The sequence below is a fragment of the Motilimonas eburnea genome, from assembly GCF_021295345.1.
In the GTDB taxonomy this organism is placed as follows: Bacteria; Pseudomonadota; Gammaproteobacteria; order Enterobacterales; family CBDFNC01; genus Motilimonas; species Motilimonas eburnea.
On sequence record NZ_JAIMJB010000012.1, the window covers coordinates 55,970 to 113,640 of the forward strand.

The 57,671-nt window shown below is 46.9% G+C and carries 47 protein-coding genes (2 of these 47 running past the window's edge); 19 read left to right on the forward strand and 28 right to left on the reverse strand.

Going from position 1 to position 57,671, the window contains the following annotated elements:
* Positions 1-281 carry the 3' end of a glycerol-3-phosphate 1-O-acyltransferase PlsB gene (gene plsB / locus K6Y21_RS13050; RefSeq protein WP_233072284.1) on the forward strand. The gene continues 2,176 nt to the left of window position 1, outside the view, so 281 of the gene's 2,457 nt are visible here — the last part of the coding sequence; the start codon falls outside the window, past its left edge; it ends in the stop codon at positions 279-281.
* Here plsB and ubiA read toward each other — a convergent pair.
* Both ubiA and K6Y21_RS13060 read right to left on the reverse strand, forming a co-directional pair.
* A complete protein-coding gene (gene ubiA, locus K6Y21_RS13055) occupies positions 278-1,156 on the reverse strand; it encodes a 4-hydroxybenzoate octaprenyltransferase (protein ID WP_233072285.1) in 879 nt (292 codons plus the stop codon). The two genes, plsB and ubiA, sit on opposite strands and share 4 nt — an antisense overlap.
* Positions 1,156-1,785: a chorismate--pyruvate lyase family protein gene (locus tag K6Y21_RS13060; protein WP_233072286.1), complete on the reverse strand. Its 630-nt coding sequence runs from the start codon at positions 1,783-1,785 to the stop codon at positions 1,156-1,158. The genes ubiA and K6Y21_RS13060 overlap by 1 nt, the downstream gene beginning before the upstream one ends.
* Before the next feature lie 172 nt (positions 1,786-1,957).
* On the opposite strand from K6Y21_RS13060, the gene K6Y21_RS13065 reads away from it, so the two are divergent.
* Positions 1,958-2,356 (forward strand): flagellar basal body-associated protein FliL, encoded by a 399-nt coding sequence (locus K6Y21_RS13065; RefSeq protein WP_233072287.1) that lies wholly within the window; start codon positions 1,958-1,960, stop codon positions 2,354-2,356.
* A 235-nt stretch (positions 2,357-2,591) separates the two neighbouring features.
* Here K6Y21_RS13065 and K6Y21_RS13070 read toward each other — a convergent pair whose 3' ends face one another.
* The 6 genes from K6Y21_RS13070 to K6Y21_RS13095 all read right to left on the reverse strand — a co-directional run bounded on the left by K6Y21_RS13070 (position 2,592) and on the right by K6Y21_RS13095 (position 9,290).
* Positions 2,592-3,779 carry an AGE family epimerase/isomerase gene (locus K6Y21_RS13070; protein ID WP_233072288.1) on the reverse strand — a complete coding sequence of 396 codons (1,188 nt, stop codon included), beginning with the start codon at positions 3,777-3,779 and terminating at the stop codon, positions 2,592-2,594.
* A gap of 65 nt (positions 3,780-3,844) precedes the next feature.
* The gene (locus K6Y21_RS13075) at positions 3,845-4,816 is read right to left on the reverse strand and encodes a carbohydrate kinase family protein (protein WP_233072289.1); all 972 of its coding nucleotides are present in this window, start codon (positions 4,814-4,816) and stop codon (positions 3,845-3,847) included.
* Positions 4,817-4,960: 144 nt separating this feature from the next.
* Positions 4,961-5,803: a rhomboid family intramembrane serine protease GlpG gene (gene glpG, locus K6Y21_RS13080; protein ID WP_233072290.1), complete on the reverse strand. Its 843-nt coding sequence runs from the start codon at positions 5,801-5,803 to the stop codon at positions 4,961-4,963.
* 18 nt (positions 5,804-5,821) lie between these two features.
* Positions 5,822-6,142, reverse strand: a complete 321-nt coding sequence (gene glpE / locus K6Y21_RS13085; protein WP_233072359.1) for a thiosulfate sulfurtransferase GlpE — start codon at positions 6,140-6,142, stop codon at positions 5,822-5,824.
* Positions 6,143-6,267: 125 nt separating this feature from the next.
* Positions 6,268-8,238, reverse strand: coding sequence for a tetratricopeptide repeat protein (locus K6Y21_RS13090; RefSeq protein WP_233072291.1), 1,971 nt, complete (start codon positions 8,236-8,238; stop codon positions 6,268-6,270).
* Positions 8,239-8,429: 191 nt separating this feature from the next.
* On the reverse strand, positions 8,430-9,290 hold the full coding sequence (locus K6Y21_RS13095) for a hypothetical protein (protein WP_233072292.1): 861 nt from the start codon (positions 9,288-9,290) through the stop codon (positions 8,430-8,432).
* A 298-nt stretch (positions 9,291-9,588) separates the two neighbouring features.
* Between K6Y21_RS13095 and K6Y21_RS13100 the strand changes: the two genes are divergently transcribed.
* The gene (locus tag K6Y21_RS13100) at positions 9,589-10,521 is read left to right on the forward strand and encodes an alpha/beta hydrolase (RefSeq protein ID WP_233072293.1); all 933 of its coding nucleotides are present in this window, start codon (positions 9,589-9,591) and stop codon (positions 10,519-10,521) included.
* Positions 10,522-10,750: 229 nt separating this feature from the next.
* Here the strand turns inward: K6Y21_RS13100 and K6Y21_RS13105 are convergent, their stop codons facing one another.
* The 6 genes from K6Y21_RS13105 to ilvG form a co-directional block, all read right to left on the reverse strand.
* Positions 10,751-13,624 carry an immunoglobulin-like domain-containing protein gene (locus K6Y21_RS13105; RefSeq protein ID WP_233072294.1) on the reverse strand — a complete coding sequence of 958 codons (2,874 nt, stop codon included), beginning with the start codon at positions 13,622-13,624 and terminating at the stop codon, positions 10,751-10,753.
* Between the two features lie 197 nt (positions 13,625-13,821).
* Positions 13,822-14,040 carry a hypothetical protein gene (locus tag K6Y21_RS13110; RefSeq protein ID WP_233072295.1) on the reverse strand — a complete coding sequence of 73 codons (219 nt, stop codon included), beginning with the start codon at positions 14,038-14,040 and terminating at the stop codon, positions 13,822-13,824.
* A 176-nt stretch (positions 14,041-14,216) separates the two neighbouring features.
* Positions 14,217-15,749, reverse strand: coding sequence for a threonine ammonia-lyase, biosynthetic (ilvA, locus tag K6Y21_RS13115; protein WP_233072296.1), 1,533 nt, complete (start codon positions 15,747-15,749; stop codon positions 14,217-14,219).
* Between the two features lie 165 nt (positions 15,750-15,914).
* On the reverse strand, positions 15,915-17,762 hold the full coding sequence (gene ilvD, locus K6Y21_RS13120) for a dihydroxy-acid dehydratase (protein WP_233072297.1): 1,848 nt from the start codon (positions 17,760-17,762) through the stop codon (positions 15,915-15,917).
* Positions 17,763-17,914: 152 nt separating this feature from the next.
* Positions 17,915-18,178 (reverse strand): acetolactate synthase 2 small subunit, encoded by a 264-nt coding sequence (ilvM, locus tag K6Y21_RS13125; protein WP_233072298.1) that lies wholly within the window; start codon positions 18,176-18,178, stop codon positions 17,915-17,917.
* Positions 18,178-19,824: an acetolactate synthase 2 catalytic subunit gene (gene ilvG / locus K6Y21_RS13130; protein WP_233072299.1), complete on the reverse strand. Its 1,647-nt coding sequence runs from the start codon at positions 19,822-19,824 to the stop codon at positions 18,178-18,180. The genes ilvM and ilvG overlap by 1 nt, the downstream gene beginning before the upstream one ends.
* Before the next feature lie 484 nt (positions 19,825-20,308).
* Between ilvG and K6Y21_RS13135 the strand changes: the two genes are divergently transcribed.
* Entirely contained in the window at positions 20,309-21,814 is a 1,506-nt protein-coding gene (locus K6Y21_RS13135) for a YifB family Mg chelatase-like AAA ATPase (protein WP_233072300.1), read from the forward strand.
* Between the two features lie 15 nt (positions 21,815-21,829).
* On the opposite strand, the gene K6Y21_RS13140 is transcribed toward K6Y21_RS13135, so the two are convergent.
* Positions 21,830-22,756: a polysaccharide deacetylase family protein gene (locus tag K6Y21_RS13140; protein WP_233072301.1), complete on the reverse strand. Its 927-nt coding sequence runs from the start codon at positions 22,754-22,756 to the stop codon at positions 21,830-21,832.
* A 108-nt stretch (positions 22,757-22,864) separates the two neighbouring features.
* On the reverse strand, positions 22,865-23,932 hold the full coding sequence (locus K6Y21_RS13145) for an alpha/beta hydrolase-fold protein (protein ID WP_233072302.1): 1,068 nt from the start codon (positions 23,930-23,932) through the stop codon (positions 22,865-22,867).
* 337 nt (positions 23,933-24,269) lie between these two features.
* On the opposite strand from K6Y21_RS13145, the gene K6Y21_RS13150 reads away from it, so the two are divergent.
* Positions 24,270-24,779, forward strand: a complete 510-nt coding sequence (locus K6Y21_RS13150; protein WP_233072303.1) for a glycine cleavage system transcriptional repressor — start codon at positions 24,270-24,272, stop codon at positions 24,777-24,779.
* A gap of 60 nt (positions 24,780-24,839) precedes the next feature.
* On the opposite strand, the gene K6Y21_RS13155 is transcribed toward K6Y21_RS13150, so the two are convergent.
* Positions 24,840-26,480 (reverse strand): AMP-binding protein, encoded by a 1,641-nt coding sequence (locus K6Y21_RS13155; RefSeq protein WP_233072304.1) that lies wholly within the window; start codon positions 26,478-26,480, stop codon positions 24,840-24,842.
* Between the two features lie 288 nt (positions 26,481-26,768).
* Here K6Y21_RS13155 and K6Y21_RS13160 point away from each other — a divergent pair, with 288 nt between their 5' ends.
* From K6Y21_RS13160 to K6Y21_RS13180, 4 genes are all read left to right on the forward strand, one after another.
* Positions 26,769-29,540: a glycosyl hydrolase family 18 protein gene (locus K6Y21_RS13160; protein ID WP_233072305.1), complete on the forward strand. Its 2,772-nt coding sequence runs from the start codon at positions 26,769-26,771 to the stop codon at positions 29,538-29,540.
* Positions 29,541-29,716: 176 nt separating this feature from the next.
* Positions 29,717-31,207 carry a glycosyl hydrolase family 18 protein gene (locus K6Y21_RS13165; protein ID WP_285229745.1) on the forward strand — a complete coding sequence of 497 codons (1,491 nt, stop codon included), beginning with the start codon at positions 29,717-29,719 and terminating at the stop codon, positions 31,205-31,207.
* Between the two features lie 833 nt (positions 31,208-32,040).
* Positions 32,041-33,414 (forward strand): glycoside hydrolase family 18 protein, encoded by a 1,374-nt coding sequence (locus K6Y21_RS13175; RefSeq protein WP_233072306.1) that lies wholly within the window; start codon positions 32,041-32,043, stop codon positions 33,412-33,414.
* Positions 33,415-33,766: 352 nt separating this feature from the next.
* Positions 33,767-34,180 carry a DUF2141 domain-containing protein gene (locus tag K6Y21_RS13180; protein WP_233072307.1) on the forward strand — a complete coding sequence of 138 codons (414 nt, stop codon included), beginning with the start codon at positions 33,767-33,769 and terminating at the stop codon, positions 34,178-34,180.
* Between the two features lie 98 nt (positions 34,181-34,278).
* Here K6Y21_RS13180 and K6Y21_RS13185 read toward each other — a convergent pair whose 3' ends face one another.
* The 5 genes from K6Y21_RS13185 to K6Y21_RS13205 all read right to left on the reverse strand — a co-directional run bounded on the left by K6Y21_RS13185 (position 34,279) and on the right by K6Y21_RS13205 (position 38,343).
* Positions 34,279-34,890 carry a thiol:disulfide interchange protein DsbA/DsbL gene (locus tag K6Y21_RS13185; protein WP_233072308.1) on the reverse strand — a complete coding sequence of 204 codons (612 nt, stop codon included), beginning with the start codon at positions 34,888-34,890 and terminating at the stop codon, positions 34,279-34,281.
* 33 nt (positions 34,891-34,923) lie between these two features.
* The gene (locus K6Y21_RS13190; protein ID WP_233072309.1) at positions 34,924-35,910 is read right to left on the reverse strand and encodes a serine/threonine protein kinase; all 987 of its coding nucleotides are present in this window, start codon (positions 35,908-35,910) and stop codon (positions 34,924-34,926) included.
* The gene (gene ccoG / locus K6Y21_RS13195; RefSeq protein ID WP_233072310.1) at positions 35,910-37,334 is read right to left on the reverse strand and encodes a cytochrome c oxidase accessory protein CcoG; all 1,425 of its coding nucleotides are present in this window, start codon (positions 37,332-37,334) and stop codon (positions 35,910-35,912) included. The genes K6Y21_RS13190 and ccoG overlap by 1 nt, the downstream gene beginning before the upstream one ends.
* Before the next feature lie 81 nt (positions 37,335-37,415).
* Positions 37,416-37,682 carry a YihD family protein gene (locus tag K6Y21_RS13200; protein ID WP_233072311.1) on the reverse strand — a complete coding sequence of 89 codons (267 nt, stop codon included), beginning with the start codon at positions 37,680-37,682 and terminating at the stop codon, positions 37,416-37,418.
* A 307-nt stretch (positions 37,683-37,989) separates the two neighbouring features.
* A complete protein-coding gene (locus K6Y21_RS13205; RefSeq protein ID WP_233072312.1) occupies positions 37,990-38,343 on the reverse strand; it encodes a hypothetical protein in 354 nt (117 codons plus the stop codon).
* 364 nt (positions 38,344-38,707) lie between these two features.
* Between K6Y21_RS13205 and K6Y21_RS13210 the strand changes: the two genes are divergently transcribed.
* Positions 38,708-39,718 carry a D-alanine--D-alanine ligase gene (locus tag K6Y21_RS13210; protein WP_233072313.1) on the forward strand — a complete coding sequence of 337 codons (1,011 nt, stop codon included), beginning with the start codon at positions 38,708-38,710 and terminating at the stop codon, positions 39,716-39,718.
* 57 nt (positions 39,719-39,775) lie between these two features.
* Here K6Y21_RS13210 and K6Y21_RS13215 read toward each other — a convergent pair whose 3' ends face one another.
* Positions 39,776-42,622 carry an insulinase family protein gene (locus K6Y21_RS13215; RefSeq protein WP_233072314.1) on the reverse strand — a complete coding sequence of 949 codons (2,847 nt, stop codon included), beginning with the start codon at positions 42,620-42,622 and terminating at the stop codon, positions 39,776-39,778.
* Positions 42,623-42,771: 149 nt separating this feature from the next.
* Here K6Y21_RS13215 and K6Y21_RS13220 point away from each other — a divergent pair, with 149 nt between their 5' ends.
* Positions 42,772-43,110 carry a hypothetical protein gene (locus K6Y21_RS13220; RefSeq protein WP_233072315.1) on the forward strand — a complete coding sequence of 113 codons (339 nt, stop codon included), beginning with the start codon at positions 42,772-42,774 and terminating at the stop codon, positions 43,108-43,110.
* A gap of 21 nt (positions 43,111-43,131) precedes the next feature.
* Positions 43,132-44,172, forward strand: coding sequence for an acyltransferase (locus K6Y21_RS13225; RefSeq protein ID WP_233072316.1), 1,041 nt, complete (start codon positions 43,132-43,134; stop codon positions 44,170-44,172).
* A gap of 5 nt (positions 44,173-44,177) precedes the next feature.
* Here the strand turns inward: K6Y21_RS13225 and dtd are convergent, their stop codons facing one another.
* From dtd to K6Y21_RS13240, 3 genes are read right to left on the reverse strand one after another with little or no spacing between them, the layout of a single operon-like run.
* A complete protein-coding gene (gene dtd, locus K6Y21_RS13230; RefSeq protein WP_233072317.1) occupies positions 44,178-44,615 on the reverse strand; it encodes a D-aminoacyl-tRNA deacylase in 438 nt (145 codons plus the stop codon).
* Entirely contained in the window at positions 44,590-45,567 is a 978-nt protein-coding gene (gene pip / locus K6Y21_RS13235) for a prolyl aminopeptidase (protein WP_233072318.1), read from the reverse strand. The genes dtd and pip overlap by 26 nt, the downstream gene beginning before the upstream one ends.
* On the reverse strand, positions 45,564-46,484 hold the full coding sequence (locus K6Y21_RS13240; protein ID WP_233072319.1) for a virulence factor BrkB family protein: 921 nt from the start codon (positions 46,482-46,484) through the stop codon (positions 45,564-45,566). The genes pip and K6Y21_RS13240 overlap by 4 nt, the downstream gene beginning before the upstream one ends.
* Positions 46,485-46,611: 127 nt before the next feature.
* Between K6Y21_RS13240 and K6Y21_RS13245 the strand changes: the two genes are divergently transcribed.
* The 3 genes from K6Y21_RS13245 to pbpG all read left to right on the forward strand — a co-directional run bounded on the left by K6Y21_RS13245 (position 46,612) and on the right by pbpG (position 50,137).
* Entirely contained in the window at positions 46,612-47,478 is an 867-nt protein-coding gene (locus K6Y21_RS13245; RefSeq protein WP_233072320.1) for a hypothetical protein, read from the forward strand.
* Positions 47,479-47,841: 363 nt separating this feature from the next.
* A complete protein-coding gene (murA, locus tag K6Y21_RS13250) occupies positions 47,842-49,140 on the forward strand; it encodes a UDP-N-acetylglucosamine 1-carboxyvinyltransferase (protein WP_233072321.1) in 1,299 nt (432 codons plus the stop codon).
* A gap of 106 nt (positions 49,141-49,246) precedes the next feature.
* Positions 49,247-50,137 (forward strand): D-alanyl-D-alanine endopeptidase, encoded by an 891-nt coding sequence (gene pbpG / locus K6Y21_RS13255; RefSeq protein WP_233072322.1) that lies wholly within the window; start codon positions 49,247-49,249, stop codon positions 50,135-50,137.
* A 65-nt stretch (positions 50,138-50,202) separates the two neighbouring features.
* Here pbpG and typA read toward each other — a convergent pair whose 3' ends face one another.
* A complete protein-coding gene (gene typA, locus K6Y21_RS13260) occupies positions 50,203-52,026 on the reverse strand; it encodes a translational GTPase TypA (RefSeq protein WP_233072323.1) in 1,824 nt (607 codons plus the stop codon).
* 562 nt (positions 52,027-52,588) lie between these two features.
* Here typA and glnA point away from each other — a divergent pair.
* The 4 genes from glnA to glnG all read left to right on the forward strand — a co-directional run bounded on the left by glnA (position 52,589) and on the right by glnG (position 57,273).
* Positions 52,589-53,998 (forward strand): glutamate--ammonia ligase, encoded by a 1,410-nt coding sequence (gene glnA, locus K6Y21_RS13265; protein ID WP_233072324.1) that lies wholly within the window; start codon positions 52,589-52,591, stop codon positions 53,996-53,998.
* A 173-nt stretch (positions 53,999-54,171) separates the two neighbouring features.
* Positions 54,172-54,702, forward strand: coding sequence for a DUF4124 domain-containing protein (locus tag K6Y21_RS13270; protein ID WP_233072325.1), 531 nt, complete (start codon positions 54,172-54,174; stop codon positions 54,700-54,702).
* A gap of 68 nt (positions 54,703-54,770) precedes the next feature.
* Entirely contained in the window at positions 54,771-55,853 is a 1,083-nt protein-coding gene (gene glnL, locus K6Y21_RS13275; RefSeq protein ID WP_238486407.1) for a nitrogen regulation protein NR(II), read from the forward strand.
* Between the two features lie 4 nt (positions 55,854-55,857).
* Positions 55,858-57,273 carry a nitrogen regulation protein NR(I) gene (gene glnG, locus K6Y21_RS13280; protein WP_233072326.1) on the forward strand — a complete coding sequence of 472 codons (1,416 nt, stop codon included), beginning with the start codon at positions 55,858-55,860 and terminating at the stop codon, positions 57,271-57,273.
* Positions 57,274-57,287: 14 nt separating this feature from the next.
* On the opposite strand, the gene K6Y21_RS13285 is transcribed toward glnG, so the two are convergent.
* A protein-coding gene (locus tag K6Y21_RS13285) for a hypothetical protein (protein WP_233072327.1) crosses the window boundary here: on the reverse strand, positions 57,288-57,671 show its end. 666 nt of this gene lie beyond the right edge of the window; only the last 384 of its 1,050 coding nucleotides appear in the window; the start codon falls outside the window, past its right edge; it ends in the stop codon at positions 57,288-57,290.

The following is a 57,671-nucleotide window of genomic DNA, read 5'->3' on the forward strand; positions in this document are numbered from 1 at the left end:
CACCGAGCCCCGTTGAGCTCAACACGCTAGCCGAACAAAGTACCCAAGTGGCAGAGCGCCTTGCGCAAATTCACGGTATTCGCGCCCCCGAATTTTTTGATAAAAAAGTGCTGCAAGTGTTTATTGAGCAGCTGCAACAGCAGGCTTACATCAATCACGAAGGTAAGATAAATCAACTCGCACTGACCGAGCTGCACCAATTAACGCGCCAGTTATTGTCCGATGAAGTGCTCTGGACCATCGAGCACACCATAGACAATCAATATCACCAAGCCAGTTAAGCGCGCAGCGCCCAATCTAGTGCAATGCCAACAAAAATAACTAACCCAACATAGTTGTTATTTAAAAAGGCGCGAAAACAATCTGGCCCTTGGCGTGCACTGATTAAGTTTTGTTGATAAACAAACAGCCCCGCCGCAATCAATAAGCCCCAGTAAAAACTGGCGCCCGCTTGAGTTAGCCAAGCAAATATCAGCAAACACACTAAGGTGAGCGCTTGCAGTATGGCGGTGATCAGCTTGTCGAAGCGGCCAAACAAAATGGCGGTAGATTTAATGCCAATTTTCACATCATCATCCCTGTCGACCATGGCATACATGGTGTCGTAGGCAATGGTCCAAGTAACATTGGCAATAAATAACAGCCATAGGCTGGCGGGTAAGGCATTGGTTTGCGCAGCATACGCCATGGGGATTGCCCAACTAAATGCGAGCCCTAACACCAGCTGAGGCAAATGGGTGTAGCGCTTCATGAAGGGGTAGCAAAACGCCAACGCAAGCGCGGCAAAAGACAATAAAATCGTCTTGGTATTCAGGGTTAATACCAAGGCAAACGCGGCCAAACAAAGCAGGCCAAATAAAGTCAGTGCTTCCTTACTATTCACTAAGCCCGATGGCATTGGGCGATGTTTAGTTCGCGTAACATGGCCATCCACTTTACGGTCGGCAAAATCGTTAATAACACAGCCCGCTGAGCGCATTAAAAAAACACCCAACACAAATACCAATAACACCCATAAATCAGGTACACCTTGCGCCGCCGACCACAGTGCCCAGCAGGTTGGCCACAATAATAATAAGCTGCCGATAGGGCGATCAAAACGGGTTAGTTGAATATAAGCTTGGCGTTTAGGTGCCGACAAAAAAGAGAGAGCCATTATTCACCTGTTGAATGTTTATCTTGATGATTAGGTCGATACGCTAAGGCGGACGGTAAGAAAATCTCATGCACCAATAGGGGTTTATTGGCCAAATGGAACAGCGATCGCCGGCCCCACAGGCCAACTGTTGGTAACTCACTCACCGCCTTCACCGCCGCAACTATGTTGGCATCCTCGGGCAAAGCCGCAATCACCAAATCTTCACGAGTCATATTTGGCGAATTAAATAAAGTGGCTCCCAGTGGTTGCTCACCCAGTTGCGCTAATTTTTGCTCTTCCCCGGTTAAGGTACTCACTGGGATCACGGTGCGCGCATAAACCCAAGGCGCACCATCGCAGCACAATAACACTTCGCGAATCAGGTGCTCAGAGGTAGCGATATAGTGAGGCGACAAAGCCAGGGCTTGCTGCTCTTGCTCGCTTGCACACAGGAAAGCTTGGCCAATCACATGCACGTGGAAATCCCGACTATTGGCAATCAGCCGCGCCGTCAGCGAGCCAGAGTCTGTTAGCCAATCCAATAAACCCACAGGCAAATCGGGCTGCTGCGTATGCACCTGCCAACTTGCATCTGCACCAAGAGGAAAGGCCCCTTGAAGGTATGTGGTGAGTGACAATGGCGACAAAAGACGTCCTTGTGATTTAGCAAATAGTATTGATGGCAGATTTAGCTTAGTTTCAGCGGCAAATTGTAACCTGTGCAGCCAAAATCTTCTATGCTAATACTTAACAGCAGCAAGACTTTACCCTAAACTGCTGGTATCTATTTGTTTTCTAAATACCGACTGGAATTGAATCATGAAAAAAGGGCTGCTTTGCTTATTTTTACTCTTGTTTATCAGTGCCCCTAGCCTAGCCGAAGAAGAGAAAGCCGGCGGCATTGCTTACTATGCCTTCGAACCCGATATTATCACCAACTACATCAAACCCGGCAAACGCATTGGTTATGTTCGCGTTGCCGTGGAATTTCAACTCGCGAGCGCCAGTGATTTAGCCGTGATTGAACATCACGATCCCTTGCTGCGTGATGCCATGATCGAGATTTTTGGCCGCCAAGATGAGCAAAAAATTAAATCGTTAACCGGACGCGAAGAAATCCGTGATGCGTGTTTACAGCAAGTGAACAAATTATTAGTGCAAGAAGCGGGGATCAAGGGCGTCAGCAATGTGATCTTCACTAAGTATATGTACCAGTAGCAGCCGCATCTTTCGCCGAGCGAGCTCGCCTCCCACAGGCTTCTAGGACCAACTAAACCTTTGCAGAGTATTTAAGTGGGTGATGCACGTAGGAGCCGCAGTAATGCGGCGATAATTGTAAGCGAAAATAGTAATGGTTAGAACACAAATCGCCCCATCACTGGGGCTCCCACAACATCCTATCAAAACCAGATTAATCGGTTGTTAGCTTCCACAAATGCCTACCAAGACAAGATTAATCCGTGGTTAACACACGCAAAATTTCTAAACACGCCCCTATGGTGTGATAGTCAATTTTTGCGCCAGGGCGGGCGATAGTTGGATCTAACACTTGATTATTCGCATCCAATAAGCGCCACCAAGGCTGGTGTTTTTGCTCACAAAAATGCTGCCAGCTATAATCCCAAAGCTGATCGTAACATTGCCAGTAAACTTCTTTGTTGGTCGCTTTTGCTAGCAGCGCTGCCGCTGCCATGGACTCGGCCTGTACCCAAAAGTACTTGTCATCATCACAAATATTACCATCTGGGCCAAACCCGTAATATAGGCCGCCATGCTCTTTATCCCATGCCGTGGTCCAAGCGGCATTAAACAAACTTTCAGCCGTGATCAACAACCAAGGCTGTGCACTATGGCGATATATCAGTAACAGTAATTTAGCCCACTCGGTTAAATGGCCGGGCTGAAAGCCCCAAGGGCGATATAAATTTTTAGGATCGTCTTTGTTATAATCCCAATCTACTTGCCAGTGCTTGCTGTAATGCTCCCAAATCAGACCATTGGTGGTTTGCGTTTGGCGGATACAGATGTTTTCAGCAATCAGTAAAGCACGATCGAGATAGCGCTGCTCCTGAGTGGCTTCATAAGCCGCTATCATAGCCTCACAAGCATGCATATTGGCATTTTGACCACGATAGTCGCTGTAGTTTTGCCAATCCGTGCAGGCCTCGTCGGCATACAAACCATATTCGGGCTGCCAAAAACGCTGCTCAAGTAAGTCAAAAGTCGCTTCTAATCCTTGCTTAGCATCGCTTAGACCGGCATTTAACGCGCCCGCATGCATCAACAAAACAAACGCCAAACCGTAACAATAGTTATCTTGATCTTGGGCTTGCTCGCCCTGCATCACCCAATTGTAGGCATTGCGCTTAGGATCAAAATGCTGCTTGCGCACATAATCAAAGCCGTGTTGCGCACTTTCAAGCCATGAAGCTTGGCCAAACTCCTTGGCACAAGTTGCAAACACCCAAGTGAGGCGCGTTGAACTCACCAGCTGTTTTACCTCACCCTCTTGATGTTCTCCGGTGGGCAACAAGGTTTGGTAAAAACCGCCTTGTGGATCAATCGCGTGTTGTTGGTAAAACTGTGTAAGTTGTTCTATGTGCGTTTTGATAAAGCTAGGATCACGAAACTGACCTGTCATGCATTTCTCCCCAGTGTGGAATAATGGTTGCGATACCCAGTGAGACCCCATCAAGGGATCGTGTTCTATTGAATATCGTTTAAGCTAGGTAAAGCACTCCATGCTCCTTGATGGGTGACAGCAAACGCGCCGCCCATCACGGCCGTGTTCATCGCCAACGACCAAATTGAATCACTGTTACTTGCAACCGCATCATGCAAAGTGGCCTTATTCACTAAGTTATTGGCCAACATGGCATACAACCAAGCACCAATAAAGGCATCCCCCCCGCCTGTGGTATCCACCACCTTCACCTCAGGCGTGGCTTGACTGAGCTGACACTGCGGCAGGTAAAGTTGCACTGGATTGGGGCCATCGGTCACTAACACTAAACTTGGACCTAAGGTTAACAAGTATTGTGCAAACGCGTCGCTAGTTTCATCACCGGCTAAAAATGCCAGCTCTTCTAAGCTAAGTTTGACCATGTCGCAGTAACAAATGCAATCTAGCACGCGCGAGCGGATCCGACTTGGATCGCGCCACAACGGCAGACGCAAATTGACATCAAAGCTAGTTAAAAAGCCGGCCTGCTGAGCTTGCTGTAAGCCACGCAAGGTTGTATCAAATAAGGTTTCATGGGTTAAGGTGTTAGAGCAGATATGGAAAATACCTTCACCCTCAAAAATCCCCTGATCGAAATAGTCAGGATCAAAATGCAGATCGGCAGTGTTTTCACGAGCGAAGGTAAAAGAGCGCTCGCCGGATCCGTCTAACGAAACAAAGGCCATCGGGGTCGCGTGTTTTGGATCGCGACATAAATGTTGGGTATTGACCCCCATCTGCGCTAATGATTGGCGTAAAAACTCACCGGCATCGTCTTGGCCCACTGCCCCCACAAAACGCGCATCAACACCTAGCTTGGCCAAGGCCACCGCCACATTAGCAGGGGCACCACCTGGGAACTGACCTTTGACTGGAATACTTAATTCACCAAATTGACGATTTTCAAGGGGGATCCAATCAACTAACAACTCACCAAAGGTAATCACATGGGCCATAAACAACTCCAAATAAAACGCTACTGACCAAAGATAGTATCACTTCGCCAGAATATAAAAGTCGATTAGATTAATTTTTTACATAAAAAAAGAGAAAGTTACTAACTTTCTCTTTTTCCGTTTTTGTTTTAGCACAATCGTTTGTTACGACTGAATTTGCGTTATTCGCGTTTCCCAATAAGCTTGACCCAAGCCTATTAACAAGCCAAATAAATGCACCATATTGGCAACCGATGGACCAACTAAATCAAAGAAGCCCAACACCAGCCATGCTGCCATAAAGATCATCAAGGGGTTGGGCAAACCTAAACCACCAGCAGGATTACGCACCCCAGTTAACCACACATACCCGGCTAACGCATACACTACCCCTGACAAGCCACCAAAGTTTGGCCCTTCCAGATAAAACTGAATGGTATTGGGAATGATGGAGGCGATTAAAAACAGTGAGAGTAGCTTGGCACTGCTTTTGTGTTTTTCTATTAACCCGCCTAAGTGCCACCACCATAATAAATTGAATACGATGTGTAACACGCTGAAATGCAAGAGACTCGGGCTAAAGAATCGCCAAATCTCCATCGAGTGAAAACTACTAGCATGAGGGAAAAACTGCAGTGCTTGATATATTGGGCGAAAAAATCCCGAAATGCTGAGCAAATATATCACTAAACTCGCGGCAAAAATCACTAACGTTAAAGGGCCGGCATGAAACAAGAAATCACGCAGCAACAAGGCGCCACCACCTTGATAGCCTAAATCATCCTTAGCTTGTCCCACTTCCCAGCTGGCTTTTAAGTATTTATCTGCATTGGGGTTTTGCACAAACAAGCGCAACTCGGCTAACGCCGCTTCATAATCTTGTTCATTAACATCAATGGCGACCGAGGTTTCATCCCGTCGGATCCGACACGTCACCCCTTGGGTTTGCATGTAATCCACATAAGCCTGTGCCAGCCTAGGGTTATCTAATACGATTAGCTCAATCAAGTTCACCTCAACGTCAGTCTATTGCGCCGCAACAACCTCAAAGCTACGACGCCAGATATCCATACCACCGTCCATGCTGTAAACCTCATCATAGCCTTGGTTGAGCAAAAACTGCGCCGCCCCTTGGCTTGAATTACCGTGATAGCACACCACGATCACCGGGGTCTCAAAATCAACCTGCTCAATAAAGGCACCCAGACGCTCATTGGTTAAATGAAATGCCCCTTCGATATGCCCCGCCTTAAAAGACTCAGGATCGCGAATATCCGCTATCACCACCTTGCCTTGTTTAATTTTTTCTGCCGTTTCCGGTACCGAAATATGACCAAACTGATCCATCATGATTGATTGCTCCCACTTTTTTGCCATCAGTTTAACATGGCATGGAAAAAGCCCAACCCTGAAGATAATGGGGATATCACAAAGAAATGAGGGTTAGCTAATAGAAATTTTCACTATTAGTATCACTGCGCTCCGCAATTTTTATACTTGGAAAGTACACAACGCTCAGCCATGCTTTCAGCTATAACTATTTCTTGCTGACTTAACCCCAAAAAAGCAGATTGAACAATAGGATAATCAAACACACCAGAGTTTACACCGCTTTTCTGTAATACTAACAACCACATATATAATAATTTCGCGTCTGGTTTCAGTAGAAAACTCTTGGAAAATATGGTGTTTATCATGAATTGAGCTTGTGGGGTCCCTTGAGCTGCAGCCAATCTAAACCATTTCTTCGCTTTAGTGTAGCTTTGAGGAACGCCTAAACCTTTATAATGCATAAACCCAAGATTGTATTGTGACTCAGCACTTCCTTTATCGGCAGCAAGATTAAACCACTTAAAAGCCTCTGACTCGCTTTTTTTGATGCCTTTACCTGTAAAATATAGTGTTCCAACAGCATGCATAGCGTGTTCATCCCCTTGCTCAGCAGCTAGTAAAAACCATTGAAATGCTTTTTGAAAGTTTTGTGGCAATCCAACACCATCATAATACCTATTTCCAAGGTAATACTGTGCAGTCGGATCCCCATTTTTCGCAGCAAGTTGATACCACTTCAAAGCCTCTTCAGGATCTTTAGCTCCCCCTTTTCCAACTGACAACATCCACCCAAGGAGAGCCTGCGCTTGAACGTAGTCCTGCTCAGCTGCAAGCCGACACCATTTCAAAGCAGTATCATACTCTTGAGGTACTCCCGTACCTTTAAGATACCTGCGAGCAAGCGCGTATTGTGCATTAGCCACACCTTGATCAGCTGCAAGACGATACCATTTCAGTGCTTCTTCGTGATTTTGTGCCTCTCCTTTTCCTTCAGCAAGCATCCATCCTAGATTTGTTTGAGCTTGGGCTAAACCTTGGTTAGCCGATAACCGATACCATTTAATAGCCTCTTCATCGCTTTGGGGGACTCCTTCACCCTTTGCAAACATCAACCCTAAATTGAACTGTGAATCAACCCAGCCCTTCACCGCAGCAGAATGAAACCAATTAGCAGCATGACTTAGGTCTTTGTCTACACCTTGCCCCTCTCTATATATAACACCAAGATTATGCATAGCTGGCACATGCCCTTCCTTAGCAGCTCGTAAATACCACTTCAATGCCTGCTCATAACTTTGAACTAGCCCAAAGCCATTGTAATACCTGTTTCCAATTAAAAACTGTGCATTCGTTATGCCTTGCTCAGCTGCAAGCAGGTACCACTTCGAAGATTCTTGGAGATTTTTTGGCTCTCCTTTCCCCTTAGCTAACATCCAGCCCAAATTTGCCTGAGCCAGGGCGTACCCTTGATTAGCTGAAAGCCTATACCATTTGATAGCCTCTTTATAATCCCGAGGGGTCCCTAAGCCATTAGCATAGGTTATCCCCAAATTGTATTGTGATTTGGCAAACCCTTTTTCTGCCGCAGAGCGAAACCATGCTATTGCGTCAGGATAACTTACTTTTACCCCCATACCTTCGGTATACATTCTCCCGAGATTATGCATGGCTTTAACATTACCTTGTTTAGCGGCCAAACTAGACCATTTTAAGGCATTTTTGAAATCAGGAGGAACTCCATCGCCGTACAAATAGATCCATCCCAGTTGACCTTGAGCTAAGCTGTTACCTTGTAAGGCAGCAAGTCGATACCACTTAATAGACTCATCAATATTTTTAAATACTCCAATGCCATTCCAATACATATAACCCAATTTAAGTTGAGCCTCAGCCAGTCCCTGATTTGCAGCTGAAAGGAACCATTTAGCTGCCTGCTCATCACTCTGCGGAACCCCATTACCTTCATGATAGTCCTGACCGATTTGAAGCTGGACAATAGCATCACTTTGTTCAGCCAATAAATGGCGATTTGAATTAACTACCGACTTAGAAGATTGAACATTTCCTAGTCCGAGAAAGTAAATAAATATAAACAGTAAAATTCGTTTCATTGGGTCAGGCCTTGAGGTATATCGGGAAGGGTTGTGGGTAGAAATTGCTAAGAATGAGTTGCACAATTCAATTTAACCAATAGGGAATAATCAGTTTGAGGTAATGTAACGAGACAAAAAACCAGTCTAGCCTCGTTACACATATTTGTCGCCTCACCCGCTACTCAGAATAATAGAAGTAAAGCAAAAACTTAGAACAACCAATTCGCACTATCTTCGTTAAAATTATTAGTTTCGCCACGGTGATCTATTAAACCATCATTATCGACATCAAGATCTAACACTACGTCAGAATAATAACTATCATACGCTCGTGTTACGGTTAGCTTGCTGTTATCACCGGTAAAAGTTACGCCTTCGGTATCGGCATCATAGCCTAACTCTACTGATCCATATTTAGTGCTCACTAGCTTACCCGAAGCCGCCACGGGCACCACATTACTCTGGCTCGAATTAAAGGTCAGATGCACATTTTCTAAAGCGACCGTTTCGTTCAGAATATTATTAATTACTTGAGTATTAGCACGCTCTTGATAAAGATTGGCCGATTGACGAGTGAAAACTAAGGACCCCATATTTGTAAAGTCAATACCATAAGATGTATCTTCGGTGCTAATACGGTAATCAAGATAGCTAGCAGACGCATAGTCAATAACACTATCTGAGTTTTTATCTTCAGCAACTATCTTAATTGCCCCCGACGTAACAACTACAGGGTTGCCTTCCCTACAGTCAATAAATTGCATGTTCACAGTAGCCTTAGTTTCACTGCCTTCAAGATCCGTTACAATCTCACCACCTTGGGTACAAGGGTAGATTGAACTATTACGCGGGAACTGGCTCATATTAAAAAGCTCACGAACCTGCTCTCGCAAGTCACTTTCATACAAAGCCGCCTCAGCAAATAAATACGATGCTTCTTGATCTAACTTCGCTGCTTTAGCCTCAACCGGTGGAAGTACAATCTCGGCATCCTTACTGCCAGATCCACCCGAACCACCACACGCAACCAAAGCCGACGAAAGCGCAACAACTAAAACAGCCTTATTCATAAATCCCTCAAAAAATAGTCAAACAACTTCGCCGCGCAGTCTAGCAGACTTGAAATACAAAAACTTGATAAAAAATAAAAAACGATGAGCTGAAAGGTAACCCAATCGGATGCCAGTGAAGATTAATTAACAAACAAAATAAACCTGTTTTGGCATATGTGATCCAACATATAGAACAGCCCCCTTTTATGACATAATATGTCAAGGTGTTAGCACTGAAGCACAATGCCGCTGATTATGATTTAAGCCCTAAATAGAAAGATTGGAACCGCCCCATAACACAACCAAAGGCCATACCATGAAAATACTACTATTTTTCTTCGTCTACTTTGTTTCTTGTTATGCTCACGCTGCATTCAAAGAACAAACCGTCCACTTAGATACGGAAACAGGCCACCTTGTCGGCAGCTTGCTTTATGACCAAGCAGCAACCAACGCCCCCCTTGCCTTGCTGATTGCGGGCTCTGGTCCAACGGATCGCAACGGCAATAACCCGAGTATGCACAACAACTCACTGAAAATGTTGGCTCAAGCCCTAGCGCAAGCCGGTATTGCCTCACTACGCTACGACAAACGAGGCGTGGCAGAAAGTAAAGAGGCAGGGCTAGCAGAAACGGATTTGCGCTTTAATCAGTACGTTAACGATGCCGCCGCTTGGTTGAATCTTGCTCGACAAGAATATGGCTTTAAACATCTGGTAGTGATAGGCCACAGCGAGGGCTCGTTGATCGGCATGCTGGTCTCACAACAAGCAGAAGTCAGTCAATTTATATCCATTGCCGGAGCTGGACAGCGCATCGACAAGATCCTACTTCGCCAGTTAGCGACTCAGCCCGCTGTTGTGGTAAAGCAAACTTCGACTATCCTAGAGCAGCTATTAAAAGGAGCAAGCGTGGCCGATGTACCGCCCTATCTCAATGCTCTATTTCGTCCTAGTGTTCAGCCTTATATGATCTCATGGCTAAAATACGATCCACAGCTGGAGATCGCCAAGCTCAAGCAACCGGTATTAATTATACAAGGTACAACCGACTTACAAGTGACTGTGGAAGATGCCGAACTGCTTGCCCAAGCAAATCCCAAAGCAATAAAGCAAATCATTCCAGAGATGAACCATGTGCTAAAAACCACTCCTCTTGAGGGTGAGCAAAATATCCAAAGCTACAATCAACCGGATCTACCGATCAATAGTGAGTTGGTGCAAGCCATTACGACCTTTATTAAACAATAAGGTATATTAATCATGTCATTAGAGGCACCCGTTCGGGGAAGCGCGCGTTGTTTTTCGCCGAGCAAGCTCGCCTCCCACGGGGTTCAGGTGGTGATAAATGTAGGAGGCCCTGTCATGGGCCGATAAATGACTTAAAAGTAATCTAAGTAGGTAGCGTATCACTGCCATTATCCCTCAAGGTGATAATGGCAGTGTCAATGATGAGCCCATAGCCAATCAAGCACTAGGCTTATGGGTTAATTAACCAATGATCTGGGTAACCATCCATATTTTTGTCGCTGTTTTGCTCACCTTGACTGGCTGATAATGGATTAAGAGAATTGTCCCTTTCAAACTTATCATTGATACCATCACCATCCGTATCCCAACGGCCTGCACTGTAACATGCCTGCTCACCTAGATTATTATAAGGGGTTGAACAACTTGCCCATTCGGTCACATTCGTGATGCCATCTCGGTCACTATCTAAGCTTGCATTTTGGGTTAGGCTAACATTGGTTATTTGAGCAGCAACCGCACTCGTGTCACCGCCATTACCGCTATCGCCCCAAGTAATAACCGAACCATCTTTGCGCAGCGCAGCCATAACATAGTCACCGGCGAAGAGAGCCACCACAGCGACATCACCATTGAGTTCGGTCGCCACACTTGAGCTATCTCCTGCATAGTCAGGATCACCCCAAGTGATCACCGAGCCATCTTTACGCAGTGCCGCAAAGGCTTCACTAGCAGCGACCACATTAACGACATCGAGATCATCATTGCTGCCATCAAGTTGCGCCGCTACGGCACTACTGTCACCACCAGAGCTGCTCCCGCCCCAAGTGATTAACGAGCCGTCGGCGCGTAATGCAGCGAAGGCATAATATTTACCGTACACCTTAATCACATCTTGCGCATCGTTTGAGCCATCTAATGCGCCAGCCACACTGCTACTGTCTCCACCCCAGTTGGCTCGGCCCCAAGTGACTAACGAGCCGTCGGCGCGTAATGCAGCGAAGGCATTATTATGAGAATAGAGCTGAGTCACATCTTGGCTATCATTGGTGCCATTAATCTCGAGAGCCACCGAGCTGCTGTCACCGCCATAATTAGATTGCCCCCAAGATATGACCGAGCCATCGGCGCGCAGCGCAGCAAAAGCAGAAGAAGTGCCGGCCACTTGCACCACATCCTTAGCATCTGTACTGCCGTCAATTTCACTGGCGACCCCTGTACTATCCCCCCCGTTACTTGCATTACCCCAAGTAACCAATGAGCCATCTTGGCGCAAGGCAGCAAAAGCCGATGAAGTGCTAAAGACATTCACCACATCTTGCGCATCATTACTGCCATCAAGGGCCGCAACCGCTGTGTTATCACCGCCAAAGGCATTATCGCCCCACACAATCACAGATCCGTCTTTGCGCACAGCAGCAAAAGCTCCTTCTGTGGCATAAATCTGCACGACATCTTTAGCGTCGTTACTGCCATCTAGCTCCGCGGTTACGCCTGTGGTATCACCGCCGCTTAAGGCGTTACCCCATGCCACCACTGAACCATCCTTGCGCAAAGCGGCAAACGCACTATCATTACTGTAGATCGCAACAACATCTTTAGTATCATTGGCGCCGTCAAGCTCAGCGGCAACAGCACTTAAGTCTCCACCAACACTGGCACTTCCCCAAGCGACCACCGAGCCATCGGCTCGTAATGCAGCATAAGCATTATCGGTTGATTTAACTGAAATCACATCCTGCGCATCATTGCTGCCATCAATTTGCGCCGCAACCGCGCTGCTATCTCCCCCTTTGGCTGCAAAGCCCCAAGTGATCACCGCACCGTCTTCTGCTTGAGCGGCAATCGCCCCAGTATTGAAGATAACATTGGTCATGGCCGCATGAGTGACATTAAGCTGATAGCTGGCTTGCAGTGCAGGAAAACCACTATTAGCCCCTTGCTCGGCCGTAATGGTTGTAGCGCCTACTTTGAGCAGGCTGACTAAGCCATTTTGATCAACAGTGGCAACCGTCTTATCACTGGAATCGTAACTGATTGCGCCACCTTGACCGCCACTGGCAACGCGTGTAAATGAAGTATCACTTAAAGCAACCTGAGTATCAGCCCCTAAGCTTAAAGCGGGTGCAACCGTCAGTTCATAGCTGTCGCTTTGTGCTTGGTAATTATCGGTTTCAGCTTCTGTTACGGTAATGGTTGCACTACCCGCTGCGACCACAGTCACTAAACCCGCTGCGTCGACCGTGGCAACACTGCTATTACTAGAAGCGTAGCTCACTACACCGCCATTACCGCCACTGACAACCTGGCTAAAAGCAGTATCACCCAGCACCTTTTTCACGTCAGCGCCAGCATTTATCGCGCTGCCATTAAGGCCTGCCGCTTTAGCTACCACTAGGGTATAACTGTCACTTTGCGCGGAATAATCAGTGGTGGCTGCCTCTGTGGCCGTGATTTCGGTTGTTCCTGCACCCACTATGGTAACTACACCTGCATCATTAACCGTTGCAACGTCAGTATCACTAGAAAGATAACTCACATCACCACCATTGCCCCCCGTCGCAGTGCGTGTAAATGAGGCATCACCGAACACTTTATTGATGCTTGCCCCCATATCCAAAGCAACCGAAGGCGCAGGCGTTGGCTCAGAAGTTGGTGTGGGCGTGGGGGCAACTGTCGGCTCAGGAGAAGGCGTTGGCGCGACTGTTGGCTCTGGTGTAGGAGTTGGCGTCGCCGTTGGTGTTACTGTTGGTGTTACTGTTGGCGCTATTGTCGGCGCTATCGTCGGAGTCATGGTTGGCGCAACAGTTGGCGCTAGCGTGGCTGTTGGTTCAACCGTCGGCTCAGGTGATGGTAGAGAAGTGGGAACGATAATAGGTCCAGATGTGGGGACAATCGTCGGGACAATCGTTGGTTCAGTCGTCGGTTCAACTGGTGGCAAACTCACTTCAACAGTCGGTGCTAAAGTGGGCGCTAAGGTAGGCGCAACCACCGAAGGGGTTTCTGTATCAGCTGGAGCATTTGAGTGACTGTCATTGTTACAGCCACTCACTAACAGCACAGCTCCACCAATTAATAAGGATTTAGTTGTAATTGCTATCGACATAGGGGGTGTTTATTTCTTTATTATCACTCAGAGGAGTGGGTATTATTATGTTAAATAAAACCGGATGCAAATTTTTGCCTAAAGTTTGAACAGTTCGCTGTCGCAGATTGAGTGGCACTTCCCCATTACAGACCAACACAGTTCATGATTTATCAACAGCATTAGTTGTTTATTACCAAATGACCATGGTGGTTAGCTTAAAACTGATCGTCAAAGCGATTACCTTCTATTGGACGCCCCCCATAATTACCACCGCCCAACACCACACAGCTAACAACAAAAAGAAACAGTGAGATGATGGCAAGTAGTGGCAACCAGCCATTGTAAAGAGGGAGCTCAGAGCGGACATCCGTATAAATACAAGCGACCGCAAAACTGACCAAACTGATCACTAACAACCCAATCCAATATTTCATCTTTGCCTCACAAAAGTAAAAATAAAATCAATATAGCAAGTTTTAGCGTGTGACGGGAGGCCTGACTATGGGCTTACTAAACTTGGTAACTTTAGCGAAACATAGCGGAATTAATTGCAGCATGACTGCTGCTCCCACAAGGACCTTGAAGCCCCTGTGGTTGCATTAAGCTCACCTTAATGGGACAAAAATAGTTTATACGCGGGGTTTTGGGTTTCTTCTTTCACTTCATAGCCCAGTTTGTCTAGGTGGCCATTAAATTCGTCATTGTCCTGTGCTGGCAAACTAAAGCCCGCTAGTACACGGCCGTATGCGGCGCCGTGGTTACGGTAGTGAAATAAGGTGATGTTCCAGCGAGTGCCTAAGGTTTGCAAAAACTTCATTAACGCGCCCGGCTGCTCGGGAAATTCAAAGCTAAACAAGCGCTCTTCGATGGCGCTGTTAGGTCGCCCGCCCACCATGTAGCGCACGTGCAACTTGGCCATTTCATCGTTGGATAAATCCACCACGGGGTAGCCCGCTTGCACTAGATTGTCGGACAGTTGATGCAGCTCGTCAAAACCGCCCGGGATGCGCACGCCAACAAACACATTGGCTTGTTTATCGCTGGCATAGCGGTAGTTAAATTCGGTGATGGCGCGGCCACCTAACATATTGATAAATTCCAGAAACGCACCGGTGCGCTCAGGAATCGTCACCGCCAGCACGCCTTCTTTTTGCTCACCGAGCTCACAGCGCTCCGAAACATAACGTAGGCTATGAAAGTTCATATTGGCGCCGCTTAGGATGGCTGCCATGCGCTGATCCGCTAGCTGATGCAGTTGAGCATAGCGCTTTAAGCCAGCGAGAGACAGTGCGCCTGAAGGCTCAGAGATGGCGCGCGTATCTTCAAATACATCCTTCACCGCGGCGCAGATTTCATCTGTGCTGACGGTGATCACTTCATCTAGGTATTGCTGACACAAACGAAAGGTTTCGGTGCCGATGGTTTTTACCGCCACGCCATCGGCGAATAGGCCGACTTTTTCGAGCTCGGTCGGCTGGCCCGTTTCTAACGCGACTTTTAAACAAGCCGAATCTTGAGATTCAACACCGATCACCTTGACCTGTGGCATCAGCTGCTTCACAAATACCGCCACTCCAGCGGCTAAACCACCGCCGCCAACAGGCACAAAAATATGGGTTAAATGGGTATCTTGCTGCAGCAACTCCTTGCCAACCGTGCCTTGGCCGGCAATCACTTCGGCGTCATCAAACGGTGGGATCAAGGTATAGCCTTGATTGGCAGCCAGTTGCTTAGCGTGCTGACTGGCTTCATCAAAACTGTTGCCCACCAGCTCTACTTGTGCGCCCAGTTCGCGCACCGACGACACCTTAATATCTGGGGTGGTTTGCGGCATCACGATAATGGCTTTAATGCCCATTTTCGCTGCCGACATGGCGACGCCTTGGGCGTGATTACCTGCCGATGCGGCCACCACACCTTGGCTTTTTTGCCCATCGGATAGCGAAGCCAGCTTGTTATAAGCTCCGCGCAATTTAAACGAATGCACCGGCTGCTGGTCTTCACGCTTTAGCAACACTTGGTTATTAATGCGCTGGCTGAGCTTTTTTAACGGCTGCAGTGGGGTCTCAACCGCGGCTTCATAAACCGGCGCCAAGAGTATTTTCTTTAAGTATTCTGCTGCACTATGCATTTGCTCTGCCATCTTAACCTCGTTAGCTGTCACTCATTTGCTGCGATTTACTTCCATATGGACAATCAACGCAGACAAAAAAGGGCCGTTACAGGCCCTCTATTATTGCTTTCTAAGCATCTTATTTCAGGCCATGACTAATGAAAAGCGCTTTCCATCATCACAGCCGCCATAAGATTATTCGTATTTCGACTTATCTCGTACTGCACCTTTGTCTGCTGAAAGCGCATTAGATGCGTAAATTTTCAGAGATAGCGGCACGTTACGATCGCGGCTTTCAGGCTTCCAAGCTTGCTTGCCCTTGGCTTCCATTGCCACGCGACGCGCAGCGAGCTCGCCCGCAGGCACATCTAGCTTAATTGAACGGGTTGGAATATCGATGTCGATGATATCACCGTCTTGCACCAAGCCAATTTCACCGCCCGATGCCGCTTCGGGTGACACGTGACCGATAGATAAGCCCGACGTACCACCCGAGAAACGACCGTCAGTGATCAATGCACATTTAGCGCCTAAGCCCATGGATTTTAGGTAAGTGGTTGGATAAAGCATTTCTTGCATACCCGGGCCCCCTTTTGGCCCTTCGTAGCGGATCACGACCACTTCACCCGCCACCACTTCACCGCCTAAGATGCCTTTTACAGCCGTATCTTGGCTTTCAAATACCTTAGCTGGGCCACGGAAGGTAAAGTTATCATCGGTCACACCTGCGGTTTTCACCACACAGCCGTCAACCGCTAGGTTACCCGTGAGTACCGCTAAACCGCCTTCTAGACTAAAGGCGTTTTCAATAGAGCGAATACAACCACCCGCGCGATCGTCATCTAAGGTATCCCAACGACAATCTTGGCTAAAGGCCTTAGTGGTACGAATGCCCGCAGGACCTGCGCGGTAGAATTTCTTCACGTCTTCGTCTTGGGTCACCATGATGTCGTACTTAGCTAATTGCTCGGCTAACGTCATACCCAAAACAGTGTGAACTTGGGTGTTAAGCAAACCAGCGCGATCTAGCTCGGCAAGAATAGCCATTACGCCACCAGCGCGGTGTACGTCTTCCATATGGTAAAGCGCGGTCGATGGCGCTACTTTACAAAGCTGAGGAATACGGCGTGACATTTCGTCCATGTCGGCCATATCAAAATCGATGCCGCCTTCTTGTACCGCCGCTAATAGATGTAAAATGGTATTGGTCGAGCCGCCCATGGCGATATCTAGGGCCATGGCATTTTCAAATGATTCACGACACGCAATATTGCGTGGCAATACCGACTCATCATCTTGCTCGTAGTAACGCTTGGTTAGCTCAACAATGCGCTTACCTGCGTTAATAAATAAGGCTTCGCGATCGGCGTGAGTGGCTAGCATAGAGCCGTTACCCGGTTGAGCTAAGCCTAATGCTTCGGTTAAACAGTTCATGGAGTTAGCGGTAAACATACCTGAACATGAACCACAAGTTGGACACGCGCTGCGCTCCACTTGTTCACTTTCCGCATCAGACACGGTAGGATCGGCGCCCTTGATCATGGCATCAACCAAGTCTAGCTTGATGATTTGGTCAGAAAGCTTGGTTTTACCCGCTTCCATTGGACCACCAGAAACAAAGATTACCGGAATGTTGAGGCGCATCGACGCCATTAGCATCCCCGGAGTGATCTTGTCACAGTTAGAGATACACACGATAGCATCGGCGCAGTGCGCGTTAACCATGTACTCAACCGAGTCGGCGATCAGCTCACGTGAAGGTAGGCTGTAAAGCATGCCGTCGTGACCCATTGCAATACCGTCGTCTACCGCTATGGTGTTAAATTCTTTGGCAATACCGCCGGCTTCTTCCACCGCGCGCGCCACCAATTGGCCCATGTCTTTTAAGTGCACGTGGCCCGGTACAAATTGCGTGAAAGAGTTAGCTATGGCAATAATCGGCTTACCGAAATCATCATCTTTAACACCGGTGGCGCGCCACAAGGCTCTGGCGCCGGCCATATTACGTCCATGAGTTGACGTTGCACTACGATACTTAGGCATAACAATACTCTCTCACATTCATATTAAATTCGTTTATTCAGCCCTTCGTGGCTGAATAAGAGGCCCTAACATAATCGAATAGGGCGTGGTTGTCTTGTTTTTCTCCACCGCTTTTTGGTTACCACGTTACGTGGCAGCAGTGGCGATAATCTTTATTTAACGGCGACCAACTTGGCTGCGCTGGCTTGCTCTAGTACTTGCACCGAAGTCACGCCAATTAGTTTAGCTAATTGGTTGGTTAATAGCTCAATGGCACGCTCGCTGGCCAGTGCCACTTGCAGTTCCACTTGGCGGTTTTCGGTGACTAAGTTCATTTGCATGTTTTGAACATGAAAACCACGATGGCGCATTACGCGTAATACGCGCTCTAACAATTCTGGGCTGTGCTCAGCCGATACACTTAGATGATGTAACATTATTCACACTCCTCCATCATTTTGTCGTTAGCAGCACCCGGTGGAACAAGGGGCCAAACGTTTTCTTCTTCACTGATAGCAACGTGTAAAATGTACGCGCCTTCACTGTTTAACATGCGCTCAAGGGCTCCTTGCACCTGCTCTTTAACCACGATGGTTTCGCCCGGAATATCAAACGCCGCCGCCAATGCCACAAAGTCTGGGTTGTCGGTTAAAATGGTTTCGCTATAACGACCTTCAAAGAACAGCTTTTGCCATTGACGCACCATGCCCAAACGCTGGTTGTCGATCAGTAAGATCTTCACCGGCAATTTACGCCGCTTAATAGTGCCCAGCTCTTGCACATTCATCATAAACGAGCCGTCACCCGACACCGCAATCACGGTATCTTGCGGACGCGCCACTTGGGCCCCTACCGCAGCGGGCACACCAAAGCCCATGGTGCCTAGACCCGAACTAGAAAGGTGATCGCGTGGGCTATCAAATTCGATGTGCTGCGCCACCCACATTTGGTGCTGGCCAACATCACAGGCGACAACCGTATTTTTCGGTGCCATATCAGATAACTGCTTTAACAGCAGCGGCGCATAAATGGCTTCACCGGGATGGTCATAGCGCCATTGGTATTCTTGCTTCATGGCCAGTACATGCTGCTGCCATGGGGCAATATCCAACGGCATGGCCAATTGCGGTAATACTTGCTTTAAATCCGCCGCAATAGCGACATCGGCTTGACGTAATTTACCCAGTTCAGCGGCATCAATATCAAGATGAATGACTTTGGCGTTAACGGCAAATTCATCTAACTTACCGGTCACGCGATCGTCAAAACGCGCACCTGCCACCACTAATAAATCCGCTTCTTGCACCGCATAGTTGGCGGCCTTAGTACCGTGCATGCCGACCATGCCTAAAAACGCATATTGGTCCGGCGCTATGGTGCCTATGCCTTTTAGCGTGGTCATACTTGGCATCTTAGTTTTGGCTAAAAAGTCGCGTAACTCAGCTTCGGCATGGGCCAGGGTTACCCCGCCGCCCACATAAAGTAGCGGCTTTTTAGCTTGGCTGATTAAGGTGCGAGCCGCATCGATATCGGCTTGCACCGGCGCATCTGGCTCGGTCACTTCATGAGTAATACAGGCGTGCTCGATGGCTGCTAATTGAATATCTTTTGGAATGTCGACCAATACTGGGCCGGGGCGGCCCGAGCGAGCCACTTCAAAAGCTTGTGCGATGACCGAGCCTAAATCTTCAGCTCTTTGCACCATAAAGCTGTGCTTAGTACAAGACAATGACATGCCCAGCACATCCACTTCTTGAAACGCATCCGTGCCAATTAATGGCGAGGCCACTTGGCCGGTAATGGCAACAATCGGCACCGAATCAAGTAAGGCATCGGCTAAACCTGTGATCAGGTTTGTCGCACCTGGGCCTGAGGTGGCAATACACACACCCACACCGCCGGTAGAGCGCGCATAACCTATGGCAGCCATGGCCGCGCCTTGTTCATGACGACATAACAAGTGGTCTACACCACAATCATACAATGCATCATACACCGGCATGATGGCACCACCTGGGTAGCCAAATACTTGTTTCACGCCTTGTTGTTGTAATGCCTTAACCACAAAATGGGCACCATTCATAACCACACATCCTAAGTCAAAAAAAAACCCCCGAGCCTTTTCAGGTCGGGGGTTTAAAATGTTTGTCTGAGTTATTTTATCTTAGCCAACATTCCCCCGAGCGATGGTTGAATGACCACCACTAGGACTAGAATAATTAGGCTAATTTTTTTAAACATTGAGTACTCAGTCACGAAATTGTTTAGAAACTGACTACATAACTATCATAAATGCCCATTTGCATCAACACAGGCAAGCAGCAGAAAAACCCTAGTTTTATCAAGTTTACCCGGCTTAGGTAGATATAAAATAAAGCCAAAAACCGGATTAGAGGTATATTCATCTAACTTATCGATAATACACAAAAGATAGGGGAGGCATTTTGCCGATTAGCCCGATCCATTTCTTCGACAAAAATTGACAAAAAAATCCGTATTAATTTTGCTCAGATCAATATCTGACCAATACTGAACTTACGCGAGTTTATCCAGCCACGGAGCCAAACATGTCACTTGCAATTGTAAATTGCCGCAGTCTATTGGGAATAGCAGCCCCTGAAGTGACCGTAGAGGTGCATCTAGGGCGCGGATTACCCGCCTTTAATCTTGTTGGTTTGCCAGAAGCGAGCGTAAAAGAAGCCAAAGAGCGCGTGCGCAGCGCCATCCAAAACAGTCAATTTGAATTTCCCAGTTCACGCTTAACCGTGAACTTGGCGCCCGCTGATTTACCCAAGCACGGGGGCCAATTCGACTTAGCCATCGCGTTGGGTATTTTAGCGGCTTCCGGCCAAATACCTGCCACTCACTTTGAGCAATATGAGTTTTATGGCGAATTAGCCCTTTCCGGCGACTTACGTGCTTGCAAGGGCATGATACCTGTCGCAATGGCGGCACGCGCGGCGAGGCGCACCTTGGTGCTGCCCGAGGCCAATGCCGAACAGGTCAGTTGTGTTGAAGGTGAACATAAAGTGGCAGCCAATTTACTGCAAGTGTGCCGCTTTATTTGTGGTCAAGGTGAACTAGCCAACGCCCCAGAACATCAAGCGCCCTGCTTTGCCAACGACCATGGCGATGTGACCGACATCATCGGCCAATATCAAGGTAAACGGGCGCTAGAAATCGCCGCCAGTGCCGGCCATCATTTACTGCTAGTGGGCGCTCCCGGCACCGGAAAAACCATGTTGGCCAGCCGTATTCTAAGTATTATGCCCAGTTTAACCGAGGCCGAAGCGCTAGAAACAGCCGCGATTTATTCCATCAGTGATGTGCCTTCGTTAGCCTGGCAAGCCCGGCCTTTTCGCCAGCCTCATCACAGTTCATCGGCTGCGGCCTTAGTCGGTGGAGGGGGTAAGCCTAAGCCGGGTGAAATCAGCCTAAGCCACAATGGCATTTTATTTTTGGATGAATTGCCGGAGTTTTCTCGCGCCATTTTAGATAACTTGCGCGAGCCGATGGAAAGCCAGCAAATTACGATTTCAAGGGCAACGGCAAGGCTTAACTTTCCCGCCAAATTTCAGCTCGTTGCAGCCATGAACCCTAGCCCCTGCGGTTATCATCAAGGCGAACTATGTCGCAGTACGCCCGATCAAATTCAGCGCTATTTACAGCGTTTATCAGGGCCGTTACTCGATCGTTTTGATCTGTCGGTAATGATCCCCATCTTACCTAAAGGCAGCCTAAGCCAAACCAACCAAGAAGGTGAATCCAGCGCCACCATCAAGGCGCGCGTTGAAGCCAGCCGCACCATTCAATTACAGCGCCAAGACAAGCTAAATGCCCATTTAACCGCGGCGGAAATCAAACAGTTTTGCCCATTGCAGCAAGCCGACGCCGAGTTTTTAGAAAGCGCCATCGAAAAGCTCGGCCTATCTGTGCGCACTTGGCACAGCTTAATCAAGGTGGCCCGCAGCATCGCCGATCTGGCGCAGGTTGAGTATATCAATCGTCAACACTTGGCCGAAGCACTGAACTATCGCGCCATGGAGCGATTGCTAGCCAGTTTGCAGCGTTAAAGTGATTGGCAGTCATTAGTTCGCCATTAACGCTCTTATTTCTTGAAATGAAATCAGCTGAATACCCTGTTGCTGGATATAGCTTTTGAGCTCTGGGCTAAGCATGGCCTGATAATCTGCGACCCTAATTTGCCAATCGGCACCGGGACAAATGGCGCGCAGCTCGGGGGTATCCAATGAAGGGTGCAACATGAAAAAAGTCACACCGGCAGGCAGCTCGGCCAAAACGTGTTTGATTTGACCAAGGCGATCACCGGCATCGTTGTAGGGTAAGCCACACCAATGATCAAACAGCTTAAAACCTTGCTGCTGCATTTGTGCCGCAGTGGTTGTCACCTCTGGCCACGTCGGCACTAAAGGAGTGTTGGTACGCTGCATTTGGGTATGTTTGATAAACTGAGGGGTGCGTTTGAAATAATCCAAGTGCATGGCCATGACAGGCAAATAATAACGCTGCGCAATGCGCTGAAATATAGGTAAGGTTTTTGCCGAAAGCATGGCGAACATATGGGAATCTAGGTGACTGATTGGCATCCCCACCTGCAATGCCGCTTCGATTTGAGCTATCACCTCTTGCTCTACGGCTTCAGGTTTAGCATTAAGCCAACAATCATATTCGCTGCGATGTAAAAAACCGTCTTGATCAACCAGCCCAGAATCTGCGCCTTGATTAGAAATAGGCCGCCAGCGATATTCTTGCCACTCCGAGGTCAGCATCAAGTGCACACCTAAATCCGCATCTGAGTTGGCTTTGGCCAAATTAGCCGCCGATAAAAACCAAGGGCAATTCACCATCACCGAACCAGAGCGCGCTAAGCCAAATTCTTTGAGCTCTTGATAAGCCTGAATACTGCCATGATTCATACCGATATCGTCACAATGAAACAGCACCACTTTGTCGGTTGAGGCAAAGCCCAGTTCGGTGAGTAACGTGTTGTTCATTCGGTTTAGTCCATTTACCATTATTTATCAGCATATAATGAATAATAGCTTGTATTGGTGAAATGTTTATATAATCAAAACAGCTTAATCTCATTTACCTGATTCGGACTAAAACTTAAGCTTTTGTTGCAACCAAGGTAAAACACTTTGCTTGAACTGGGCTTGCCAGATTGCTTCTGGACTGCCGCTATACGTAATGTATTGGTGATCTAAATAAGCCTGATTAAACATCTGGTGCAACGCTTCACAGCCTTCTTTAAACCCCGGCGAGCTACCACTACCACAGCCTAATAAGATATCACTCTCGGGGTATTCTCGAAAAAATAATGCCATTTTTTGTTCCCAGTTTGCCATGCCCGCATACCAAGCCTGCTGAATATCCAAATCGGCTTGTGAATCATTAAATTGCGGCAACACACCATAAGTTTCTCCCGCTACCGGGGTCACGACGGCAGAGTAGGCATGTAAAATGGGCCTTGGGATCAAGGGTAAGAACTGCTTCATCAGTTGGGTTTGCATCAGCATCGGGCTAAGCGCAGCCACACGACTGGCTTGACTTGGATATTGCAAACCAAGATTCATCGCTGCAAGTCCGCCCATACCAAACCCCACCCAAGCCACTCCAGAGGGATCGTTGCGAACAGCAAGTTGCTGAGCAACCTGTGATGGCACATCCCACAGCAAATAATCTTGCCAGTCACCTGTTAGGCTCGAATTCAAGTAGAAGCTACCGCCAAACTGGTTGGTGCCGGTCACAGCAACCAACACAAATGCTTGATGGCTTGGTTTTGCAAACCACAAATCAAGCTGCTGCTTCAAGGATTTGATGGCATAGATGCCTTGGTTAAAATCAAGCAGCCAATACACCACAGGATAGGGCTTGCTGGGTTGTTTTTGATAGCCAGGGGGCAGATAAACCATTAATTGTTGTTTCGCATCGGTTGCCACACCATTGCCCACCAAGGCGGTGGCAGAGATGGTTAACATATCAAGTTTGCCACTCGCAGGCGCCAAGCTGTCCGCCTTACAGTGCAGAGCACCAAAGCAGAGAACAAATACGAGCAGCCATTTGTGTCGTAATTTGCACAGCAAGGTGCCAAGGTGCGTGGCGGTCACGAAATACGGTGCGCGGGTATGGTCGAAACAACATCTGATTTGATTGGCTTGCTTAGTCATATTCACCCCCTTTCTAAACAAGCATTAGCCTAAAAAATGAACGCGACAATAGGCATTAACGGAATTAACACTATCATCAAAACCATCAATATGTGATCAACAAAAAAGCAGAAAAAATAACATTTTTAACGTCAATTCGGTTTGATTTGTGATTAGGGCCTGTTTAGTTAAAGTTCAGCTATAATTAACGGAGACAGTTAATAATTCTTTCTCATCAAGAGGTTAATTGAGCAAGATCACGAATAGTTGAGTTAGAAGTTGTTACTGTATCTACGCGAGTTATTCCATAAATCGTCGTTAAATAATAAAGCTACTCTGCTAGCCTAAGGGGAATAAGATGAACACACAATTTATAGCAACCATTGCCGGCGAGGACCGCCCCGACTTACTCAAACTATTAGCTGGCAAAACCCATGCGCTAGAAGGACGCTGGCTTGACAGTAAGATCAGCCGCTTAGAAGGTCAAATTGCCGGTATCATCAAAATCGATATTCCCGGTGAGAACCTCTCAGCGCTGAAAGCAGATTTTAACAGTATTCCTAATTTCCATGTCAGCACCTCTGAAATCAAACTGGTCACGGTGACAGAATGTGAAGAGCTTGAGTTGAAAATTGAAGCCAACGATCGCCCCGGTATCATCAGCGATATCATGCACTTCTTTGATAGCAAAGGCGTGGCTATTGAACACATGGAAAACCATCGCTTTGGCGTTATCGGTATTGGCAGCACCGTCTTCATTGCTGAAATGACCTTGATGGTACCGGTAGACATGGGCAAAGACATGCTGGTTGCAGAGCTCGAAAAGCTCTCTAATGATTTTAGAATTGAAGTGGCAGAAGTCGCCTAACCCCCTCTTCATTGCATCAAGCCATCGCTTATGGCGATGGCTATGATGATGGCTTGATGGTTAATGCCAGCTAATCTCACTCGCTAAATCAGCAAACAGCGCCTTATATTTAGCTTCAAGTTTGTGACGTCGGATTTTCAACGTCGGCGTTAACAAACCGTTTTCAGGTGTCCATGCATCACCCAACACAACAAGATGTGCCAACCGCTCATGGGACTCTAATCGTTCATTAATATGAGTCAATAATTCACTGAGCTTCACTTCAAGCTGGCCTCGATCCAATGCTTTTGCTGACTCAGATAAAATCACTAAAGCAAGGGGTTGCGCTAATCCATCACCGGCCACACAGACTTGTTCGATTAAGTAAGAGTCCTCGAATTTGGCTTCAATGGGAACAGGCATCACATACTTGCCTTTGGCCGTTTTAAATATATCTTTGATCCGCCCCGTAATACGAACATACCCATCCGCATCAATCTCTGCTTTATCACCGGTATGGATATAACCGTCTTTAGTGAAAAACTGTCGCGTCAACTCGGGCTGTAAAAAATACTTGTCCAACAGCGCATCACTTTTAAACAACAGCTCGCCTTGTTCTGAGACCTTGATTTCAGCCCCCGGCCCCACTCGGCCTACGGAGTCAATCTTATCTTTATTAAAGGGCACATTTAAGGTGCCATATGCCAAGGTTTCTGACATGCCCCAAGCTTGGCAAATATTGATATCTAACTTGGCATACCATCGCAGTAGCTCAGTCGATACCGCAGCAGAGCCACAACCAAGTAGACGGGCATGTTCTAAACCTAGGGCTTGTTTAATTTTTCGCTTCACTAAGGTATTGATGATGGGTAACTTTAGTAGCAGGTTTAATTTTTTCTCCGGTAAGTTTTGCCAAATGCCTTGTTGAAATTTCAACCATAGTCGCGGCACCGAGAGAAACAGCGTGGGTTTAATGGCACACAGGTTATCGTTAAAGCGCGCCAAAGATTCAACAAAGGACACGGTGACTAACCCCGAAAACAAGGACGAGCCTTGTACATAAACCCGTTCGGTAATGTGAGCTAACGGTAAGTAAGAAACCGCTCGCTCTGATGACTGAATTTGTAAGATGTCGATAAGGTGGTAAGCCGCCCTGGTATAGCCCGCAAAGCTCATGACCACCCCTTTTGGATCCCCTGTGCTACCTGAGGTGTAGATGATGCTCATTTTCCCTTCAGGATCCAACGCAACTGGGTAATCAATCGGGGGATTATTTTGCACCAACTTTTGCCAATGTAGTGCGGCAGGCATGGTATCTGCCGTCATGGCAATACGCACCACATCACTTTCTATGCCTTTTTCTTGGTCTGCCCAATGGTCGAGGGCACCAACAAAAATAGCCCGAACCTCACTGTGCTTAAGGATGTAGTGAATGGTTTCGCTGCTCGCGCTAGGATAAATTGGCACACTCACATAACCTGCCAACATAATAGCTAAATCAGCAATAAACCATTGTGCGCTGTTTTTAGCCAAGATGGCCACTCGTTCGCCAGGATCAAACCCCATCGCCTTAAGCGCACTCGCAATACACCTCGCCTGATCCGCGACTTGTTGCCAAGTGTATTCTATAAATTCATCACCCTGAGGCTGCCTAAGATAAATTCGCTCTGGTTCATTTTGTTGCCAATGTTGTAGTGCGGCAATGGGGTGTTCAAATGTCATAATTATCTCTTAACCTTTATTATCTTGCCGATCTTAGGAGATCCAAGGCAGAACGCAACTTACAAAAGTGAAGATTAACTTAATTTAAGATTAGAATGGGCATCCCCAAACAAAGCAGAAAGCAATAGAGAAAATAAGAATGAACAATTAATGGGCACATTTCGATAGGAAGATCACAGCAGACCGATTCTGTAATTGCTTCTCCCTGCTGGCTAGTTTTTAATGCGCATATAAAAAAAATAAAACTGTTATTCTACAAGCTATTAATTAAGGAAGAAGCAATTCATTATGCGTTCTTTGTGGATCATGTTAGCCATCTTGTGCAACTTGTTGTGGGTGAACTTAGTTGCTGCAACTGAAAACACAGCAATTATGGCGTACTACAAGCAATGGGGAATTTACAGTCCTAACTATCACATCAAAGATGTTCCCGGTACCCAAATAACTCACCTCGTCTACCAAAGTGCCAAATTTGACTCAGAAGGCACCGTCGAGGTTGGCGATGAATATGCCGATCTCAACCTGCAATACCCTGATGCTGATGAAAACTTACCTTTCAGTGGCAACTTTGGCCAAATGGTCAGTTTAAAAAAGATCTACCCTCATATTAAAACCATTATTTCCATTGGTGGCTGGGGCCGCTCCGAACACTACTCAAATATTGCCGCCGACCCGCAACTGCGTGCTGATTTTGCCAAATCGGCCATTGAATTCATGAAGTATTATCAATTTGATGGCATTGAAATCGACTGGAACTTTCCCGTTATCACCCAACGAGCGAAACAGCATGGCCTTGAAGCAGATAAACAAAACTTCACCCTGTTATTGGCCGAATTAAATGAACAGCTTTACCTCGAAGGACAAAAAGATCGTAAGAAGTACTTATTGATTAGCACCATCCCCGCCGCCGTTGGCTATGAGCATAACTGGCAGGTTAAAGAGGTTAGCCAATACCTAGATTTGATTAGCCTATCCACCGCTTACATGCATGGATACTGGGAGGAAATCAAGCTCACGAACCATATCACTCCACTTTACCTCAACTCGGCAACCCAACAGCATTTCAAGCAAACCAATACCGAAGCCAACTCCGTTGATATTGCGGTGCGCAATATATTGCAACAAGGTGCGCCAGCAGAGAAAATCGTGATCAATATTGCCAGTTTTGCGACCGCATGGGATCAGGTACCGCGCCAAGATAATGGGTTATATCAAGTTGGGACAGACGTCAGTTGGGGCAGCTGGGATACCACCAGTTCGGGCAGAACAGGGCTTTATAATCGCGGTCACTTGGTCGGCTTTTTAGACAATCCAGCTTATCAAAAGCATTGGGACAATAGCGCTAAAGCATCCTGGTTGTTCAACCCTGACAAAAATGGCGGCCACTTTGTCAGTTATGAAAGTGAAGATTCCCTAAGTGAAAAGGTGTCTTACATGGAGCGGCTTGGTTTAGCAGGGATCGCCATTCGCCAGGTACATAACGACCTAAAAGGCCAAGACTCATTAATTCGTCAAACCTACGCCGCCATTTATCCTTGGCAAGCGATCTTGTTTCAAGCCGAGCTGTTCTATACCAATTATAAAACCCGCATTTTACTCACCATAGCCTTTACCTTATTGATGATCTTGCTACTGATACGCGTGAAATATATTCAGTACAAAGAAGAGGAAGCCGATGTAAAAGATAGGGATCAATACCTAAAATTAAAGTCTCAATTGCAACAGCTCAATACTCCGCTGCAAGGCATCGCTGCCTTGTCGCAACGCATTAAGGATCATCAAAACCTACTGGCCGAAGAAAGCCAGATCCGTTTACACCAAATTGGTCAAACCGGCTTAGAAGTCAACCACTTGATTCACAGCCTGCTCCATGACACCAACTTGGCTCAAAGTCCGAGAAATGCCGAACTCGGCCCGGTTAATTTTAAAGATATTTTGAATGTCAGTATCAACATCTTGTTGCCCTATATCGACAATAAAGGGGTACACATTGACAGCTCAAAACTCGATGACAACACAACCGTCATTGCCGATCCTGTGTATTTGCAAAAGCTCTTGATAACCCTTATTTCGTGGGCAACAGATAACTGTGATAAAGGTAAACATATTTACTTTAGTGCGAGCCCACAAGCAGGAAGCACCTGTATCAGCATGCTAACCGAAGGGGCACCGCCCGTGGTCAGCTTGGCGCAAATGCCGAATATCTCTCTTATCAAACAATGTGTAAGCTCACTTTGTGCCGATATTAAGTTTGATGCGCAAGCTCATCAACATAGCTGTCATTTACTGTTGCAACAAGCACTGCCTCCTCAATTAGCGGTGCCAAAAGTCAAGGTGTTGCCCGCCGACCCACACCAGCAAGCGTCGAAACAAACCCAGCTGGAAACCGCTAATGAGCGCCTACAAAGCTTACAAGCCTTTTCGTCCCACGCTTGCAAGCTCAAAGACATTAATGAACTGATTAAAGAAGCTTTTGATGTGTTCATTAATGATCCGAGTCAGCCTACAGTGAAGGTGTATCAAGGTGATAACGTGATCCACACCAATGAAGAGGACAACGACGAACACCAAGACAGTATTACCATCGCGCACCCTGATTTAGGCGAGTTTAGTTTCGAGTTATACAGCAAAGAGCCATTGACCGAGGATGATGTCTATTACTTCCACAGTTTGGTGACACAAATCCAAATGGTGCGTCGTCAGTTACACGAGATCACCAAAGAGCCACAACTGTTATCTGAGCTATATGACATTGCCTCACGCAAAGACAAGCTGCTCTATATCAAAGCAGAAAAAGGCTACAGTGGTATCTATTTACCCAATAAATCAGATCCTATTTATCTGACGCTACGCCTTAAAACCATTAAGCTTTACTTTGACGATGAAGTCTTATTACAGATTCATCGCTCTTGGCTGATTAATCCGAAAAAGGTAGTTAAGGTACATCAGGTCACCAAGCTGAAATACGAAGTGGAAATTGACGATAAGCGCCTGCCTATCGCGCGCCCTTATGTCCCTGTGCTCAAGCAACACTTCCCTCATTGGTTTAGCGCTCGCTAAGCTAAGGATGCAGCTTACACTGTGCTTAGATAGGCTGTAAGCTGCATAAAAATTCGAACTTACGCACAAATCCTGCCCCTATTTATGACTAACTGTTCACAATTTCAACGCCATCTGTAATCATATTTGTACTTGGCACGGATAGCTAAGTACACAACATAACAAGGAAGGTTATTATGAAATTAAAACAGTTAGCGCAAGCCATTGCGTTTGCTTCTCTATTGGGTACGTCAGCTCAAGTTGCTGCGAGCGCCGCAGACTTTAAAGTGGTAGGTTACTACCCTTCTTGGCAGGGCTCTACTGCTGAAGTTCAATACGACAAACTGACCCATATCAACTACTCGTTTTTGCTACCTAATGCCGATGGCTCATTGAAGCCCATCGATGCGCCGCAAACCTTAATTGACTTAGTCAGCCGCGCCCATGCCGAAAATGTTAAAGTCGGTATCGCCATTGGCGGTTGGAATGGCGGTAATGACTCCGCATTTGAAACCTTAGCCGCCAACCCTGCTAGCCGCGCAAACTTCATCAATAATGTGATGGCGTTTGTAGAGCAATACAACCTCGACGGCGTTGACATGGACTGGGAATACCCCGATCCAGGTGCAAGTGCACAGCGCTACACCTTACTGATGGATGAACTAAGTAAAGCACTGAAGCCTAAGGGTAAATTCTTAACCGCTGCCGTTGTTGCCTATGGCTACACGGGTGCTGGGGTTGAGAGCGCGGTCTTTGATGACATCGATTTCTTAAACTTAATGGCTTACGACGCGAACAACAGTGATCATTCCACTTACCAAGTCGCTGTTGAGTCGATTAATTACTGGAGTGGCCGTGGCCTAGCCAAAGAAAAAATTGTCTTAGGTGTGCCTTTCTACGCGCGCCCAACATGGCAAAAATACCGTGATATTGTTGCTGCGGACCCAAGCGCTGCATGTCGTGACCAATCCGGTGGTGGCTACTACAATGGTATTCCACTGATCAAAGAAAAAACCAAACTCGCCTTAGAGCAAGCAGGCGGTATCATGAACTGGGAACTCACCCAAGATGCCCCAAACCAATACTCACTGCTCAATGCGATGCATGAGGTGATCCATAACACAGGCACAGGAGAATGTGGCACGGGCGTGATTAAACCGACGCTAGAGCCAACGCTAGAGCCGACCCTTGAGCCAAGCATTACCCCAACCAGCGAGCCAACACCCGTTCCAACCACTGAGCCAAGTGGCGAATGGAATGCGTCATCGGTTTACCTTTCAGGTGATATCGTGACCTACCAAGGCAAAACCTATAAGGCAAAATGGTGGACACAAGGCACTGAACCCGGCAGCACCCAATGGGGGCCATGGGAAGCTTTAGATGGCGTAGTTCCAACAGTTGAGCCATCGGCGGAGCCAACACCGTTACCGACTGCAGAGCCGACTGCAGAGCCAACGCCGTTACCGACTGCTGAGCCGACCGCAGAGCCAACGCCGTTACCGACTGCAGAACCGACCGCAGAGCCAACAATCGAACCGAGTCAAGCGCCTCAAGATGCTTGGTTAGCCACCAGTATTTATTTATCGGGTGATAAAGTAAGCCACAATGGCAAGCTTTATGAAGCCAAATGGTGGACCCAAGGCGAAGAGCCTGGTGTGGCACAGTGGGGACCTTGGAAACAGCTTTAAGGTAAAAGCCTTAACCTAGAGATAAAACGGAAGCCTTGCTTCCGTTTTTTTGTTTAGTACGTTCGCTCACCCAGAGAGTGTCGTCATCATTAACTTGCCTTATCATCACCTAATAGCAAAACCATGTCGCCTTTCTCCAGCACCATTAGCAATGCCAGCACCATTACCAATTGCACCATTACCAATTGCACCATTACCAGTTGCATCATGGTTGTTGCTAAGCTAATTCTATACAGTATCATCACCTCGATACGTTAACCCTAGGTGCAAAATTCAGGCGGACTTAATCGAACCCTAGCGCTCAGAAGGTTGCGGCACCAAAGCGCGCTAACAGAGAAAAAGACCATTAGTTCCTCATGGAAACTTACATTATTCTCATCATCTTCTCAGTTAAACCGATCGATTCATCGCGCATTTCGTGAAATAAAGCGAACAAATAACAACCTAAAACCATACCGTAAAATTATCTAAACCATTGTTTATTATGAACTTGAAATTTCATCCTGTGTTTTTTCATGATCATTTCGTGAGTCAAACGGGTCTGCGATCAAGATTGTCATAATGCAACAAATTGCATTTCAAAACAGATCGAGTGGCCATCACGTAAAAAAGCAGACCCTGCTCACAAAATCCCATAGACGTAGATCCATGCATGATGAAAAACACCCGACAACTAAAGTTAAGGCACTGTTTTTAAATGATATAAGTTGAAGTTTCATGAAAAGCCATGAACCTCCCCCTATTTTTTACTGGCTAACTCTGACAACATGTTTCTACCACGACAACGGACCACGAGAACCCACTTGGTACTCGGATTAGAAGGGAAGGGAATAATGAACAAATTTAAACTTTCGTTATTAACCAGCTTACTGGTTGCTGCAACCGCTGCTCCAGCTTTAGCAGAAAGTTCAGAAAACCATCGTTATGTACAAGCTCCAAAAGCGAAGCCTTATAAAGTAACGCCGAACACGTCAGGCAAAGTGGTTGCAAGTTATTTCCCCGATTGGCGCCTCCAAGGTGACGTTTACACCGTTCGCAATATTCCGGTTAAGAATTTAACTCACGTTATCTATGCTTTCCTTTCTATGTGTGCACCTCATAACTATGTCAACGACGGCCTCAAAAAAATGCTTGAGGAAAACTGTAAAGGTAAAGAACCTTTCACCGCGACCATAGTTGATACCGAAGCTGCACTTGATGTTCGCTTTGATAAGAAACCGGAAAAACAAGAATACTATGGCCACTTCGGTGAGCTTAAAAAGATCCACCAGCAAAACCCAGATCTCGTCATTTTGCCTTCATTCGGTGGTTGGACCATGTCGGAGCCTTTCCGCGCCATGGCAAAATCAGAAGAAGGCCGTAAAACCTTTGTTAAGACAGCGGTTGAGCTAATTGCTAAGTACGACTTCTTTGGTGGTATCGATATCGACTGGGAATACCCTGGCGGTGAAGATAACTCACACGTCAGCTGGCGTGGTAATTCTCTGACCGAAGAAGAAAAAGCCCACGAACGTGAAGTATTTACCCTGCTCATGAAAGAGCTACGCGCTGAACTGGATAAGTTAAGCGAAAAAACCGGCCGTAAATACGAGCTTTCTGCCGCAGTGAACGGCACCCCAAGTAAAGTTGCTAACATCGACTTTGCCGAAGCACAAAAATACATGGACCACGTTTACGCCATGACTTATGACTTCTTTGGCGGTTGGGGTCCACAGGTAGGCCACTTAACTAACCTACACTCAACGAAAGACACCTTATGGGGAATGGGCGTCGATACCATGCTTAAAACCCTAGAAAATGCGGGCGTTCCTAAGAACAAGCTCGTCGTAGGTGCAGCCTTCTACGGCCGTGGTTGGGAAGGTGCTAAGTGGGAAGACCAAGCTAAGTTCCCAGAAAGCGGCACAGAGGGTAAAGCGCACGCCAGTGATACAGGCGAAGCGGGATACTTTTCTTACAAAGAAATCATGAATAAATTTGTTGACCAAAACGGTTACCAATACGGTTATGACGAAGAAGCGGAAGCGGCTTACGTTTATAACAAGAATACCGGCGCATTTATCAGCTTTGATGACCCTCGTTCAATCGAAGCCAAAGGTAAATTCGTTGTTGACCAAGGCTACGGCGGCATCTTCTCTTGGGAAATTACGCAAGATGACGGTACCCTCCTACGCGCCATGAACAAAGGCCTTGGCCATAAAACCAAATAGCTTTTCGTGAGGCACTAGCCTCACCGCTATACTTTGCTCCCTTATTGATCCCAGGAGCCCTTTTCCGGTGTAGGCCCATTCACCGGAAAAGGATTTTTTTTATCCATCCAAGCATGCTTATTTTACTCACCCATATCGCAATCTGACTCTTGCGCAGCAAGCTAAGATTAATTTAAACACATGTCTTATACTGCACACAGCAACGACCGTTCCACCGAAGAAAATCATTCCTGAAATCACAAAACACAATAAATCATCAAGCTTTATGGGGCCCACTCAGCCCAACAGTGGCAAAATAACCCTGTAAAACCCAATGTATTTTCAACCAGACCATAGAACAATGGGAGTCCATATGGGCAGGCTGCTACTTCTCACCTTACTGTTTACCGGCAATGTCTTTGCTGCCAATATCACAGTCACAATCAATAACATTGCCAATAGCCAAGGAGATATACGACTGGCTCTGTTTGATAAGGGAGAAAAATTCCCCGCTGCGCCGGCGATGCAAAGCCTCATCGTGACCGAGTTTACCCCACCCAATGCCAGCGCCACCTTCAGCGATATCCCGATGGGCACTTACGCCATCGCCATCATGCACGATCAAGATCAAGACGAAAAGTTAGGCACTAATTTTCTCGGTATACCCACAGAGGGATACGGGTTCAGCAATGACGCCGAAGCCAACTTTGGTCCGCCGCCTTTTGCAGAAGCCGCGTTCGAGGTAGATGAGCCAGCATCCCATATCACTATCAACTTAGTTTATTAACGCTTGCTAACAGGAAAAAGAGCGAGCAAAAAAAACGCACCGCTGTGGTTCAACGTGTGCGTTTTAAAACAAGCTTCAAATAGGGTTATCTTAGGTGACTATTTCTCCACTTGGGTAAGTAGGTAGTTTAGCAACGCAGAATATTCGTCAATACTGCGTACAGAGCTTGGGTTAATCAGATATTTACCATTAACGACCACAGCCGGTGTACCACGAATTTTGAAGGTTTCGGTGTTACGTTGCATTTGTTTGAGCATGCCATTAACTGGGAAGCTATTGGCCGCCGAATCAAATTTGGCCTCGTCAACACCAATCTCAGCAAACACCGCCTTAATATCATCACGATTGGTCATTGGTTTGCGCTGATCATGGATAGCAGCAAACATGGCGCTCGATAATTCTGGTTCCACTTTTAGCAATTCAGCAACGGCGAAAGCACGCGCCATCTCAGGGCCCATAGTGTCGCCAAGAAATTCGACGTGGTTTTTCTTAAACTTCACCCCTTCTGGCGCGCGTTTTTTTAACTGCTCCATAAATGGCGAGAACTTGTAACAATGGGGGCAAAAATAGGAGAAAAACTCGATGGCCTCTGGTTGTTTGGTGCCTATTTGTTTGACGATTTCGTAATGAGTGCCTTCTTCATATTTAGCGGCTTGTGCTGCCAAAGGCAGTAACACCATCGCAGCCAACATCAAAAGATATTTTTTCATTGTGCTTCCTTATCAGATCTTCCGTGATAGATTTTAGTATTCAGGCATTAGGCTAAGGGGAGGCTCAGCCAACTGTGCCAATTGTTCTTTCAATGCCAAGACCTGCTCTTCCCAGTAACGCGGCGTATTAAACCAAGGAAAGTTATGAGGAAAAGCGGGATCTTGCCAGCGTTTGGCTAACCATGCCATATAATGCACCATTCGCATAGCACGCAGCGGCTCTATTAACGATAATTCATCGTGATTAAAGTCGCAGAACTCGCTGTACCCTTCCAAAATAACATCCAGTTGTAATTGCTGTTCTTGGCGTGAGCCCGACAATAACATCCATAAGTCTTGGATCGCAGGCCCCATTCGGCAGTCATCGAGATCGACAAAAATCGGCTCATCACGCCACAAAATATTGCCAGGATGACAATCACCATGTAAACGTAACAACTGGTTAGGGCGATATTGTGCCTCACAGGCTGCAACCACCTGATCTAACACAGTGAAAAACGCATCTTGAAGATAGTCTGGTATAAAACCCGACTGCTTTAACACCGCCTTAGGCTCATGTAAATAGCTCGCCAGATCGATAGTCGGACGATGTTGAAATGGCTTAGCCTTGGCCAATTGGTGAGCCCGCCCCAAAAAGCGACCAACCCATTCCAATTGGTCAAGGTTGTCGACCTCAAACTCACGCCCACCCGCACTCGGAAAAATCGCGTAATAAAAGCCTTGGTAATGGAGTAAGCTCTCACCATTAAAACGCATTGGCGCCACCACAGGGATCTCCTGCTCGGCTAATTCAAAGCTAAAATCATGCTCTTCTTGAATTTGCTCGGCCGACCAGCGCTGCGGACGATAAAACTTAACCACATAGCGGCTGACCCCCTCACCGCGAAACTGATAAACTCGGTTTTCATAGGAATTCAGGGGCAACAGCCCAGATTCAGGATAAATGCCCACCGCTTCGATGGCATCTAACACCAAATCAGGCGTCAAATTGGCGTAAGCAAAATCCATATTCGTGGTCATTAACGGCTCTCACTGAAAAAGCGACTTTCTTGTTCGATGAACTCATCACTGTCGCTATCTTGGACTTTAAATTGGATCACCTGAATCGACTTTTCTAACTCATAAGGGTCCACCGCGATACTAATAGGCTGCGTAAACACTTCACCCGGTGCGACCGAGATATCGCTTGGCCCAGACCATACAGGTGCAGGTAAACCAGACACCGACAAACTATATTGCTGTGGCAGCATGGTTTTGTTGATAATTTTAAAAGTGTAGGCATTTTCCACTAAGCCTTCATCGGTCACCCGATACAAGGCATTACGGTCGCGCAATACTTCAAAACCAATGGATTTGATGGTCAGCAAATTCCACACAAACAAGCCACACATAATGGCCAGCACCACACCGTAACCGATAATTTTAGGTCTGATGACATCGGTTTTTTCGCCTTTTAACTTATGCTCCGTGGTATATGAAATCAGGCCTTTGGCATAGCCCATGCGCTCCATGGTTTGATCACAGGCATCAATACAAGCGCCACAGTTAATACATTCATACTGCAAACCATCACGAATATCGATGCCAGTTGGGCACACCTGCACACATAAATCACAGTCAATACAGTCGCCTAAACCAAGCTCTTTCGGGTCGGCTTTGCGTGAACGCGGGCCGCGATTTTCACCACGTTTGGCATCGTAACCAACAATAAAGGTATCTTTATCAAACATCGACGACTGAAAGCGGGCATAAGGACACATATGCGTACAGACAATGGCGCGCATCCAACCCGCATTAATGTATGTACAAGTGGCAAAAAACAATACCCAGAATGTCAGAGCAAAACTTGAACTGAAGGTAAAAAAAGAAACATACAGCTCCTTCACCGGTACAAAATAACTGGCAAAGGCGAGCCCAGTTAATAGCGACACCACCCACCAACTGGCATGTTTGGCGGTTTTTCGCCATAACTTATTGGCATCCCATGGCGATTCATCCAATCTTTTACGCTTGTTGGCCTTACCTTCAAACAACTCCTCAAACCAAATAAAAATAAAGGTCCAAACTGTTTGTGGACAGGTGTAACCACACCAAACACGGCCTAGGTAAGTGGTAAAAAAGAACAAGGCAAAGGCGGCAATAATAAAGATCCAAGCCAACAAGGTCAGATCTTGAGGAAAGATGGTCAAGTTAAAGATGTGATAGCGATTATGTTCAATATCCAGCAACACAGCTTGATGGCCGTTCCACGGGATCAACGGCAACGCAATAAACAATAACAGCAGAAACCAACCCATAAACTTACGCAGTCTCTGATAAACCCCAGTCACACTACGCACATAGATGGTACTACTGGGATCAAATCGGTCGACACTGGCCTTACCGGTTTTACGTCCTGCTTTTTTTGTTGCGGTGACGTCTTTTACATCAATCTTTCGATCCATCACTCTTCCCTCACTTGCCACACATTTGCTCACCCATAGGGCAGATAATAATTATTTTGGAAGCTGCCCTTCGATTTGTTCTTATTTCACTAAACCCCGTGCTTTTAGCAGCGCAGTTTTAAAGTCATCTTCACAGTCTTTTTTGATGCCTGGGATCATGTCGCCTTCAGGCGTCTCTCGCATTTTTAGATGGTAAATAATCAAGTCATCAGGCACCTGACTGAGCTCACCTTCATGGCCCGCTTCTTTGGCAAGCTGAGCCAATACCTCCACTAAGCTTAGTTCGGCATGTTTTAGCCAGTAGGGCTGTAATAATTCAATGACTTCGTTTACGCGGTGACAATGCATTTTGGTATCTCCATCGGCAATAGGTATAAGCCTTAGCTGAGAGCAGAGCTCAAAGGCTCATTGATGCGGACATTGTATAATTTGCACCAAGTAAGATCTATTTTTAACCGACATATCTGGAGATGTTTGATTTGAGCAAGAATTTATCGGCGTTTAGGCAAGGCATTGGTTGTCGGCAATGGTTTTTCCCCTATCAAAATCAAGACAGATCAAGCAAATAGATAGCACTAACAGGATGATCACAACCGGCAAGGGGGCCACCCTCACCGGCGCTCAATTTTCCGTATCCCTCATGGCGAAAAGGTCGCTAGAGGGCTGAATGAGACGGGGGGGCACGGGTCAGGGGTTTGACAAAATATAATGGGACAGCGAGCGACAACACAGCCAAATGTTGTCGCAACAGGTAAGAAGCAGCCAACCTCTCACCAAAAGTCAATTGGGGTAAATTATCAAAGACAAAATTAGCCACCAAACACAGGGCACAATAACGGCTGGTTTGACTTGAGCCATCTTCAGCCAAGCTAATACTGTAGAAGCCGGCCTGAGCACACACTAACACACCCGCCCCACTCCCCGAGGCGGATCCGGAAGCAGCTAAGGTCATCAGTAACATGGTCACCGATAACAGATAAGCCGAGTTTTGCTTCCAGCGAGCAGTCATTGCATTCATCCTTGATTAAGGCAATTAAATTTACCGTAAAAAAGCGTTTTCTCCTAACAAACTTACCCAATTGTCTCTCTTGCTGACATATCCTTGCTAACCAGCCCGAATAACGACAGGTAGAATCCTGCACCCTATGTTGTGATAGAAGTGATAGAGGACTCCCATGGATATATTCTGACATATCCTTGCTAGCCAGCGCGCATAACGACAGGTAGAATCCTGCACCCTATGTTGTGATAGAAGTGGTAGAAGTGATAGAGGACTCCCATGGATATATTCTGACATATCCTTGCTAGCCAGCGCGCATAACGACAGGTAGAATCCTGCACCATATGTTGTGATATAAGTGAAGAGGACCACCATGGATATATTAAACATTCTGCTACTTTGTGGCGGCGAAAGTGCTGAGCACGAAGTGTCGTTACGTTCAGCCGATTTTATCGCGCAGCAACTCTCGCAACACGAACATATCCGCCTTCATCGCATTACAATAAGCAAAACAGGCCAATGGCTTAATGATCAACAACAGCTTTGCCAGCTAGATATGCAGAAATGCTTAACGGTCAATACTGACGCTGACCCCATCCGCCATGTAATGGATTTTGCGATTCCCTGCATTCATGGCTATCCGGGTGAAACGGGCACCATTCAATCCTTTTTTGAAATGATAAAACTGCCCTATATGGGCTGCGGCCCCGAAGCCAATACCTTATGTTTTAATAAGATCAGCTCAAAAATGTGGTTTGATGCTTTAGGCATCCCCAACACCCCGTCATTATTTATCACCGAACTTAATGACGCGACCTTAGCGCAAGTTCAGCAAGCATTCGATAATTGGGGCAGCGTGTTTATCAAGGCGGCATCACAAGGCTCATCGGTGGGCTGTTATCTGGTACGCGACAGGGCCGACATTGGCGCTAAGCTCACCGACGCCTTTAGCTATTCCGACTATGTCTTAGTTGAAAAAACCGTACAAGCTCGCGAGCTCGAAATCGCCGCTTACGAGTATCAAGGAGAAGTGATCGCAACCGTCCCTAGCGAGATCATCTGCCCAGACAATACCTTTTATACCTATGAAGAAAAGTACGCCGCCGACAGCCATTCGCTAACTCAGGTCGAAGCACAAAATCTCAGCCCGGAGCAAATCGCGCAAATGCAAGCCTACGCCGTCGCAGCGTTTAAAGGATTGAAATTACAGCATCTATCACGCATTGATTTTTTCTTAACCGAGCAAGGCGAGATCTTACTCAATGAAATCAATACATTTCCAGGCATGACCAAAACGTCCATGTTCCCACAAATGCTGGCTAACCATGGCCATCAATTTAGCGACTACCTGAACGATGTGATTGAACGGTCAATATCCTCTTAATATGGACATTAAAAAGGCGCCGATAAAGCGCCTTTTTAGTCTCTCGATTCAATACTTCTACTGAGAATGGCGGCTTTGCTGCCACTTATCGAGATCCGTTACCTTAGTTGAGCCAGTTAACTCAGCCAAAGGTGATTCAACAAATTGACTGCCTCTCACTTGAATTAAGAACTGCTCATTATCTTTACCCAGCACCATACTTTGATACAAGTCTTGCACTTGTTTCAACGTCGTCTGCTCGATCAAAGCTATACGTTTAGCCTTGGTATTCAAATCGGCCTTTTGGTCATCCCATTGTCCTTGAATATAGCCAAACTCTTCACCAAGATTACTTGGTTTTTTCTGGTAGTTGGCGATGTGCGCTTGTTTGATTTTGGCAAATTCGCCTTGATCATAGTCAGCCAACTTTTTAGCAAATTGTTGAATAAAGAAGTCATAACGCTGTTTTAAATGCTTAGGCCCCTGCTCTGGGCTTTGGGTAAACAAACCAAAGGCGGCATAGTCATCCACAGGGAAGCTCAAGGTAAAAGGGGAATAAGACAATTGATCTTGAGTGCGGATCAAATCATAAAAGTCCGAGTAGGCAATTTTATTGAGTAATTCAGCTTGCACTTGCCCCGCTTCACCGGCCTTGGTCGAGATAAAAATATATGCCAAAGCAGCATCGCCCATTTCACTGGCCAATGACCAGGCTAAACGCTGGTTTGGCTGCGGCGTAATGCGTGTCAGCTTATAAAAGTCTGGTTTAGCAATCGGGGCACGTTTAACGACTTGCTGTTGCAAGGCGATAGCTTGCTTACTGGTAAAGTTACCCGTCACTAGCATACGCAGTGCGCTTTGGCTAAACATGTCATCACGCAATTGGGTTAACTGAGCTAAGCTCACCTTATCTAACTCAGTCAGTAAGGTTTGGTCTGACCACGAGGGTAAACGCACCAGATTACGAAACTCAGCAAATGCCAGCGACATACTTTGATCTTTCAGCTTGTTTTCGATTAAACGGCGAATTTCTACTTTCGCCAAATCTAACGCTTGCTGACTAAATTTCGCCGATTTCACCGTATCAAGCAGAGTCAGCATGAGTTCACTTTGCTTATCGCTAAAGCCCCCCGTCGTGAATAACAAGCCATTGCTGGTTGTGACCGACAAGGATAAATTCGCCTCACCCGCTTCATAACTTAACCCAACCAGCTGCTTGGCTAGGATCTCATTGAGCAAGGCCCCTGTAATACGTTGCTGCGCACTGCGATCCAATAAATCATTATTGAGCTCTACGGCAATGCTGCCCTTTGGCTCTTGGAAGAACGCACTTTGCTTAAACCACAATGACAAACCCGGTTGCTTAACTAATTCTACTGCTTGTTGCTGATGTTCAGGCTTTACGATGGATTTGTCTTCCGGCAACCAGCGGTTACCTTCGGGTAAATGCATGGCTTTAGTCAACACAGGTAATTGCTGCTGCCATTGTTTCATTCGGCTTGCGCTAATAGGGGCAACACGATAGCTATCACCATAGGAATACAACACCTTGTCACCCACGACTTCAGGGTGAGCCACAAAGAGTCGCACTCGCTCGGGCGTGAGGTAGCTCAATGTTTGCTTGACGAGTTCAGGATTAAACCCATCAAGGCGAAACGGCGCAGAGATCACTTCTTCAGTGGGCAAACTGAGCATATTGGCCACCAGCACCATGCTGTAACTAAATCCGCCTTTTTTTGGTAGATACGCAAAACTGTTGGTGAGACTTTGCTCCAAGGCTTGATATTGTGCTTGGGTAACACCGGTTTGCTTGATTAACTCAATGTAGGCAAACGTGGCCGCAATGATCTTATCTTGCTGGCGTACCCCAGCATCGGTCAGCTGAAATTGAACCGTCATGCTACTGTCAGTAGGGCTATAACGGGCATCAAAGCCCGCCATTAACGACTCAATTAAGCCCGCTTGCTGCAGATAATCGGACAAGGTGCCGCTGCGATCTGAGCCTAAAATACGCGAAACAAAAATGCCCGGTTTGTAGGGGTAAAACTCGGCAAAGCTGGGCATAACAAAGCTCATTTTTAATACCTTGATGTCAGAGCTTGGTTTGAGGCTTGCCTCGATCGCCAGCTCTTTTTCGGTCACCAAGGGCGCGAGGATCAAAGGCGTTTTCGCATCTCGATTGGGGATCTGAGTTAAATACTGTTTGGCTAACTGCTCTTGAGTGGCTAGATCTCGCGGCCCATACAGCACCGCCTTCATTAAATTAGCGCTGTAGTAAGCATTAAAAAAGGTCACCAGTTCGTCTTGTAACTTACTGCCGGGCTTATCTTTTAAGGTTTCCAAATCGCCCGTACTAAAGCGTGACATGGGATGGTCAGGGTTAAGGGTAAATCGCTCAAGGGCGTATAACTTGCGACCATCATGACCTTTATAAGTCTGCTGCTCAGCATTGACCGTGCTGCGCTCTTTGTCGGCATAGTGCTCATCCAATAGCGGTGCTCGCATGACATCGCCTAAACGATCAAGTGCCTCACCATAAACCTTGTCATTCACTTCAAAACCATAGACGGTGCGATCTTGAGCGGTATAGGCGTTGGTATAGCCGCCATTTAACCGCATAAACTTACTGTAATCATTAATTTCAGGGTAACGCTCAGAGCCCAAAAACAGCATGTGCTCGAGATAGTGGGCTAAGCCCAGTTGAGTGTCGGGATTATGCATACTACCAACAGGAACGGCGATGGTGGCAGCGCTGTTTTTGGCACTCGGGTCAGATACCAACAACACCTCTAATTGGTTATCTAAGGTGATGACCTTATAATCGCGATCATCATTGGGGCTGGTAATAATCTGCGCCTGTAATGGCGCAATCAATAAACAGCAACATAACAGCAGAAAACGGCTAGGTGCTAACACGAATCTCATCAAGTAAACCTCAAATTAGTGACCAGCCTTCATGTTAACGTAAATCAACCCCAGCTCAAGCGCTGACTGTGCAATTTAACGTAAAGACCTAAGCGAGTTTTTGACGCTTTGGTTTACAATTAAGTCACCCCTACTGATTGGAGTTAGCCATGGTCGCTATTCACAAATCCTTATTAACCCGTTTAGTCCTCTTCTTTGTTGGCAGTTTGCTGCTGGCAGGGCAAGTACATGCCAAAAACGACAAGCATGACAAACAGCAAAAGGTCTTGCCCCCAGGCCTTGAGAAAAAAGTAGATAGAGGGGGAGAACTACCGCCCGGCTGGAAAAAAAAGCTACGCCGAGGTGATATCCTAGATTGGGATATTTACCGTTTCGGACACAAGCGCCCAGGCAACAAAAATGATAAATATGAATGGATCGACATAGACAACGACACCATTAAGGTGATTAAAAATACCCGTGAAATTGTTGATATACTGTCACGCTAACGGATTAGCATTGAGTTAACGATGGCGCCATCAAGCAAGTCGAACCTATTTTTTATTGATTTTTTGCGCTGTATTGCCGCCATCGCCGTTGTGGCCATTCATGTGCTCGGGCCTTGGCGTGAGCAATTTGGCATAGTTGATGAAAACCAATGGCTCGCGGCTGTCAGTTATAACGGCCTGTTACGTTGGGCGGTGCCGGTATTTTTTATGATCAGTGGCGCCTTGCTTATCACCCATCAGATCACGGCCCAATCACCATTTGATTGCCACCATTACATTAAGCGCCGCGTAGTTAAAGTGCTGTTACCTTTTGTCATATGGAGCCTGATCTACGCCATGATAGGTGGCATGGATACCACGGGTTGGCACTGGGAGCAAACTCGCACCCTCTTAAGCCAAGCCAACAATCATCCGACTTGGTACCACCTTTGGTTCTTTTATTCATTCATCCCAATGTACTTTGTCATTCCCTTGCTGGCCCCTGTGCTCAGGCAAATGGCTGAACAAAGAATTAAATTCTTACTGTACGCTTGGTTTGCTCTAACGCTACTCCATTGGCTGGAAGTGGACACTGTGCTGCGCCAACCTTTGCTGCTTTACAGTGGCTATTTAGTGCTGGGCTGGTATTTAATCAATCGAAATAACCGCGATGACCTGCCCTTATGGTTTTGGGCAGGGGGGGCAATGCTGGTATTTAATCTGGTGGGTACTTGGCAGCTTAGTCACGAGCACGGTCGATACGCCATCTTCTTTATGGGTTATAAGAGCTTTAATACGGCCATTATTGCCGCAATGGTGTTTGTCTTAGCTCAGGCTTATGCCGATATGATCGCAGGTAAGTTGAGGCAGGGGATCAGCCTGGTCGCCCGTTATAGCTTCGGCATTTACTTAATTCATCCCCTGTTTTTAATTCCAATACGCAATATCGAAGCGGGATATTACACCTGGTTTGCGAGTAATTGGCTGGCCATCCCGTTACTGACGCTGATAGTCGTTTTGCTCTCGCTCCTTAGTAGCATGATGTTAGCCAAACTGCCCTTGTTACAAAAACTGGTCCCCTGACAAGCTTATACCTGCAGCCAAAAAGTCACCGGGCCATCATTGGTGAGTTGAACTTGCATATCAGCAGCAAACACCCCATTTTGAGTGTTCACTCCCGCGTTTTTGCAACACCTTGTAAAGTAATCATACAATTGCTCAGCCTCTTGCGGATCCGCGCCACGAGAAAAGCCCGCACGGGTGCCTTTTTTGGTGTCGGCAGCAAGGGTAAATTGCGATACCACCAGCACACTGCCGCCAACTTGCGCCACGTTTAAATTCATCTTACCTTGCTCATCGCTAAACACACGATAGGCCAACACCTTTTCACACAGGCGCTTGGCTTTAGCTTGGTCGTCGCCTTTTTCGACACCAAGTAAGATCAGTAAACCTTGGTCAATGGCGCCCGTCACTTGTTGTTCCACTGTGACACTTGCGCTGCTAACCCTTTGAATGAGAGCGATCATAAATAATTTTTGCCATGCTAGAAGTTGCTTTACACAGAGCATCAATCATACCTTGCTCCATTGCACTATGACCAGCGTTTGGCACAATTTGCAGCTGAGCCGTAGGCCAATTAGCCACAAGGCTAGTGGCGTTTTCAAGCTTACACACCATGTCATAACGACCATGAATTATCATGGCAGGTAAATGCGCTATCTTGGCCATGTTTTGTAAGATGGGGGTTTCTATAAAGCTTTGATTAACAAAGTAGTGAGCCGAAATACGTGCCATCGATAAGGCTAGGTGAGGCTCGCCATAAGTCTCGGTAACATCTTCTTTAGCATGTAAAGTACTAATACGCCCTTCCCAGATACACCAAGCCTTAGCTGCCGCCAATCGCTCGAGCTCGTTGTCGGAAGTCAGCAACGCATGGTATTGGCCTAACCTATCTTGCGCGGCCAATTCGTGGCCAAGGGGAGTGGCAAACTCTTGGTAATAGTCAGGAAATACTTGCGCCGCACCGCCATCACCTTGATATAACCAGTCAAAGTCTTGCGGTCTAGATAGAAAAATACCTCGTAAAATCATGCCGGTAACACGCTCAGGATAAGCTTGCGCGTACAATAAGGCTAAAGTACTGCCCCAAGAGCCGCCAAATAATAACCAAGCGTCGATGCCCAAATAATCGCGAATTTTTTCCATATCGGCGACCAAAGCTTGACTGTTGTTATCGATTAAACTGGCATGGGGAGTCGAACGGCCACAACCACGCTGGTCAAATACCACAATGCGATAAATTTCAGGGTCGAAAAAACGGCGACTATCAGCACTGCTGCCCGAGCCAGGCCCGCCATGAATAAATAACACAGGGATCCCCTGACGATTGCCCGACTCTTCTACATATAAGGTGTGTAAGTCACTGACGGGTAATTGGTGCTCTGCGTAGGTCACTATGGTTGGATAAAGGGTTTTCATAATTTTTCCTGCGGTTCTGATGGCGAGGTTAAGCCTTGATGTTTGTGATCCAGCTGGGTCAATACACTCAGTCCCGGATAATCGCCTAACGCTGCGGTTAGCTCAGCGCCAACTAACACGATAATCCAACTTAAATATACCCAAACAAACAAAATGGGGATGGTGGCCAGCGCACCATAAATGGCTTGGTAAGAAGGAAACTGAGTAATGTAAAAAGCAAAGCCTTTTTTTGATAACTCAAACAAGATAGCCGCCACCACGGCTCCCACAATCGCATGGCGGATCTTCACACGCGTGTTGGGTACTAAGGTATACATGCCAAGAAACATTAAGGTAGAAATGGCCAAAGGCAGTAAGGCAAGCATCTTTTGACCATGGGTTTTTAAATCAGGGTCAGTGATAAAATTCATCGACACCACATAAGAGCTCATTGCGATACTGGCTCCCGCAATCACGGGGCCTAAGGTCAACACCATCCAATACATGGCAAAGGCGCTCGCCATGTTACGTTTTTTCTTCACCCGCCAAATGTGGTTTAGATTTTGGTCGATAGCCGAAATCAACAGCAAGGCCACAAACATCAGGGCGGTGATCCCCATTGCAGTCATTTTATTGGTGTTAGCAATAAAGCCAGTGAGGTTTTCTCTCACGGCTTCACCGGCGGCGGGCACAAAATTAGCGTAGACAAAATCCTCAATCAGCACCTGCATCTCTTGAAACACAGGAAATGCCGACATGACGGCAAACACCACAGCAAGCATGGGCACCAAAGACAATAAAGTGACATAAGCTAGATATCCGGCGGTCACTTTCACCCTGTCTTCACTGGCACGATGATAAACATGAATGGCAAATGCCAAGGCATGGCGGCCTAAAGCCATGAATTGCTGTTGGTAATGCAGCTTCCCTGTTGACATGACCCCACCTTAACCCGATCACAAATACAAAAAACATCAAATAATTAGCACAAAAACACCGTATTACATCATAGATGGCGTGCTTGGGTTAAGTATAATGGCATTTTCCCAGTAACTTGAGAACATTATGTATTACTTAAAGAAATCGTTAATTTGTCTAGCGCTTCCTCTCGTAACCTTAACGGCTTGTGGTGGCAGTAGTGGTTCTTCTAGTACCGAGAGCAATGGTGACGTTGCTGAAATCCCAAGCTCCCAAGCGAATATCACGACCAATAACGCATCAGAATTAACCCAAGCGGTACTGAGCAATAGCAGCATAGGTAATAGTTCATCAAATATGGTCAATCTTATCTCAGATCAGATTTCACCTCGTGGAGCGGCTAGAGCTAGCCTGCTTTCAGGTAGCGAAGACTGCCCCGGCGGAGGTACTCTTAATTATGATATGGCCAACGAAACTAGCGGTAAGTTCTCGTTTAGTCACTGTGAATTATCCAGTGAGCTTTCCTTTGATGGTGGATTTAGCGTGAACGGCATCGATATCACTAAGGGCATGCTCATTAGCTATGATGCCTTTAATATGAAAATGGCGGCCAGTGCACTCAATAATTACCAAGCAATGGATGACACCATTAGTGGCACTATCCGTCTTAGCTTATTTGGCGATGCTGGTATAACTAGCGTACAAAACTTAGTACGCCAACATAATCCAAGCGGGATTAGCATTAGCTCGAACAATCTGCAAATGAGCTTTAATGGTAATAGCTTATTGCCAGATCAAGCGAGTGGCACCTTGACCCATAGTGACTATGGTAGCGTTAATCTATCAACATCAGGTGCCAGCCTGTTACTCACTGGCGAAGCAAGTACATTAAAGGTTGAGCAACAAGGCGGTAGCTATGTACTGTCTCTTGACGAAGATAACGATGGTAACTTTGAACAAACCACAACAACAACCAACCTTAATGCTAACGATCTAGTTTGGGCCGCCATTTAAAACCACTCCATGCGGGCAGTGATACTGCTCGCATTCACTCTTTATCATTATTCAATCCTAATGCAATTTTAGTAGCCAAATAAAACACCCCCATGCGGGCAGAGATACTGCTCGTATGCATTCGTTCGCCTCATTCAATCCTAATATAATTTTAGTAGTCAAATAAAACACCCCCATGCGGGCAGAGATAATGCTCGTATGCATTCGTTCGCCTCATTCAATCCTAATGTAATTTTAGTAGCCACATACCTCGCTCATCCGTATTTGACGCTTGCTTGCCATAATCTGCCATTTTTGCTCCCCGATATTGCCCACATTATTTGTTTTACTGATCAACATGTTCACTAACCCAGAGCCAACAACATGAATGATTATTATCAAGTGTCAGCCCAGCCCCCCTTACAAGGCCAAATCGATATTAGTGGCGCCAAAAATGCGGTATTACCTTTGATGGCCGCCACTTTGTTATGTAAGGGCAAATCCATCATAAATAATGTGCCACAACTGGATGATGTCGCGACCATGGCGCAGGTAATGCGTTACCTAGGCGCTAAGGTTGATCACCAAGGATCCCGTTTAACCATCGACACTCAGGCTTGCCATGGCCACCAAGCCCCTTATCATTTAGTGACCAAAATGCGCGCTTCTATTTATGTGCTGGGGCCCTTGTTAGCCCGATATGGTCGAGCGAATGTTGCTTTACCGGGCGGCTGCGCATGGGGGCCAAGGCCAGTCGATCTTCACTTAGCAGGCATGCAAGCACTGGCTGCTAAGGTTGAGCTAACCCATGGCAATATTCACGCCTACGCAGGGAAATTAAAAGGCGTCGATTTTACTTTTTCCACCTCATCAGTGGGCGCCACCGTTAATATGCTACTGGCATCGGTATTGGCCGAGGGCACCACACGTTTATTCAATGCGGCTATTGAACCCGAAATTGATAACCTGATTGACCAGCTCAATGCCATGGGAGCGAACATTTTTGGCAAAGGTACCACAACCTTATGTATTGCAGGTGTTGATCAACTTGCGCCCACTGAAATCAACGCGATCCCAGATCGTATCGAGGCTGGCACCTATTTGATCGCCGCCGCCATGACTCGAGGCCGCGTTCGCCTAAACCAGGTTATTCCAGCGCATTTAACCGCATTACTCACTAAGCTAAGTGACTGCGGCGCCGATATCCAATATGACCAAGACTCGATAACCCTTGACGCTCAACGCCAAGGGTTGCGACCCATGTCCATTAAAACAGGGCCATATCCACAATTTGCAACGGATTTAGCACCGCAGTGGATGGCCTTGTGCGCCAGTTTGCCGGGCATTACTCAGATCACCGACCATATCTACCCCGATCGCTTTCAACATGTTGATGAGCTTAATCGCCTGGGGGCCAACATCCGGGTCAAAGGTAACAGCGCTTATATTATCGGCAGCACAAGCTTATCTGGCGCACCGGTCAACGCCTCTGACCTACGCGCAGGCGCTGCTCTCGTATTAGCCGGACTGGTGGCGAATGGCACCACTGAAGTCAGGCAAATCCATCATTTAGACCGCGGCTATCACAATCTAGCCAGTAAACTAATGCAGCTGGGGGCCACCATACAAAGAGACGCAGATGATACGAGTGTGAATGTCACCCACCTTTCACTATGTGGGTAGGTGAAGTGAGCCACCCCCCAAGTTGAGGTAGCTTGGGGGTCACCATGCTTGTCAGCACGCGAGAAGTATGAAAAGCTCTGATTTTTAATTTCCAGAGGCGCATCCCTTGTTTCGCAACCTACTCGCTATCGGCTTTATCATCGTTACTTTATTTGCCACCTATTCTCATGCCGCCCCAAGTCAAAAGCATTTACAACTCGCATCGGTCAGCGCTTACGTGGCCGATTACAAAACCGGTAAAACCATCGCGGCCAAAAATGCGGATCTGTTGATGCCCATTGCGTCCATTACCAAAGTCATGACAGCCATGGTGATTTTGGATTCAGGGCAATCATTAAAAGAAAAAATCACCTTCACCAAAAATCATCGCGCCCTGATTGAATACGGCCATTCGAGGATCCGCACTGGCTCACAAATTAGTCGAGGTGAAGCCATACGCTTAGCCTTAATGTCATCGGAAAATTTGGCCGCAGCCGCCCTCGGTGCTACGTACCCCGGAGGGTATACCGCGTTTGTAAAAGCCATGAACGCTAAAGCCAAGATGCTGGGCATGGAGCACACTCAATTTGTTGAAGCCACCGGCCTATCACCCATGAATCGCTCAACCGCGCGAGATTTAAGCCGCCTCGTGGCCGCCGCTTATAATTACCCCTTAATTCGCAAGTACAGCACCACAGCGACGCATACTGCGAATTTCAGCAAGCCACGCTACGTGTTGGGCTATACCAACACCAACGTATTGGTGAGAGGCGATAAATGGGATGTGAGCCTGAGTAAAACCGGCTTTCTAAATGAAGCGGGACGCTGCTTAGTGATGGTGACAAAACTACAAGGTAAGCAAACCATTATGGTCATGCTGGATTCGTACGGTAAGCGCACCCCGGTGGGCGATGCTGGACGAATTAAAAAGTGGCTAGAAACAGGCCATAGCGGCAAGATAAGCGACTCAGCCAAACAATACCAAAAGACCAAATTAGCGCAGCGTAAACCCGCTTAGCCAAAATCCAATGAAAAAAAAGCCAGCTTAATCGCTGGCTTTTTTTTGCGGCTAAATCAGCTTAATTAAGCATCTTTAGGGGCTCGAGACATACGCTTACGCTCATTCTCAGTCAAGTAACGCTTACGAATACGAATCGATTGTGGGGTGACCTCAACCAATTCATCGTTATCGATAAACTCCATCGCTTGCTCAAGAGTCATCTTGATTGGTGGCGTTAATACTTGCGCTTCATCGGTACCCGATGCACGAACGTTGGTTAGCTGCTTACCTTTAAGAGCGTTTACGGTTAGGTCGTTGTCACGGCTGTGGATACCGATAACCATGCCTTCGTAAACCTCGGTGCCGTGTTCAACCATCATACGGCCACGCTCTTGTAGGTTAAATAGTGCATTGGTGAGGGCTTTACCCGTTGCGTTAGCAATCAATACACCATTCTTACGCTGACCAATCACGCCACCTTTGTGTGGACCGTAGTGAGAGAAGGTGTGGTAAATCAAACCAGAGCCAGAGGTTAAGGTCATGAATTCAGTTTGGAAACCGATCAAGCCACGGCTTGGGATCATGAAGTCCATACGAATACGACCTTTACCATCTGGCGACATATCGGTCATTTCGCCTTTACGTAGGCCAAGCTGCTCCATGATAGAACCTTGGTGCTCTTCTTCTACGTCGATAGTCACGGTTTCGTAAGGTTCTTCTAACTGACCATCAACCGTGCGAGTAATTACCTCTGGGCGAGAAACCGCAAGCTCGTAGCCCTCACGACGCATGTTTTCGATCAAGATACCTAGGTGAAGCTCACCACGGCCAGATACGCGGAATTTATCCGGATCATCTGTTTCTTCAACACGTAGGGCTACGTTGTGTACCAATTCTTTTTCTAGGCGCTCTAGAATGTTACGAGAAGTAACGTATTTACCTTCTTGGCCAGCAAACGGTGAATTGTTTACTTGGAAGGTGACGGTTACCGTTGGCTCATCAACCGAAAGGGGTGGTAGCGCTTCAACATTATTTTGATCACAGATGGTATCAGAAATTTTTAGCTCACCTAAACCAGACACGGCGATGATGTCGCCCGCCTGCGCTTCTTCAACATCATGACGCTCTAGACCCAAGTAACCCAATACTTGGCCCACTTTACCGTTGCGCTTCTTACCGTCTGCGCCGATAACCGTGACTTGTTGGTTTACTTTCACTTTACCGCGAGAAACACGGCCAACACCGATTACACCCACATACGAGTTGTAGTCTAGCTGTGAAATTTGCATTTGGAATGGACCTTCAGGGTCGGCATCCGGCGCGGCTACGTTATCAACGATAGCTTGGAACAGAGGCTCCATGTTGTCAGACGGGGTGTCCACGTCTAGCGTGGCAAAACCATTCAATGCAGAAGCGTAAACCACTTGGAAATCCAACTGCTCGTCGGTTGCACCTAGGTTATCAAATAAATCAAATACCTGATCCATCACCCAGTCAGGACGGGCGCTTGGCTTGTCTACCTTGTTAATAACAACAATCGGCTTTAGGCCTTGAGCAAAGGCTTTTTGGGTTACGAAGCGCGTTTGTGGCATCGGGCCATCGGCTGCGTCAACCAATAATAACACCGAGTCAACCATAGACAGAATACGTTCAACCTCACCACCGAAGTCGGCGTGTCCGGGAGTATCTACGATGTTGATGTGGTAATCGTTCCATTCAATCGCGGTGTTTTTAGCTAGGATGGTAATACCACGCTCTTTTTCAAGATCGTTAGAATCCATAACACGCTCTTCAGCGTCACCACGGCTCACTAGTGTGCCAGATTGTTGCAGCAGTTTATCAACCAGTGTTGTTTTACCGTGGTCAACGTGCGCAATGATTGCAATATTTCTTAATTTTTCTAACACAGCTCAGTGCCTCAAAATTGGTTTGGATAAAAATTCGGCGTTATTGTATAGATCAATTGTCAAATAAAATAGTTTTAATGCGATCACATTTCATCACTTAGTTAAATTACCTAACGATCACCCCCGCATTTGCTGGAAATTTCACCATCCCATTACAGGCCCATCAAGTTGAGAAGATAGCCATTAAGCATAAACAAAAAATATAGCAGCAAGTCACACTATTGAGGTTAAAAATACCCCTTCAACACAAGCTATCATCAGATCGTTACTTTCATAATTTTTAAATAATTTATCGCTACCATAAGCGGTGAATAATTGCTCACAAGCGCCCCATCTGCTATTAATAACCAGCCTTAACTGATTGTAACGGGATTTGCACCACAAAGATCCATAACTGCACCAAGTTAGGGCAATCGATAATAAGATTCGGCATCAACATTTGCGTTGAAGCCCTATTTGCAAGGGATGACAAATTTGGCACGCTTTTAGCATTAAGCAAAACCAGTTTATTTTGTCTATTTACACAAGCCATCAATATTGATGACACCGGAGGTTATAAAGCATGTCCGCACAAAGCGTTTTAGCTCTACTTAAAGAGCATGATGTTAAATTCGTTGATTTACGTTTCACTGATACTCGTGGTAAAGAGCAACACATCTCTATCCCTGCGCATCAAGTCGACGAAGATTTCTTCTCTGAAGGTAAAATGTTCGACGGCTCTTCAATCGCAGGCTGGAAAGGCATTGAAAAATCAGACATGGTCATGATGCCAGACGCATCTACTGCTGTTATCGACCCGTTCACTGACGAAACAACTCTTAACATCCGTTGTGACATCCTAGAGCCAGATACAATGCAAGGTTACGACCGTGACCCACGCTCTATCGCTCGTCGTGCTGAAGACTTCATGCGTAGCGAAGGCATTGCTGATGACGTATTCATCGGTCCTGAGCCAGAATTCTTCCTATTTGATGACGTACGTTTCGGCAACTCAATGGGCCACGTATTCTACCAAGTAGATGACAAAGAGGCAGCTTGGAACACAGGTAAAGAATACGAAGACGGTAACATCGGTCACCGTCCAGGCGTGAAAGGCGGTTACTTCCCAGTAGCACCTGTTGACTCTTCTCACGACATCCGCTCAGCGATGTGTCTGGTAATGGAAGAGATGGGCCTAGTAGTAGAAGCGCATCACCACGAAGTAGCAACAGCAGGTCAAAACGAAATTGCTTGTCGTTTTAACACACTTGTGCCAAAAGCGGACGAAATCCAAATCTACAAGTATGTTGTTCACAACGTAGCACACGCTTACGGTAAAACAGCGACTTTCATGCCTAAGCCACTTGTTGGTGACAACGGTAGCGGTATGCACGTTCACCAATCTCTACAAAAAGATGGTAAGAACTTGTTCTCTGGCGACCTATACGGCGGCCTATCTGAAACGGCTCTTTACTACATCGGCGGTATCATCAAGCACGCTCGTGCAATCAACGCTTTCACTAACGCATCGACTAACTCGTACAAGCGTTTAGTACCAGGCTTTGAAGCACCTGTAATGCTAGCTTACTCAGCACGTAACCGTAGTGCGTCTATCCGTATCCCAGTGGTACCTTCACCAAAAGCACGTCGTATCGAAGTTCGCTTCCCTGATCCAACAGCTAACCCATACCTAGCGTTCTCTGCGCTACTAATGGCTGGCCTTGACGGTATCAAGAACAAGATCCACCCTGGTGATGCAATGGATAAAGATCTATACGATCTACCAGCTGAAGAAGCAAAAGCAATTCCACAAGTTGCTTACTCACTAAAAGAAGCACTAGAAGCGCTAGATGCTGACCGTGAGTTCCTAACTGCTGGCGGCGTATTCTCTGATGACTTCATCGATGCTTACATCGGCCTTAAAGGTGCAGAGCACGAAGAAATCAACATGGCAGTACACCCACTAGAATACCAAAAATACTACTCAGTATAATTTCCCGGTATCGATTGGTAACACGCCAATAATCCGTAACAAAACCCGCTTTATGCGGGTTTTTTTGTATTCCCTGCACTATTTTTAAGTATTAGTCACATTTGTATCAACTACCTGCTTGCCATCTTTTTGTGCATCAGAGAAACTGTGCTTCCATTAGAAGGGATGCATTCATGAAATACTTATTTTTGTTGCTAGGATTTTGCACGCTTAACCTCAGCGCTTCACAAACCGATACGGTTTATCGCTGGGTTGATAAAAATGGGACGGTCCATTATTCGGACAAAAAAGTCGCAGGCGCAGAGAAAGTCAGTATTCAAGTCTCGCCCAGCCACAAGGTGCCAGTGACGCCCGTCACCACAACAGCCAAAAATAAGCCCGCTGGTAAGCCAGTGGCCGAGCAATCGAAAACACAATACCGCACCAGTATTACCTCACCCGTTCATGACAGCACCCTGTACGACAACAACGGTAACATTAGCGTGAGTGTTGATGTTAAGCCAGAGTTTGGCGATGGCCAAACCTTACAATTATTGATCGACGGCACCCCAGTGGGTGAAAAACATCAAAGTCCCACACTCCTTGTCACCAACATTGATCGTGGTAGCCATAATTTACAGGTTCAACTTATTGATAAAAACGGCAAGATAATTGCATCATCAGAAATTATAACCGTACATTTACGCCGCGCATCAGTTAGATAGATCTCGCTCACCTTTTCAGCTTTGTTTTCTGGTGCTGGGCGCGATTCGTTCTAAGCTAATGCACCAAAATGATGCAAAGAAAAATAGGTGATCCCTTGCAACCATACCCTCATGCCGAGTCTGTTTTAGAGCATCTCGTTTCTGCTGTTTTTTTGCTCGATGATAGCCTAAAGATTAGCTATGCCAATCCAGCAGCCGAACAGCTATTGGCACAAAGCGTAAAACGACTAACGGGATTACGCTTCGATCAATTACTCGAGCACACCTCGCTAAACTTTGCCTTAATTCAAAAAACGTTACACTCTGGCCATGGGTTTACCGACAATGAAGTCACGTTAGTCATTGATGGCCAAGCGGTATTGGTTGAGCTTACCGCCACCCCTTATTTTCAAGCAGGCTTGGGCTATGCCTTGGTGGAAATGCGTCAGATTGATCAGCAGAAGAAGATTAGCCAAGAAATCTACCAACACGCTCAGCAACAAGCCGCGAAGGAACTGGTACGCGGCCTTGCTCATGAGATAAAAAACCCGCTCGGCGGTTTGCGTGGGGCCGCGCAATTGTTAGAAAAACAATTGCCTTCTCCCGAACTGAAAGAGTTCACCGAAATCATCATAGAACAAGCCGATCGTTTGCGTAACTTGGTTGATCGCCTACTTGGACCACAATGTCCTGGCCAGCAAGAAATTCATAACATTCATAGTGTATTAGAGAAGGTACGAAAGCTGGTTGAGCTCACGAAGGGCGACAACATTAAGATCAAAGTTGACTATGATCCCAGTATTCCTGACTTTGAAATGCAGCAAGAACAAATGCAGCAGGCCTTTTTGAACATTATTCAAAATGCCATTCAAGCGCTGGCTGACACTGAACAGGGTGAAATCAACATTATCACGCGCACTGTGTTTCAAGTCACCATTCATGGTCAGCGATTTCGCTTAGCCGCCGAAATTCGCATTGTCGATAACGGACCGGGCATACCGCAAGAGCTAAAAGATACCTTATTTTACCCTATGGTAACGGGACGCGAAGGAGGCACTGGCTTAGGCTTATCCATCGCACAAAACCTCATTAATCAGCACAAAGGTCGGATAGAGTGTAATAGTTGGCCGACCCACACCGAATTTATTATTCAATTACCACTGAGGAAGTAACAATATGGCTAATAAAGTCTGGATCGTCGATGACGATAGCTCTATTCGTTGGGTACTGGAAAAAGCCCTTGCTCCTTCAGGTATTGCCACACAAAGTTTTGCCGATGGTGAATTGATGTGGCAACAATTAATGGTAGAGCAACCGGATGTCATCATTTCCGATATCCGTATGCCAGGTATTGACGGCATCGCTTTATTGCAACAGGTACAACAAGAGTTTCCTGACATTCCTGTTGTGATCATGACCGCCCACTCGGATCTTGATAGCGCGGTCAACGCCTATCAAGCTGGCGCTTTTGAATACTTACCTAAGCCTTTTGATATCGACGAATCCGTGGCGCTCATTGAGCGTGCTTTGATCCATGCCAAAGAGACCAAGGCCAGCAAGGAGCCAACGGCTCCCACTTCACCCGCACCTGAAATTATCGGCGAAGCCCCCGCCATGCAAGAGGTGTTTCGCGCCATCGGTCGTTTATCACGCTCTAGTATCAGTGTATTGATTAATGGCCAATCAGGTACAGGTAAAGAGTTAGTGGCACACGCGCTGCATAAGCACAGTCCGCGTAAAGATAACGCCTTTATTGCGTTAAACATGGCCGCTATCCCCAAAGACTTGATCGAATCGGAGTTGTTTGGCCATGAAAAGGGCGCATTTACTGGGGCCAATTCGGTGCGCCAAGGCCGCTTTGAACAAGCCAATGGCGGTACCTTATTTCTCGATGAAATAGGCGATATGCCCTTGGACATTCAAACTCGCTTGTTACGGGTGCTGGCTGATGGTCAGTTCTATCGTGTCGGTGGTCATTCCTCGGTTAAGGTGGACGTGCGCATTATTGCCGCCACTCACCAAAACCTCGAACACAAGGTGGCTGAGGGTGATTTTCGTGAGGATTTGTTTCATCGCCTTAATGTGATCCGAATTCACATTCCTTCACTCAATGAACGCCGTGAAGATATCGTCAAACTCGCCAACCACTTTTTGTTACTGGCAGCAAAAGAACTGTCGGTTGAAGCCAAAACCCTTCACCCTAAAGTGCAAGACTATCTGGCCCAACTGAATTGGCCCGGTAACGTTAGGCAACTTGAAAACGTCTGTCGTTGGTTAACCGTCATGGCAAGCGGACAAGAGGTGTTACTAAGCGATCTGCCACCGGAGCTATTGCAAGCCCCTAGCAATGATGAAGCAACCACGTCGAATCAACAAACGTGGCAACAACAATTACGGCTTTGGACTGAGCAACAATTAATGGCTGGCCAAGTGGATATTTTAGCCAATACGGTACCCGAGGTTGAACGTATCATGTTATCTGCCGCCTTGGCCCATACCCATGGCCATAAGCAAGAAGCAGCCCGCTTACTCGGCTGGGGAAGAAACACCCTAACTCGCAAACTGAAGGAACTAGAGCTTAATATTTCTTAACTTTTACTCGGTGCCTAGGGCTCATTGACTTCAGGGGCCTCGATGACCGCAGGCTCTTCGATGACCGCAGGCTCTTCGATGACCGCAGGCTCTTCGATGACCGCAGGCTCCGCCATATCGTCGGATACAGGCGCGTTCACCGTGATATTGACAGAGGCGTCCTCAGGCGTCTCCTCTGGGGCCGCCAAATCGGGTAAGGGTTGTACTATGGGTTGTACTTCAGATTGAGCCTCAATTGAGGGACTGATAGTGGCCTCCACAGGCGCTTGGGTAACACGCTGTCCCTCGCTTTCGATATTGTTGTCAGCTTCAATGGGAAGTACTACCGCGGGGGTATCGACCGTCACTTCTAGCTTAGGAACGGAAGTATTCGCATCTGCTGGGCTAGCGGGGGGATC

Excerpts from the sequence above, each read along its gene's own strand:
- ubiA (WP_233072285.1), bottom strand. The coding sequence starts at position 1,156 with ATGGCTCTCTCTTTTTTGTCGGCACCTAAACGCCAAGCTTATATTCAA.
- K6Y21_RS13065 (WP_233072287.1), top strand. The coding sequence starts at position 1,958 with ATGAAAAAAGGGCTGCTTTGCTTATTTTTACTCTTGTTTATCAGTGCC.
- K6Y21_RS13070 (WP_233072288.1), bottom strand. The coding sequence starts at position 3,779 with ATGACAGGTCAGTTTCGTGATCCTAGCTTTATCAAAACGCACATAGAA.
- K6Y21_RS13075 (WP_233072289.1), bottom strand. The coding sequence starts at position 4,816 with ATGGCCCATGTGATTACCTTTGGTGAGTTGTTAGTTGATTGGATCCCC.
- glpE (WP_233072359.1), bottom strand. The coding sequence starts at position 6,142 with ATGGATCAGTTTGGTCATATTTCGGTACCGGAAACGGCAGAAAAAATT.
- K6Y21_RS13090 (WP_233072291.1), bottom strand. The coding sequence starts at position 8,238 with ATGAAACGAATTTTACTGTTTATATTTATTTACTTTCTCGGACTAGGA.
- K6Y21_RS13095 (WP_233072292.1), bottom strand. The coding sequence starts at position 9,290 with ATGAATAAGGCTGTTTTAGTTGTTGCGCTTTCGTCGGCTTTGGTTGCG.
- K6Y21_RS13100 (WP_233072293.1), top strand. The coding sequence starts at position 9,589 with ATGAAAATACTACTATTTTTCTTCGTCTACTTTGTTTCTTGTTATGCT.
- K6Y21_RS13105 (WP_233072294.1), bottom strand. The coding sequence starts at position 13,624 with ATGTCGATAGCAATTACAACTAAATCCTTATTAATTGGTGGAGCTGTG.
- K6Y21_RS13110 (WP_233072295.1), bottom strand. The coding sequence starts at position 14,040 with ATGAAATATTGGATTGGGTTGTTAGTGATCAGTTTGGTCAGTTTTGCG.
- ilvA (WP_233072296.1), bottom strand. The coding sequence starts at position 15,749 with ATGGCAGAGCAAATGCATAGTGCAGCAGAATACTTAAAGAAAATACTC.
- ilvD (WP_233072297.1), bottom strand. The coding sequence starts at position 17,762 with ATGCCTAAGTATCGTAGTGCAACGTCAACTCATGGACGTAATATGGCC.
- ilvM (WP_233072298.1), bottom strand. The coding sequence starts at position 18,178 with ATGTTACATCATCTAAGTGTATCGGCTGAGCACAGCCCAGAATTGTTA.
- ilvG (WP_233072299.1), bottom strand. The coding sequence starts at position 19,824 with ATGAATGGTGCCCATTTTGTGGTTAAGGCATTACAACAACAAGGCGTG.
- K6Y21_RS13135 (WP_233072300.1), top strand. The coding sequence starts at position 20,309 with ATGTCACTTGCAATTGTAAATTGCCGCAGTCTATTGGGAATAGCAGCC.
- K6Y21_RS13140 (WP_233072301.1), bottom strand. The coding sequence starts at position 22,756 with ATGAACAACACGTTACTCACCGAACTGGGCTTTGCCTCAACCGACAAA.
- K6Y21_RS13145 (WP_233072302.1), bottom strand. The coding sequence starts at position 23,932 with ATGACTAAGCAAGCCAATCAAATCAGATGTTGTTTCGACCATACCCGC.
- K6Y21_RS13150 (WP_233072303.1), top strand. The coding sequence starts at position 24,270 with ATGAACACACAATTTATAGCAACCATTGCCGGCGAGGACCGCCCCGAC.
- K6Y21_RS13155 (WP_233072304.1), bottom strand. The coding sequence starts at position 26,480 with ATGACATTTGAACACCCCATTGCCGCACTACAACATTGGCAACAAAAT.
- K6Y21_RS13160 (WP_233072305.1), top strand. The coding sequence starts at position 26,769 with ATGCGTTCTTTGTGGATCATGTTAGCCATCTTGTGCAACTTGTTGTGG.
- K6Y21_RS13165 (WP_285229745.1), top strand. The coding sequence starts at position 29,717 with ATGAAATTAAAACAGTTAGCGCAAGCCATTGCGTTTGCTTCTCTATTG.
- K6Y21_RS13175 (WP_233072306.1), top strand. The coding sequence starts at position 32,041 with ATGAACAAATTTAAACTTTCGTTATTAACCAGCTTACTGGTTGCTGCA.
- K6Y21_RS13180 (WP_233072307.1), top strand. The coding sequence starts at position 33,767 with ATGGGCAGGCTGCTACTTCTCACCTTACTGTTTACCGGCAATGTCTTT.
- K6Y21_RS13185 (WP_233072308.1), bottom strand. The coding sequence starts at position 34,890 with ATGAAAAAATATCTTTTGATGTTGGCTGCGATGGTGTTACTGCCTTTG.
- K6Y21_RS13190 (WP_233072309.1), bottom strand. The coding sequence starts at position 35,910 with ATGACCACGAATATGGATTTTGCTTACGCCAATTTGACGCCTGATTTG.
- ccoG (WP_233072310.1), bottom strand. The coding sequence starts at position 37,334 with ATGGATCGAAAGATTGATGTAAAAGACGTCACCGCAACAAAAAAAGCA.
- K6Y21_RS13200 (WP_233072311.1), bottom strand. The coding sequence starts at position 37,682 with ATGCATTGTCACCGCGTAAACGAAGTCATTGAATTATTACAGCCCTAC.
- K6Y21_RS13205 (WP_233072312.1), bottom strand. The coding sequence starts at position 38,343 with ATGACTGCTCGCTGGAAGCAAAACTCGGCTTATCTGTTATCGGTGACC.
- K6Y21_RS13210 (WP_233072313.1), top strand. The coding sequence starts at position 38,708 with ATGGATATATTAAACATTCTGCTACTTTGTGGCGGCGAAAGTGCTGAG.
- K6Y21_RS13215 (WP_233072314.1), bottom strand. The coding sequence starts at position 42,622 with ATGAGATTCGTGTTAGCACCTAGCCGTTTTCTGCTGTTATGTTGCTGT.
- K6Y21_RS13220 (WP_233072315.1), top strand. The coding sequence starts at position 42,772 with ATGGTCGCTATTCACAAATCCTTATTAACCCGTTTAGTCCTCTTCTTT.
- K6Y21_RS13225 (WP_233072316.1), top strand. The coding sequence starts at position 43,132 with ATGGCGCCATCAAGCAAGTCGAACCTATTTTTTATTGATTTTTTGCGC.
- dtd (WP_233072317.1), bottom strand. The coding sequence starts at position 44,615 with ATGATCGCTCTCATTCAAAGGGTTAGCAGCGCAAGTGTCACAGTGGAA.
- pip (WP_233072318.1), bottom strand. The coding sequence starts at position 45,567 with ATGAAAACCCTTTATCCAACCATAGTGACCTACGCAGAGCACCAATTA.
- K6Y21_RS13240 (WP_233072319.1), bottom strand. The coding sequence starts at position 46,484 with ATGTCAACAGGGAAGCTGCATTACCAACAGCAATTCATGGCTTTAGGC.
- K6Y21_RS13245 (WP_233072320.1), top strand. The coding sequence starts at position 46,612 with ATGTATTACTTAAAGAAATCGTTAATTTGTCTAGCGCTTCCTCTCGTA.
- murA (WP_233072321.1), top strand. The coding sequence starts at position 47,842 with ATGAATGATTATTATCAAGTGTCAGCCCAGCCCCCCTTACAAGGCCAA.
- glnA (WP_233072324.1), top strand. The coding sequence starts at position 52,589 with ATGTCCGCACAAAGCGTTTTAGCTCTACTTAAAGAGCATGATGTTAAA.
- K6Y21_RS13270 (WP_233072325.1), top strand. The coding sequence starts at position 54,172 with ATGAAATACTTATTTTTGTTGCTAGGATTTTGCACGCTTAACCTCAGC.
- glnL (WP_238486407.1), top strand. The coding sequence starts at position 54,771 with ATGATGCAAAGAAAAATAGGTGATCCCTTGCAACCATACCCTCATGCC.
- glnG (WP_233072326.1), top strand. The coding sequence starts at position 55,858 with ATGGCTAATAAAGTCTGGATCGTCGATGACGATAGCTCTATTCGTTGG.